The organism is Pseudomonas nitroreducens (assembly GCF_014204515.1).
Lineage (GTDB): Bacteria > Pseudomonadota > Gammaproteobacteria > Pseudomonadales > Pseudomonadaceae > Pseudomonas > Pseudomonas nitritireducens_A.
The window spans coordinates 113,173-169,173 of the sequence record NZ_JACHLI010000013.1; the positions used below are offsets into that span (position 1 = coordinate 113,173).

54 protein-coding genes (2 of these 54 cut by a window edge) are annotated in these 56,001 nt (G+C 65.7%); 39 read left to right on the forward strand and 15 right to left on the reverse strand.

Features of this window, described 5'->3' with window-relative positions; translation table 11 throughout:
• From cysE to HNP46_RS17475, 20 genes are all read left to right on the forward strand, one after another.
• Window positions 1-303 carry the final stretch of a serine O-acetyltransferase gene (gene cysE / locus HNP46_RS17380; RefSeq protein WP_184591196.1) on the forward strand. It extends 477 nt beyond the left edge of the window, so only the last 303 of its 780 coding nucleotides appear in the window; its start codon lies beyond the left edge, outside the window; its stop codon occupies window positions 301-303.
• Window positions 304-443: 140 nt separating this feature from the next.
• Window positions 444-938, forward strand: coding sequence for a Fe-S cluster assembly transcriptional regulator IscR (gene iscR, locus HNP46_RS17385; protein WP_088419609.1), 495 nt, complete (start codon window positions 444-446; stop codon window positions 936-938).
• 28 nt (window positions 939-966) lie between these two features.
• Window positions 967-2,181 carry an IscS subfamily cysteine desulfurase gene (locus tag HNP46_RS17390; RefSeq protein ID WP_045210541.1) on the forward strand — a complete coding sequence of 405 codons (1,215 nt, stop codon included), beginning with the start codon at window positions 967-969 and terminating at the stop codon, window positions 2,179-2,181.
• 27 nt (window positions 2,182-2,208) lie between these two features.
• Window positions 2,209-2,595 carry a Fe-S cluster assembly scaffold IscU gene (gene iscU, locus HNP46_RS17395; protein ID WP_184591198.1) on the forward strand — a complete coding sequence of 129 codons (387 nt, stop codon included), beginning with the start codon at window positions 2,209-2,211 and terminating at the stop codon, window positions 2,593-2,595.
• Window positions 2,596-2,621: 26 nt separating this feature from the next.
• Window positions 2,622-2,945: an iron-sulfur cluster assembly protein IscA gene (iscA, locus tag HNP46_RS17400; RefSeq protein WP_184591201.1), complete on the forward strand. Its 324-nt coding sequence runs from the start codon at window positions 2,622-2,624 to the stop codon at window positions 2,943-2,945.
• Window positions 2,946-2,953: 8 nt separating this feature from the next.
• On the forward strand, window positions 2,954-3,475 hold the full coding sequence (gene hscB, locus HNP46_RS17405; RefSeq protein WP_184591203.1) for a co-chaperone HscB: 522 nt from the start codon (window positions 2,954-2,956) through the stop codon (window positions 3,473-3,475).
• Window positions 3,476-3,519: 44 nt separating this feature from the next.
• Entirely contained in the window at window positions 3,520-5,379 is a 1,860-nt protein-coding gene (gene hscA, locus HNP46_RS17410; protein ID WP_184591205.1) for a Fe-S protein assembly chaperone HscA, read from the forward strand.
• 6 nt (window positions 5,380-5,385) lie between these two features.
• Entirely contained in the window at window positions 5,386-5,724 is a 339-nt protein-coding gene (gene fdx / locus HNP46_RS17415; protein ID WP_184591207.1) for an ISC system 2Fe-2S type ferredoxin, read from the forward strand.
• A 14-nt stretch (window positions 5,725-5,738) separates the two neighbouring features.
• Window positions 5,739-5,939 (forward strand): Fe-S cluster assembly protein IscX, encoded by a 201-nt coding sequence (iscX, locus tag HNP46_RS17420; protein WP_184591209.1) that lies wholly within the window; start codon window positions 5,739-5,741, stop codon window positions 5,937-5,939.
• A gap of 333 nt (window positions 5,940-6,272) precedes the next feature.
• Window positions 6,273-6,704, forward strand: coding sequence for a nucleoside-diphosphate kinase (gene ndk, locus HNP46_RS17425; protein WP_024762960.1), 432 nt, complete (start codon window positions 6,273-6,275; stop codon window positions 6,702-6,704).
• 27 nt (window positions 6,705-6,731) lie between these two features.
• Window positions 6,732-7,880 carry a 23S rRNA (adenine(2503)-C(2))-methyltransferase RlmN gene (gene rlmN / locus HNP46_RS17430; RefSeq protein WP_184591211.1) on the forward strand — a complete coding sequence of 383 codons (1,149 nt, stop codon included), beginning with the start codon at window positions 6,732-6,734 and terminating at the stop codon, window positions 7,878-7,880.
• Between the two features lie 16 nt (window positions 7,881-7,896).
• Window positions 7,897-8,655 carry a type IV pilus biogenesis/stability protein PilW gene (gene pilW / locus HNP46_RS17435; protein WP_184591213.1) on the forward strand — a complete coding sequence of 253 codons (759 nt, stop codon included), beginning with the start codon at window positions 7,897-7,899 and terminating at the stop codon, window positions 8,653-8,655.
• Window positions 8,652-9,698, forward strand: coding sequence for a helix-turn-helix domain-containing protein (locus HNP46_RS17440; protein ID WP_184591215.1), 1,047 nt, complete (start codon window positions 8,652-8,654; stop codon window positions 9,696-9,698). The genes pilW and HNP46_RS17440 overlap by 4 nt, the downstream gene beginning before the upstream one ends.
• A gap of 1 nt (window position 9,699) precedes the next feature.
• Entirely contained in the window at window positions 9,700-10,812 is a 1,113-nt protein-coding gene (gene ispG, locus HNP46_RS17445; RefSeq protein WP_184591217.1) for a flavodoxin-dependent (E)-4-hydroxy-3-methylbut-2-enyl-diphosphate synthase, read from the forward strand.
• Window positions 10,813-10,830: 18 nt separating this feature from the next.
• On the forward strand, window positions 10,831-12,120 hold the full coding sequence (gene hisS / locus HNP46_RS17450; protein WP_184591222.1) for a histidine--tRNA ligase: 1,290 nt from the start codon (window positions 10,831-10,833) through the stop codon (window positions 12,118-12,120).
• Window positions 12,121-12,143: 23 nt separating this feature from the next.
• A complete protein-coding gene (locus HNP46_RS17455; RefSeq protein WP_184591226.1) occupies window positions 12,144-12,788 on the forward strand; it encodes a YfgM family protein in 645 nt (214 codons plus the stop codon).
• Between the two features lies 1 nt (window position 12,789).
• Window positions 12,790-13,932 carry an outer membrane protein assembly factor BamB gene (bamB, locus tag HNP46_RS17460; RefSeq protein ID WP_184591228.1) on the forward strand — a complete coding sequence of 381 codons (1,143 nt, stop codon included), beginning with the start codon at window positions 12,790-12,792 and terminating at the stop codon, window positions 13,930-13,932.
• Window positions 13,933-14,015: 83 nt separating this feature from the next.
• Window positions 14,016-15,503 carry a ribosome biogenesis GTPase Der gene (gene der / locus HNP46_RS17465; RefSeq protein WP_081515961.1) on the forward strand — a complete coding sequence of 496 codons (1,488 nt, stop codon included), beginning with the start codon at window positions 14,016-14,018 and terminating at the stop codon, window positions 15,501-15,503.
• An 81-nt stretch (window positions 15,504-15,584) separates the two neighbouring features.
• Window positions 15,585-16,733: a pyridoxal phosphate-dependent aminotransferase gene (locus HNP46_RS17470; protein ID WP_184591232.1), complete on the forward strand. Its 1,149-nt coding sequence runs from the start codon at window positions 15,585-15,587 to the stop codon at window positions 16,731-16,733.
• Entirely contained in the window at window positions 16,721-17,515 is a 795-nt protein-coding gene (locus HNP46_RS17475) for an amidohydrolase (protein ID WP_184591235.1), read from the forward strand. Before HNP46_RS17470 ends, HNP46_RS17475 begins: the two co-directional genes overlap by 13 nt.
• Before the next feature lie 213 nt (window positions 17,516-17,728).
• On the opposite strand, the gene HNP46_RS17480 is transcribed toward HNP46_RS17475, so the two are convergent.
• Window positions 17,729-18,682 (reverse strand): aldo/keto reductase, encoded by a 954-nt coding sequence (locus tag HNP46_RS17480; RefSeq protein WP_184591237.1) that lies wholly within the window; start codon window positions 18,680-18,682, stop codon window positions 17,729-17,731.
• A gap of 150 nt (window positions 18,683-18,832) precedes the next feature.
• On the opposite strand from HNP46_RS17480, the gene HNP46_RS17485 reads away from it, so the two are divergent.
• Window positions 18,833-19,165 (forward strand): DUF5629 family protein, encoded by a 333-nt coding sequence (locus HNP46_RS17485; protein ID WP_184591240.1) that lies wholly within the window; start codon window positions 18,833-18,835, stop codon window positions 19,163-19,165.
• A gap of 48 nt (window positions 19,166-19,213) precedes the next feature.
• On the opposite strand, the gene HNP46_RS17490 is transcribed toward HNP46_RS17485, so the two are convergent.
• The 4 genes from HNP46_RS17490 to leuA all read right to left on the reverse strand — a co-directional run bounded on the left by HNP46_RS17490 (window position 19,214) and on the right by leuA (window position 24,407).
• Complete coding sequence (locus HNP46_RS17490) at window positions 19,214-20,452, reverse strand: OprD family porin (RefSeq protein WP_184591242.1); 1,239 nt, start codon at window positions 20,450-20,452, stop codon at window positions 19,214-19,216.
• Between the two features lie 80 nt (window positions 20,453-20,532).
• The gene (locus HNP46_RS17495; RefSeq protein WP_184591245.1) at window positions 20,533-21,906 is read right to left on the reverse strand and encodes a spinster family MFS transporter; all 1,374 of its coding nucleotides are present in this window, start codon (window positions 21,904-21,906) and stop codon (window positions 20,533-20,535) included.
• 272 nt (window positions 21,907-22,178) lie between these two features.
• Window positions 22,179-22,655 carry a hypothetical protein gene (locus HNP46_RS17500; RefSeq protein ID WP_184591247.1) on the reverse strand — a complete coding sequence of 159 codons (477 nt, stop codon included), beginning with the start codon at window positions 22,653-22,655 and terminating at the stop codon, window positions 22,179-22,181.
• A gap of 81 nt (window positions 22,656-22,736) precedes the next feature.
• Window positions 22,737-24,407, reverse strand: coding sequence for a 2-isopropylmalate synthase (leuA, locus tag HNP46_RS17505; protein ID WP_221455012.1), 1,671 nt, complete (start codon window positions 24,405-24,407; stop codon window positions 22,737-22,739).
• A 399-nt stretch (window positions 24,408-24,806) separates the two neighbouring features.
• Here leuA and HNP46_RS17510 point away from each other — a divergent pair, with 399 nt between their 5' ends.
• From HNP46_RS17510 to HNP46_RS17530, 5 genes are all read left to right on the forward strand, one after another.
• On the forward strand, window positions 24,807-25,277 hold the full coding sequence (locus HNP46_RS17510) for a DUF2946 domain-containing protein (RefSeq protein WP_184591249.1): 471 nt from the start codon (window positions 24,807-24,809) through the stop codon (window positions 25,275-25,277).
• Between the two features lie 202 nt (window positions 25,278-25,479).
• Window positions 25,480-27,489 carry a TonB-dependent copper receptor gene (locus HNP46_RS17515; RefSeq protein WP_260403195.1) on the forward strand — a complete coding sequence of 670 codons (2,010 nt, stop codon included), beginning with the start codon at window positions 25,480-25,482 and terminating at the stop codon, window positions 27,487-27,489.
• A gap of 52 nt (window positions 27,490-27,541) precedes the next feature.
• Complete coding sequence (locus HNP46_RS17520) at window positions 27,542-28,912, forward strand: PepSY-associated TM helix domain-containing protein (RefSeq protein ID WP_184591254.1); 1,371 nt, start codon at window positions 27,542-27,544, stop codon at window positions 28,910-28,912.
• A 129-nt stretch (window positions 28,913-29,041) separates the two neighbouring features.
• Window positions 29,042-29,530 carry a copper chaperone PCu(A)C gene (locus tag HNP46_RS17525; RefSeq protein WP_184591256.1) on the forward strand — a complete coding sequence of 163 codons (489 nt, stop codon included), beginning with the start codon at window positions 29,042-29,044 and terminating at the stop codon, window positions 29,528-29,530.
• The gene (locus HNP46_RS17530) at window positions 29,530-30,072 is read left to right on the forward strand and encodes a GNAT family N-acetyltransferase (RefSeq protein ID WP_184591258.1); all 543 of its coding nucleotides are present in this window, start codon (window positions 29,530-29,532) and stop codon (window positions 30,070-30,072) included. Before HNP46_RS17525 ends, HNP46_RS17530 begins: the two co-directional genes overlap by 1 nt.
• Here the strand turns inward: HNP46_RS17530 and HNP46_RS17535 are convergent.
• The 4 genes from HNP46_RS17535 to xseA all read right to left on the reverse strand — a co-directional run bounded on the left by HNP46_RS17535 (window position 30,053) and on the right by xseA (window position 33,871).
• Window positions 30,053-30,442: a DUF2809 domain-containing protein gene (locus HNP46_RS17535; protein ID WP_184591260.1), complete on the reverse strand. Its 390-nt coding sequence runs from the start codon at window positions 30,440-30,442 to the stop codon at window positions 30,053-30,055. The genes HNP46_RS17530 and HNP46_RS17535 overlap by 20 nt on opposite strands.
• Entirely contained in the window at window positions 30,442-31,278 is an 837-nt protein-coding gene (locus tag HNP46_RS17540; protein WP_184591262.1) for a M23 family metallopeptidase, read from the reverse strand. Before HNP46_RS17540 ends, HNP46_RS17535 begins: the two co-directional genes overlap by 1 nt.
• 451 nt (window positions 31,279-31,729) lie before the next feature.
• On the reverse strand, window positions 31,730-32,485 hold the full coding sequence (locus HNP46_RS17545; RefSeq protein WP_184591265.1) for a M15 family metallopeptidase: 756 nt from the start codon (window positions 32,483-32,485) through the stop codon (window positions 31,730-31,732).
• 6 nt (window positions 32,486-32,491) lie between these two features.
• Window positions 32,492-33,871, reverse strand: a complete 1,380-nt coding sequence (xseA, locus tag HNP46_RS17550; protein WP_184591267.1) for an exodeoxyribonuclease VII large subunit — start codon at window positions 33,869-33,871, stop codon at window positions 32,492-32,494.
• A 148-nt stretch (window positions 33,872-34,019) separates the two neighbouring features.
• Here xseA and guaB point away from each other — a divergent pair, with 148 nt between their 5' ends.
• The 4 genes from guaB (at window position 34,020) to tadA (ending at window position 39,332) form a co-directional block, all read left to right on the forward strand.
• Window positions 34,020-35,489, forward strand: coding sequence for an IMP dehydrogenase (guaB, locus tag HNP46_RS17555; RefSeq protein ID WP_184591270.1), 1,470 nt, complete (start codon window positions 34,020-34,022; stop codon window positions 35,487-35,489).
• 119 nt (window positions 35,490-35,608) lie between these two features.
• Window positions 35,609-37,186 (forward strand): glutamine-hydrolyzing GMP synthase, encoded by a 1,578-nt coding sequence (gene guaA / locus HNP46_RS17560; RefSeq protein WP_184591273.1) that lies wholly within the window; start codon window positions 35,609-35,611, stop codon window positions 37,184-37,186.
• Window positions 37,187-37,422: 236 nt separating this feature from the next.
• Complete coding sequence (locus tag HNP46_RS17565; protein WP_184591275.1) at window positions 37,423-38,826, forward strand: multicopper oxidase family protein; 1,404 nt, start codon at window positions 37,423-37,425, stop codon at window positions 38,824-38,826.
• A complete protein-coding gene (tadA, locus tag HNP46_RS17570) occupies window positions 38,814-39,332 on the forward strand; it encodes a tRNA adenosine(34) deaminase TadA (protein ID WP_221455013.1) in 519 nt (172 codons plus the stop codon). Before HNP46_RS17565 ends, tadA begins: the two co-directional genes overlap by 13 nt.
• A gap of 573 nt (window positions 39,333-39,905) precedes the next feature.
• Here the strand turns inward: tadA and mltF are convergent.
• Window positions 39,906-41,381 (reverse strand): membrane-bound lytic murein transglycosylase MltF, encoded by a 1,476-nt coding sequence (gene mltF / locus HNP46_RS17575; protein ID WP_184591277.1) that lies wholly within the window; start codon window positions 41,379-41,381, stop codon window positions 39,906-39,908.
• A 290-nt stretch (window positions 41,382-41,671) separates the two neighbouring features.
• On the opposite strand from mltF, the gene purL reads away from it, so the two are divergent.
• The 3 genes from purL (at window position 41,672) to HNP46_RS17590 (ending at window position 46,410) form a co-directional block, all read left to right on the forward strand.
• Complete coding sequence (gene purL / locus HNP46_RS17580; RefSeq protein WP_184591280.1) at window positions 41,672-45,568, forward strand: phosphoribosylformylglycinamidine synthase; 3,897 nt, start codon at window positions 41,672-41,674, stop codon at window positions 45,566-45,568.
• A gap of 80 nt (window positions 45,569-45,648) precedes the next feature.
• A complete protein-coding gene (locus HNP46_RS17585) occupies window positions 45,649-45,909 on the forward strand; it encodes a CDGSH iron-sulfur domain-containing protein (RefSeq protein WP_260403190.1) in 261 nt (86 codons plus the stop codon).
• Between the two features lie 183 nt (window positions 45,910-46,092).
• A complete protein-coding gene (locus tag HNP46_RS17590; RefSeq protein ID WP_184591282.1) occupies window positions 46,093-46,410 on the forward strand; it encodes a YqfO family protein in 318 nt (105 codons plus the stop codon).
• Window positions 46,411-46,459: 49 nt separating this feature from the next.
• On the opposite strand, the gene HNP46_RS17595 is transcribed toward HNP46_RS17590, so the two are convergent.
• The gene (locus HNP46_RS17595) at window positions 46,460-46,960 is read right to left on the reverse strand and encodes a L,D-transpeptidase family protein (protein WP_184591284.1); all 501 of its coding nucleotides are present in this window, start codon (window positions 46,958-46,960) and stop codon (window positions 46,460-46,462) included.
• Between the two features lie 53 nt (window positions 46,961-47,013).
• Window positions 47,014-47,565, reverse strand: a complete 552-nt coding sequence (locus tag HNP46_RS17600; protein WP_184591286.1) for an NUDIX hydrolase — start codon at window positions 47,563-47,565, stop codon at window positions 47,014-47,016.
• Between the two features lie 130 nt (window positions 47,566-47,695).
• On the opposite strand from HNP46_RS17600, the gene HNP46_RS17605 reads away from it, so the two are divergent.
• Genes HNP46_RS17605 through HNP46_RS17625 form a run of 5 tightly spaced genes read left to right on the forward strand, consistent with a single transcriptional unit; the run spans window position 47,696 to window position 51,015 of the window.
• Complete coding sequence (locus HNP46_RS17605; protein WP_184591338.1) at window positions 47,696-48,301, forward strand: CoA pyrophosphatase; 606 nt, start codon at window positions 47,696-47,698, stop codon at window positions 48,299-48,301.
• A 41-nt stretch (window positions 48,302-48,342) separates the two neighbouring features.
• Window positions 48,343-48,870, forward strand: a complete 528-nt coding sequence (locus HNP46_RS17610) for a gamma carbonic anhydrase family protein (RefSeq protein WP_184591290.1) — start codon at window positions 48,343-48,345, stop codon at window positions 48,868-48,870.
• Window positions 48,863-49,051: a DUF1289 domain-containing protein gene (locus tag HNP46_RS17615; RefSeq protein WP_184591293.1), complete on the forward strand. Its 189-nt coding sequence runs from the start codon at window positions 48,863-48,865 to the stop codon at window positions 49,049-49,051. The genes HNP46_RS17610 and HNP46_RS17615 overlap by 8 nt, the downstream gene beginning before the upstream one ends.
• A gap of 57 nt (window positions 49,052-49,108) precedes the next feature.
• On the forward strand, window positions 49,109-50,290 hold the full coding sequence (gene purT, locus HNP46_RS17620) for a formate-dependent phosphoribosylglycinamide formyltransferase (protein WP_184591295.1): 1,182 nt from the start codon (window positions 49,109-49,111) through the stop codon (window positions 50,288-50,290).
• Window positions 50,287-51,015: an SGNH/GDSL hydrolase family protein gene (locus tag HNP46_RS17625; protein WP_184591299.1), complete on the forward strand. Its 729-nt coding sequence runs from the start codon at window positions 50,287-50,289 to the stop codon at window positions 51,013-51,015. Before purT ends, HNP46_RS17625 begins: the two co-directional genes overlap by 4 nt.
• Before the next feature lie 97 nt (window positions 51,016-51,112).
• On the opposite strand, the gene HNP46_RS17630 is transcribed toward HNP46_RS17625, so the two are convergent.
• From HNP46_RS17630 to HNP46_RS17640, 3 genes are all read right to left on the reverse strand, one after another.
• Window positions 51,113-52,426, reverse strand: a complete 1,314-nt coding sequence (locus tag HNP46_RS17630; RefSeq protein ID WP_184591302.1) for an MFS transporter — start codon at window positions 52,424-52,426, stop codon at window positions 51,113-51,115.
• A gap of 286 nt (window positions 52,427-52,712) precedes the next feature.
• Window positions 52,713-54,005: an HlyC/CorC family transporter gene (locus HNP46_RS17635; protein ID WP_184591304.1), complete on the reverse strand. Its 1,293-nt coding sequence runs from the start codon at window positions 54,003-54,005 to the stop codon at window positions 52,713-52,715.
• 42 nt (window positions 54,006-54,047) lie between these two features.
• Entirely contained in the window at window positions 54,048-54,848 is an 801-nt protein-coding gene (locus HNP46_RS17640; protein WP_184591307.1) for a cytochrome C assembly family protein, read from the reverse strand.
• A 221-nt stretch (window positions 54,849-55,069) separates the two neighbouring features.
• Here HNP46_RS17640 and ffh point away from each other — a divergent pair, with 221 nt between their 5' ends.
• Window positions 55,070-56,001, forward strand: the 5' portion of a protein-coding gene (gene ffh / locus HNP46_RS17645) for a signal recognition particle protein (protein ID WP_184591310.1). Its footprint extends 442 nt past the window's final position; 932 of the gene's 1,374 nt are visible here — the first part of the coding sequence; the start codon lies at window positions 55,070-55,072; its stop codon lies beyond the right edge, outside the window.

Sequence of the window (56,001 nt, forward strand, 5' to 3'; positions counted from 1 at the left end):
GTCGTGGGTATTCCGGGGCGCATCATCGCCAAGGATGACGCGGATCAGGCGGCCAAGCGCCAGGCGATGGCAGAAAAGCTCGGCTTCGATGCCTACGGCGTCAGCCAGGACATGCCCGACCCGGTGGCCCGCGCCATCGGCCAGTTGCTCGATCACCTGCAGGCGGTCGATGGCCGCCTGGAAGGCATGTGCCAGGCGCTGACAGCTCTGGGTAGCGATTACTGTGCGAAAGACCTTCCGGTGCTGCGGGAAGAGGACTTCGCCGGTGTGAAAGACCCGGAGAGCAGCCAGTCGGCGCAGTGATGCGCCGACGCCAGCATTGCTGCTAGAATACTGCGCCGCTCGCTGGCTAAATCCGACTAAAGTAATAGGTCTTATAGTTGACTTAAATAGTCGGAAAAGAGCATACTTCCGCCATACCAGCGATTCTTCCGGATGTTCCCATGCGATTGACCACCAAAGGCCGCTATGCCGTCACCGCCATGCTCGATCTGGCGTTGCACGCCCAGCGTGGCCCGGTTTCTCTCGCTGATATCTCCGAGCGCCAGGGTATCTCCCTGTCCTACCTGGAACAGCTGTTCGCCAAGTTGCGCCGTGGCAACCTGGTGGTCAGCGTACGCGGTCCGGGTGGCGGTTATCAGCTGTCCCGCGACATGACCGGCATCCACGTTGCCCAGGTGATCGATGCGGTCAACGAGTCGGTCGACGCCACCCGCTGCCAGGGCCAGGGTGACTGCCACTCCGGCGATACCTGCCTGACCCACCACCTGTGGTGCGACCTCAGCCAGCAGATTCACGAGTTCCTCAGCGGCATCAGCCTGGCCGACCTGGTCGAGCGCCGCGAAGTTCAAGAGGTCGCCCAGCGCCAGGACGAGCGTCGCTGCTCGGGCAGCAAGCCGCTGCGCCTCGACAAGATTGAAGCGTCCGCCATCGACTGAGCGAACGCCCGCCTGTAGGAGTTACCTGATGAGATTGCCGATTTACCTCGACTACTCCGCCACCACCCCGGTGGATCCGCGTGTCGCTCAGAAAATGGCCGACTGCCTGCTGGTTGACGGCAATTTCGGCAACCCGGCCTCGCGTTCCCACCTCTTCGGCTGGAAGGCCGAGGAAGCGGCCGAGAACGCCCGCCGCCAGGTCGCCGAACTGGTCAATGCCGACCCCCGCGAGATCGTCTGGACTTCCGGTGCCACCGAGTCCGACAACCTGGCCGTGAAGGGCGTTGCGCACTTCTACGCGACCAAGGGCAAGCACATCATCACCTCGAAGATCGAGCACAAGGCGGTCCTGGATACCTGCCGCCAGCTGGAGCGCGAAGGCTTCGAAGTGACCTACCTGGAACCGACTCCCGAGGGCATCATCACCCCGGCGATGGTCGAGGCCGCCCTGCGTGACGACACCATCCTGGTTTCGGTCATGCATGTGAACAACGAAGTCGGCAGCATCAACGACATCGCCGCCATCGGCGAGCTGACCCGTGCCCGCGGTATCCTGCTGCACGTCGACGCTGCGCAGTCGGCCGGCAAGGTGGACATCGACCTGGAGAAACTCAAGGTCGACCTGATGTCCTTCTCCGCCCACAAGGTCTACGGCCCCAAAGGCATGGGCGCGCTGTACGTGCGCCGCAAGCCGCGCGTGCGCCTGGAAGCCCAGATGCACGGTGGCGGCCACGAGCGCGGCATGCGTTCGGGTACCCTGGCGACCCACCAGATCGTCGGCATGGGCGAAGCCTTCCGCATCGCCAAGGAAGAAATGCACCAGGAAATGGCTCGCATCGAAGGCCTGCGCAAGCGCTTCTTCGATCAGGTGCAGGACCTGGAAGAGCTGTACCTCAACGGCAGCCCGACTTCCTACGCGCCGAACATCCTCAACGTCAGCTTCAACTACGTCGAAGGCGAGTCGCTGATGATGTCGCTCAAGGATCTGGCCGTTTCCTCCGGTTCCGCCTGCACCTCGGCCTCGCTGGAGCCGTCCTACGTGCTCCGCGCCCTAGGTCGCAACGACGAACTGGCGCACAGCTCCATCCGTTTCAGCTTCGGCCGCTTCACCACCGAAGAAGAAGTCGATTACGCCGCCAAGAAGGTGGTGGAAGCCGTTTCCAAGCTGCGTGAGCTTTCGCCGCTGTGGGATATGTTCAAAGAGGGTGTCGACCTGTCCAAGGTCGAATGGCAGGCCCACTGACCCGCCCCGAAGAAGTGAGGATTAGCCATGGCTTACAGTGACAAGGTCATCGACCACTACGAAAACCCGCGCAACGTCGGCAAGATGAATGCCGAAGACCCGGACGTCGGCACCGGCATGGTCGGTGCGCCGGCCTGCGGCGACGTGATGCGCCTGCAGATCAAGGTCAACGAGCAGGGCGTCATCGAAGACGCCAAGTTCAAGACCTACGGCTGCGGTTCGGCCATCGCCTCCAGCTCCCTCGCCACCGAGTGGATGAAGGGCAAGACCCTGGACGAAGCCGAATCCATCAAGAACACCACCATCGCCGAAGAACTGGCCCTGCCGCCGGTGAAGATCCACTGCTCGGTACTCGCCGAGGACGCCATCAAGGCGGCCGTGCGCGACTACAAGCAGAAGAAAGGTCTGCTCTGAAGCGATTCGTTGAGTAAGGAGTTCCCATGGCCATCAGCATGACCGAAGCCGCCGCCAACCACGTTCGCCGCTCCCTCGACGGGCGCGGCAAGGGCGAGGGCATCCGTCTTGGCGTGCGTACCACCGGGTGTTCCGGGCTGGCCTACGTGCTGGAGTTCGTCGACGAACTGGCAGCCGAGGACCAGGTCTTCGAGAGCCACGGCGTGAAGGTCATCATCGACCCGAAAAGCCTGGTCTACCTCGACGGCACCGAGTTGGACTTCACCAAGGAAGGCCTCAACGAGGGCTTCAAGTTCAACAACCCGAACGTGCGCGGTGAGTGTGGCTGCGGCGAAAGCTTCAACGTCTGAGGCTGGGTGTGGGTAGTCCCTGTCACTTCGCGCTGTTCGACCTGCAGCCGGGCTTCCGGATCGATCTGGAAGCCCTCGGCAACCGCTATCGTGAGCTGGTGCGAACCGTCCACCCGGATCGCTTCGCCGACGCCTCCGAGCGCGAGCAGCGGCTGGCGCAGGCCAAGGCCGCCGAACTCAACGATGCCTACCAGACGCTGAAGAGCGTTCCGCGTCGCGCCCTGTACCTGCTGGCCCTGCGCGGCGATGCACTGCCGCTGGAAGCCACGGTGCAGGACCCGGAGTTCCTCCTGCAGCAGATGCAGCTGCGCGAGGACCTCGAAGACCTGCAGGACAGCGCCGATCTTGACGGCGTGGCGCAGTTCAAGCGCCAGCTGAAGTCCGCCCAGCAGCAGCTGGACGATGACTTCGCTGACTGCTGGGATGACGCCGCGCAGCGTGAACGGGCCGAGCGCCTGGTGCGTCGCATGCAGTTCCTCGACAAGCTGGCGCAGGAAGTGCGGCAGCTGGAAGAGCGACTCGACGATTAATCCGCGTGGCTGCTGCCGCGCCCGATAGCCTGATTAGAAACCGCATGGCCCTACTGCAGATCGCCGAGCCCGGACAGACTCCCCAGCCACACCAGCGTCGCCTGGCGGTGGGGATCGACCTGGGTACCACGAATTCCCTCGTCGCTGCCGTACGCAGCGGCGTTGCAGCACCCTTGCCGGATGAGCGCGGCGAAGTGATCCTGCCCTCGGCGGTGCGCTACCTCGCCGACCGCATCGAGGTGGGCGAGAGCGTTCGCGCCAATGCCTCGCAGGACCCGCTGAACTCCATCATCTCGGTCAAGCGCTTCATGGGTCGCGGCCTGGAAGATGTGAAGCAACTGGGCGGCCAGTTGCCGTACCGCTTCACCCAGGGTGAGTCGCACATGCCCTTCATCGAGACCGTCCAGGGCGCCAAGAGCCCGGTGGAAGTCTCGGCAGAAATCCTCCGTGTCCTGCGCCAGCGCGCCGAATCCACCCTGGGTGGCGAGCTGGTCGGCGCGGTGATTACCGTTCCCGCCTATTTCGACGACGCCCAGCGCCAGGCCACCAAGGACGCCGCGCGTCTGGCCGGCCTGCATGTGCTGCGTCTGCTCAACGAGCCGACCGCCGCTGCCGTGGCCTACGGCCTGGACAAGGACGCCGAAGGCCTGGTCGCCATCTATGACCTGGGCGGCGGCACCTTCGACATTTCCATCCTGCGCCTGACCCGTGGCGTCTTCGAGGTCCTGGCCACCGGCGGCGATACGGCCCTGGGCGGCGATGATTTCGACCACGCCATCGCCGGCTGGATCATCGAGCAGGCCGGTATTTCGGCTGACCTCGATCCGGGTGCTCAGCGCCGCCTGCTGCAGACCGCCTGCGCGGCCAAGGAAGCCCTGACCGACAGCGCCAGCGTTGCCGTTGCCTACGACAGCTGGACCGGCGAGCTGACTCGCGCGCAGCTGGAGGCCCTGATCGATCCGCTGATCCAGCGCAGCCTCAAGTCCTGCCGCCGTGCGGTGCGCGATTCCGGCGTCGAGCTGGAAGAAGTCAGCGCCGTGGTCATGGTGGGCGGTTCCACCCGCGTGCCGCGCGTGCGCGAGCTGGTGGGCGAGCTGTTCGGTCGCGAGCCGCTGACCGATATCGACCCGGACCAGGTGGTCGCCATCGGCGCCGCGATCCAGGCCGATGCCCTGGCCGGCAACAAGCGCGGCGAAGAGCTGCTGCTGCTGGACGTGATTCCCCTGTCGCTCGGCCTGGAAACCATGGGCGGGCTGATGGAGAAGGTGATTCCGCGCAATACCACGATCCCGGTGGCGCGCGCCCAGGAGTTCACCACCTACAAGGATGGCCAGACGGCCATGATGATCCATGTGCTGCAAGGCGAGCGTGAGCTGGTCAAGGACTGCCGGTCCCTGGCGCGCTTCGAACTGCGCGGCATTCCGCCGATGGTGGCGGGCGCGGCGAAGATCCGTGTCAGCTTCCAGGTCGACGCCGACGGGCTGCTGGGCGTGTCCGCCCGCGAGCTGTCCTCGGGTGTCGAGGCGAGCATTCAGGTCAAGCCGTCCTACGGCCTGACCGATGGCGAGATCGCCCGCATGCTGCAGGACTCCTTCCAGTATGCCGGCGACGACATGGCTGCCCGTACGCTGCGCGAGCAGCAGGTCGAGGCCCAGCGCCTGCTGGAAGCCGTGCAGTCGGCGCTGGACGCCGACGGCGAGCGCCTGCTCGACGCTGACGAGCGCGTGGTCATCGATGCCGGCATGGACTCGCTGCGCGAACTGGCTGCCAGCAGCGACGCCGCGGCCATCGAACTTCAGATCAAGCGTCTGTCCCAGCTGACCGACGCCTTTGCCGCGCGCCGTATGGACGCCACCGTCAAAGCCGCACTGGCCGGTCGCCGGCTCAACGAAATCGAGGAATAAGCGAAGATGCCGCAGATTGTCTTTCTGCCCCACGCCGAACACTGCCCCGAAGGCGCGGTGATCGAAGCCCAGCCGGGCGAAACCATCATGAAGGCGGCGCTGCGCAACGGCATCGAGATCGAACACGCCTGCGAGATGTCCTGTGCCTGCACTACCTGCCACGTGGTCGTGCGCAAGGGCTTCAACTCCATGGAAGCCTCCGACGAGCTGGAAGACGACATGCTGGACAAGGCCTGGGGCCTGGAGCCGGATTCGCGCCTGTCCTGCCAGGCGGTAGTGGGCGACACGGACCTGGTGGTGGAAATCCCGAAATACACCATCAACCAGGTGTCCGAAGGTCACTGAGGCGGAGCGTCGACATGAGTCTGAAATGGGTTGATGTGCTCGAAATCGCCATCCAGCTGACCGAAACCAAGCCGGACGTGGACCCGCGCTACGTGAACTTCGTCGATCTGCACCGCTGGGTGCTGGCATTGCCGGAGTTCAGCGACGATCCTTCCCGTGGCGGGGAGAAGGTCCTGGAGGCCATCCAGGCTGCCTGGATCGAAGAAGCGGAATAAAAGCGGCTACAGGCCAAGAGCGGCTGTAGGCTACAGGCGGCAGGCTACAGGTCGGAGCGGCTGTTGTTTTTGCCTGCCGCCTGTGGCCTGCCGTCTGCAGCCGCCCTTATGCTTTTCCCCGAACCCGCGTATAATTCGCGGGTTTTATCTTTAGGTGAGCTGTCGAAAATTTCCCCGAGGGAATTTTCCAGTCGCCGGCCCTGTCGCAGTCGGGCCGGTTTCGCGGCCTTCGCCCCACGGGCGCGGCGCGCGGCAAACCCTAGAATCGCAGGAGCTCCTGGCCACGCCAGGGGCTTCTTGGCATTACCAACCTTGCTTTTCGGAGTTATTTCCATGGCCCTGCAACGTACCTTCTCCATCATCAAGCCCGACGCCGTTTCCAAGAACGTCATCGGCGAAATCCTGACCCGCTTCGAGAAAGCCGGCCTGCGCGTTGTCGCTTCGAAGATGGTTCAGCTGTCCGAGCGCGAAGCTGGCGGTTTCTACGCCGAGCACAAAGAGCGTCCCTTCTTCAAGGACCTGGTTTCCTTCATGACCTCCGGCCCGGTCGTCGTTCAGGTTCTGGAAGGCGAAGACGCCATCCTGCGCAACCGTGAGCTGATGGGCGCCACCGATCCGAAGAAAGCCGACGCTGGCACCATCCGCGCCGACTTCGCCGTTTCCATCGACGAGAACGCCGTACACGGTTCCGACTCGGAAGCTTCCGCTGCTCGTGAAATCGCTTACTTCTTCTCCAGCACCGAGGTGTGCGAGCGCATTCGCTGATCCAGGCGAATGAGCGAGGGTGAATCCATGACTAATACCGCTGTAAAGGCCAACCTGCTGGGCATGACCAAGCCCCAGCTCGAGGAATTCTTCGAGTCCATCGGTGAAAAGCGCTTCCGCGCCGGCCAGGTAATGCAATGGATTCACCACTTTGGCGCTCTCGAGTTCAGCGCCATGACGAACGTCGGCAAGGCCTTGCGCGAAAAGCTCGAGGCCGTTGCCGAAATTCGTCCCCCGGAGATCGTCAGCCAGGACATTTCCGCTGACGGTACCCGCAAGTGGGTGGTGCGCGTGGCTTCGGGCAGTTGCGTCGAGACCGTGTACATTCCCCAGGGCGGCCGCGGCACCCTGTGCGTGTCGTCCCAGGCCGGCTGTGCGCTGGACTGCAGTTTCTGCTCCACCGGCAAGCAAGGCTTCAACAGCGACCTGACCAGCGCCGAGATCATCGGCCAGGTGTGGATCGCCAACCAGTCGTTCGGGACCATCCCGGGCAAGATCGACCGTGCCATCACCAACGTGGTGATGATGGGCATGGGCGAGCCGCTGCTGAACTTCGACAACGTCGTGAGCGCCATGAGCATCATGATGGAAGACCTCGGCTACGGTATTTCCAAGCGCAAGGTGACCCTGTCCACCTCCGGCGTGGTGCCGATGATCGACAAGCTCGCCGAGGTCACCGACGTGTCCCTGGCCCTGTCGCTGCACGCGCCCAACGACGAACTGCGCAACAAGCTGGTGCCGATCAACAAGAAGTACCCGCTCGCCATGCTGCTCGACTCCTGCTACCGCTACATCACGCGCCTGGGCAAGGAGCGCGTGCTGACCGTGGAGTACACCCTGCTGGCCGGCGTCAACGATCAGCCCGAGCATGCTGAGCAGATGATCGCACTGCTCAAGGATTTCCCTTGCAAGATCAACCTGATTCCGTTTAATCCGTTCCCGCATTCGGGTTACGAGCGGCCGAGCAACAATGCCATCCGCCGTTTCCAGGACATGCTGCACAAGAGCGGCTTCAACGTGACCGTTCGTACCACCCGCGGCGACGACATCGACGCCGCCTGTGGTCAGCTGGTGGGCCAGGTGATGGACCGCACCCGCCGCAGCGAGCGCTATATTGCCGTACGTCAGCTGGCCGCCGATGCCGACCAGGCCGTGCCCGCTGCCAACCGAAACTGAACTAGGGAGGATTCCGATGACCCTGCGCGCCGCGCTGTTCTTACTGTTGGCAACCGTGCTGACGGGTTGCGTGACGACCGGTAAACAGGATCCTCTGAAAACCGAGAAGGGCCGGGACGAGGCGCGCGACGCCTACATCCAGCTCGGCATCGGTTACCTGCAGATGGGCAATACCGAGCAGGCCAAGATCCCGCTGCGCCAGGCGCTCGACCTGGACTCCTCCAGCGCCGATGCCCACGCCGCCCTGGCCGTGGTCTACCAGACCGAGATGGAGCCCAAGCTCGCCGAGAGCGAGTACCGCAAGGCGCTGTCCTCGCGCTCGGGCGATGCGCGCATCCTGAACAACTACGCGAGCTTCCTGTTCGAGCAGAAGCGCTATCAGGAAGCCTACGACACCTACATGAAGGCCACCGAAGACGGCCTCTACTCCGAGCGCTCGCGCATCTTCGAGAACCTCGGCCTGGTGAGCATGAAGCTCAACCAGCGCGCCAAGGCCAAGGAGTTCTTCGAGAAGGCCGTGCGTTTGAATCGCGGTTCGCCGGTGGCGCTGATCGAGCTGGCCGACCTGAACTACCAGGATCGCGAGTACGTGCCGTCGCGCGCCTTCTACGAGGAATATCTCAAGCAGGGCCCGCAGACCGCGCGCAGCCTGTTGCTGGGGATTCGACTGGCGAAGATCTTCGACGACCGGGATACCGCGGCGAGTTTCGGCCTGCAGCTGAAGCGCCTGTATCCCGCTTCTCCTGAATACCAGGCATACCAGGCGGATAAATGATGAATACGTCGCAGTCCGATGTCATCGGCACGACCCGCGCCAACCCTGGCGAAACGCTGCGCCAGGCGCGCGAGAACAAGGGCTGGAGCACCGCGCAGGTCGCCGGCCAGCTGAACCTGACCGAGAACGCATTGCGTCAGCTGGAACAGGGTTCGTTCGATCAGTTGCCCGGCCACACCTTCGCCCGTGGCTACGTCCGCGCCTACGCCAAGTTGCTGGGCATGGACCAGGCGCAGATGGTCACCGCTTTCGACCAGTACACCGGTACCGACGCCAGCGGCAGCAATGTCCACAGTCTGGGCCGCGTGGTCGAGCCGGTGCGTCTGTCGCGCAACCTGCTGCGCCTGTTCAGCCTGGTGCTGCTGGCCGTGCTGATCGGCTTCGGCTACTTCTGGTGGCAGGAGCGCGCCTCGCGCCCGGCCGAGACCGGCAGCCTGAACATGGAGCACGTCGAGGTCGAGAGCGCCGACGGCACCACGGAAATCCACACCCTCGACGAGCCCGAGGACCTGGCGGCGAACCAGGAGCAGGGCAATGCACCGAGCGTTCCCGCTGGCGACAGCGGCGAGCCCCAGGCACCGGCAGAGGGCGAGCCCGGCGTGGCAGCCAATCCCGACGCCGCCCCGGCACCGGTTGCTCCGGCACCCACCGAGAGCGCTCCGGCCCAGGTTGCACCGGCCCAGGTTGCAGCGGGCAGCGCCCAGCAGCCGGCTGCTGCCGCGCCTACCGCGCCAGCAGCGCCGACGGCTCCGGTCGAGGCAGCGCCCGTGGCGCCGGCCGCACCGGTCGTGGCCGCTGCCGGCCAGGGGGTGGTCAAGGTTCAATTCAGCGCCGATTGCTGGACCCAGGTGACCGATGCCGATGGCAAGGTCGTGCTGGAAGGTCTCAAGCGCAAGGGTGATTCGCTGGAAGTCGCCGCCAAGGCGCCGGTCCAGCTGCGCCTGGGCTTCGCCCAGGGCGCCCAGGTCAGCTACAACGGCCAGCCGGTCGAAGTCACGCCGGCGCGCGGTGGTACCGCACGCCTGAAGTTGGGTGGACAGTAAGATGCATTGCGAGTCTCCGATCAAACGTCGCCTGTCCCGCAAGATCTGGGTGGGTAACGTGCCGGTGGGTGGGGATGCCCCCATCGCCGTGCAGAGCATGACCAACACCGACACCCTGGACGTGGCCGCCACCGTGGCGCAGATCCGCCGTCTGGAAGATGCCGGCGCGGACATCGTCCGCGTCTCGGTCCCTGACATGGACGCCGCCGAGGCGTTCGGCAGGATCAAGCAGCAGGTGAAGGTGCCGCTGGTCGCCGATATCCACTTCGACTACAAGATCGCCCTGCGCGTCGCCGAACTGGGCGTCGACTGCCTGCGCATCAATCCGGGCAACATCGGTCGCGAAGACCGCGTGAAGGCCGTGGTGGATGCCGCACGTGACAAGAACATCCCGATCCGCATCGGCGTCAACGCCGGTTCGCTGGAGAAGGACCTGCAGAAGAAATACGGCGAACCGACCCCCGAAGCGCTGCTGGAATCGGCCATGCGCCACGTCGACCACCTGCAGCGTCTGGACTTCCAGAACTTCAAGGTCAGCGTGAAGGCCTCCGACGTGTTCATGGCTGTCGCCGCGTACCGCCTGCTGGCCAAAGAGATCGAGCAACCCCTGCACCTGGGCATCACCGAAGCCGGTGGCCTGCGTTCGGGCACCGTGAAGTCCGCAGTCGGCTTAGGCATGCTGCTCGCCGAAGGCATCGGCGACACCATCCGCATCTCCCTGGCCGCCGACCCGGTGGAAGAGATCAAGGTCGGCTTCGACATCCTCAAGTCGCTGCGCCTGCGCTCCCGTGGCATCAACTTCATCGCCTGCCCGAGCTGCTCGCGGCAGAACTTCGATGTGGTGAAGACCATGAACGAGCTGGAAGGCCGCCTGGAAGACCTGCTGGTGCCGCTGGACGTCGCCGTGATCGGTTGCGTGGTCAACGGCCCGGGCGAAGCCAAGGAGGCGCACATCGGCCTCACCGGCGGCTCCCCGAGCAACCTGATCTACATCGACGGCAAGCCGGCGCAGAAGCTGCAGAACGATAACCTGGTGGATGAGCTGGAACGGCTGATCCGCGAAAAAGCGGCCGAGAAGGCCGAGGCCGACGCCGCACTGATCGTGCGCGGCTGACCGCAACAAGGACCCTAAGTGAGCAAGTCCCTGCAAGCCATCCGTGGCATGAACGACATCCTGCCGGAGCAGACCCCGGCCTGGCGCTATCTGGAACGCACCTTCGCCGGTCTGCTGGACGGTTATGGCTACAGCGAGATCCGCCTGCCGATCCTCGAGTTCACCGAGCTCTTCGCCCGCGGCATCGGCGAAGGCACCGACGTGGTCGACAAGGAGATGTACACCTTCCTCGACCGCAACGGCGAATCCCTGACCATGCGTCCGGAAGGCACCGCGGGTTGCGTGCGCGCCGTGCTGGAGCATGGCCTGTCGGGCGGCGGCCAGGTGCAGAAGCTGTGGTACACCGGCCCGATGTTCCGCTACGAAAAGCCGCAGAAAGGCCGCTACCGCCAGTTCCACCAGATCGGCGTGGAAGTCTTCAACCTGCCCGGTCCGGACATCGACGCCGAGCTGATCATCCTCACCTGGCGCCTGTGGCAGAAGCTGGGCATGGCCGACGCCGTGACCCTGCAGCTCAACACCCTGGGCTCCAGCGAAGCGCGCGCGCGTTATCGCGATGACTTGGTGGCCTACCTGCAGGACCGCTTCGACCAGCTCGACGAAGACAGCCAGCGCCGCATGACCACCAACCCGCTGCGCATCCTCGACAGCAAGGTAGAGGCTACCCAGGCCCTGCTGGTCGGTGCGCCGAGCCTGCACGACTACCTGGACGAAGAGTCGCTCGCCCACTTCGAGGGCCTGAAGGCCCGCCTGGACGCGGTCGGCCTGCGCTACGAGATCAACCAGAAGCTGGTGCGCGGCCTGGACTACTACTGCCGCACCGCTTTCGAATGGGTCACCGACAAGCTCGGCGCCCAGGGCACCGTCTGCGGCGGGGGCCGCTATGACGGCCTGGTCAGCCAGTTCGGCGGCAAGCCGACGCCGGGCGTGGGCTTCGCCATGGGCGTGGAGCGCCTGGTGCTGCTGCTGGAAACCCTGGGTGTGGTGCCTGCCGAGCTGAATCGCCCGGCCGACCTCTACGTCTGCGCCTTCGGCGAGACCGCCGAGCTGGCCGCGCTGACCCTGGCCGAGCAGCTGCGCGAGGCCATTCCGGGCATTCGCCTGCTGGTCAACGCCGGCGCCGGCAGCTTCAAGAGCCAGTTCAAGAAGGCCGACAAGAGTGGCGCACAATTCGCCATGATTCTGGGTGACGACGAAGTGGCCAACCGCGTGGTAGGTTTCAAACCCCTGCGTGGCGAGGGCGAACAACAGAATATCGCCTGGGATGCTCTGCCCGAGCACCTGGCTGCCTGCCTCCAGCAGGCCTGAATCGAGCGGATAGGAGTATTGGGGTGAGTAACCGTACCGAAGAAGAACAGATCGCTGACATCAAGGACTGGTGGCAGCGTAACGGCATGCCCCTGCTGACCGGCGCCGCTCTGGCGCTGATCGTGGTGTTCGGCTGGCAGGCCTGGAAAAAGTACCAGACCAACCAGTCCCAGGGCGCTTCCATCATTTACCAGGCCCTGCTGGAGACCGCGCTGAACCCGACCGGCCAGCCCGATACCGCGAAAGTGGCCGAGCTCGCCGGCAAGCTGACCAGCGAATACGGTGGCACCCCGTACGCCCAGTACGGCCGCCTGTTCGTCGCCAAGGTGGCGGTGGACAGCGGCAAGCTGGACGATGCCGCCCTCGAACTCAAGGCCGTGGTCGACAAGCCGGTGGACGCCACCCTCGGCGAGCTGGCCCGTCAGCGCCTGGCCCGTGTCCTGGCTGCCCAGGGCAAGGCCGAGGACGGCCTGAAGCTGCTCGACGGCAATGTCGACAAGGCCTACGTCGCCACCCGCGAAGAACTGCGCGGCGACCTGCTGCTGCAGCTCAAGCGCAATGACGACGCCCGCGTCGCCTACGAGAAGGCCAAGGCTGCCCTGCCGGAAGATGCCGCCGTAGGCGCCCTGCAGATGAAACTCGACGACCTGGCCAAGGGAGACGCCTGAGATGTTGCGTTGGAAACACGTTGCACTGCTGGCACTGACCCTGATGGCTGTGGGTTGCAGCAGCAATAGCAAGAAAGAACTGCCGCCGGCCGAACTGACCGATTTCAAGGAAGAGGTTCGCCTGGACAAGCAGTGGAGCCGCTCGGTCGGTGACGGCCAGGGCGATCTGTACAACCTGCTCGAACCCGCCGTGGATGGCCAGACCATCTACGCTGCGTCCGCCGAAGGCCGGGTCATGGCGATCCAGCGCGAAAGCGGCGAAGTCCTGTGGAAGCAGGACCTCGACCTGCCGATCTCCGGCGCCGTCGGCGTAGGTAACGGCATGGTTCTGCTGGGCACCCTGCGCGGCGACGTGATCGCCCTGGATTCCGGCACCGGCGAGCAGAAGTGGCGCACCAAGGTCAGCAGCGAAGTCCTCGCCGCGCCGGCCACCAACGGTGACGTGGTGGTGGTGCAGACCCAGGATGACAAGCTGATCGGCTTCGATGCCGCCACCGGCAACCAGCGCTGGATCTACGAAGGCACCGTACCGGTGCTGACCCTGCGCGGCACGGGCGCTCCGCTGATCGCCGGTCGCCTGGCGCTGGCCGGTCTGGCCAGCGGCAAGGTCGTTGCCGTGGATGTCGAGCGCGGCCTGCCGGTCTGGGAAGCGCGCGTCGCCATCCCGCAGGGCCGTTCCGAACTGGATCGCGTGGTCGATATCGACGGCGGCCTGCTGCTGGTCGACAACGTGCTCTACGTGGCCAGCTACCAGGGCCGTGCCGCCGCGCTGGACGTGAGCAGCGGCCGCGTGCTGTGGCAGCGTGAAGCCTCCAGCTACGTCGGCGTCGCCGAAGGCACTGGCAGCGTGTTCATCAGCCAGGCCAGCGGTACCGTGGAAAGCCTCGATTCCCGTGGTTCGTCCTCGCTGTGGAGCAACGACGCCCTGGCTCGCCGCCAGCTGTCCGCTCCGGCCGTGTTCTCGAGCAACGTGGTGGTGGGCGATCTGGAAGGTTACGTGCACCTGCTCAGCCAGGTGGACGGTCGTTTCGTCGGTCGCGAGAAGGTCGATGGCGATGGTGTACGGGTTCGCCCGCTGGTAGTCGGCAACTGGATGTACGTGTTCGGCAACAGCGGCAAGCTGGTCGCCTACACGCTCCGCTAAGCTGAGTGTTACTGCCGGCCGCTGCCGTGAAAAACGGCAGCGGCCGTCGTGTTTTCTGAAAATCAAATTTCCTGGAGAGCCGCATGGTTCCCGTAATAGCCCTGGTGGGCCGCCCGAACGTCGGCAAGTCCACCCTGTTCAACCGCCTGACCCGCACCCGCGACGCCATCGTCGCCGAGTACGCCGGGCTGACCCGAGACCGCCAGTACGGCGAGGCCAAGTGGCAGGGCAAGAAATTCATCGTCATCGATACCGGTGGTATCTCCGGTGACGAGGAAGGCATCGATGCGAAGATGGCCGAGCAGTCCCTGCAGGCCATCGAAGAGGCCGATGCCGTCCTGTTCATGGTCGACTCCCGCGCCGGCCTGACCGCCGCCGACGAGATGATCGGCGAGCACCTGCGCAAGAAGAACAAGCGCACCTACCTGGTGGCCAACAAGGTCGACACCGTCGATCCGGACATCGCCCGCGCCGAGTTCAGCCCGCTGGCCCTGGGGCACGCGATCCCGATCGCCGCCGCCCACGGCCGCGGCATCACCCAGATGCTCCAGGAAGCCCTGGGCGAGATGTTCGCGCCCGAGCCGGAAGCGCCGGAAGACAACGACCTGCCCGGCGAGATGGAAGAAGTCGCCGAAGGCGAGGAAGCCAAGCGCATCCCCGGCCCGAGCGAGAAGGATGGCATCAAGATCGCCATCATCGGTCGCCCCAACGTCGGCAAGTCCACGCTGGTGAACCGCATGCTCGGCGAAGAGCGGGTGATCGTCTACGACCAGGCCGGCACCACCCGCGACAGCATCTACATCCCCTTCGAGCGCAACGAAGAGAAGTACACCCTGATCGACACCGCCGGCGTGCGTCGCCGCGGCAAGATCTTCGAGGCGGTGGAAAAGTTCTCCGTGGTGAAGACCCTGCAGGCGATCCAGGACGCCAACGTGGTCATCTTCGTCATGGACGCCCGCGAAGGTGTGGTCGAGCATGACCTCAACCTGCTCGGCTTCGTGCTGGAGACCGGCCGCGCGCTGGTCATCGCGCTGAACAAGTGGGACGGCATGGAATCGGCCGAGCGCGATTACGTGAAGACCGAGCTGGAACGCCGGCTGATGTTCGCCGACTTCGCCGACATCCACTTCATCTCCGCGCTGCACGGCACCGGCGTTGGCCATCTGTACAAATCGGTGCAGGACTCATTCCGTTCCGCCGTGACCCGCTGGCCCACCAGCAAGCTCACGCAGATCCTCGAAGACGCCATCCAGGTCCACCAGCCGCCGATGGTCAACGGCCGCCGCATCAAGCTGCGCTATGCGCACCTGGGCGGCGCCAACCCGCCGCTGATCGTGATCCACGGTAACCAGGTCGATGCTGTACCCAAGGCCTATACCCGTTACCTGGAGAAGACCTTCCGCCGTGTGCTGAAGCTGGTCGGCACGCCGATCCGCATCGAGTACAAGGGTGGTGACAACCCGTTCGAGGGCAAGAAGACCCAGCTCACCGATCGCCAGGTCAACAAGAAGCGCCGCCTGATGTCGCACCACAAGAAGGCCGAGAAGAAGAAGAAGGACAAACGTAAATAACGTCTGTCGGGCTTCAGACCGCAAGCCGCAGGCGATAGAGTAGGGACTTCCCTCTCATCGCCTGCAGCCTGTAGTCACGCCATGCTTACCAGCAAACTGCCGAATGTCGGCACCACCATCTTCACCCGCATGTCCCAGCTCGCCGCACAAAGCGGGGCGCTGAACCTCTCCCAGGGCTTCCCGGACTTTCCCGGCCCTGCGCCGTTGCTCGAAGCCGTCGGCCGCCACGTGATGGCCGGGCACAACCAGTACAGCCCGATGACCGGTCTGCCGGCGCTGCGCGAGCAGGTCGCGCTCAAGGTCGCCAGCCTCTACGGCCGCACTGTCAGCGCCGATGCCGAGGTAACCATCGTTCCCGGCGCCACCGAAGGCATCTTCTGCGCGGTGCAGGCGCTGATCCGCGCTGGCGATGAAGCCATCGTCCTCGACCCCTGCTACGACAGCTACGAGCCCTCGGTGGAACTGGCCGGCGGCCGCTGCGTGCACGTCGCCCTGAGCCAGCCGGACTTCCGTATCGACTGGCAGCGCCTGGCCGATGCCATCACCCCGCGCACCCGACTAATCTTCCTCAACAGCCCGCACAACCCCAGCGGCGCGCTGATCGACCGCGCCGACCTGGATCGCCTGGCCGAGCTGATCCGTGATCGCGAGGTCTATGTGATCAGCGACGAGGTCTACGAGCACCTGATCTATGACGGTGTGCAGCACGCCAGCGTGCTGGCCCACGACGAGCTGTACCCGCGCGCCTTCGTCATCAGCTCCTTCGGCAAGACCTACCACGTCACCGGCTGGAAGACCGGCTACGTGGTGGCGCCGCCAGCGCTGTCGGCAGAGATGCGCAAGATCCACCAGTACGTGAACTTCTGCGGCGTGACTCCGCTGCAGTACGCGCTGGCCGACTTCATGGCCGCGCACCCCGAACACCTGCGCGAGCTGCCGGCGTTCTACCAGACCAAGCGCGATCTGTTCTGCGACCTGCTGGAAGGCTCGCGCTTCACCTTCCAGCGCGCCGCCGGCACCTACTTCCAGGTGGTGGATTACTCGGCGATCCGCCCGGACCTTGATGACGTCGCCATGTCCGAATGGCTGACCACCGAGCACGGCGTCGCCGCCATCCCGGTCTCGGTGTTCTACCAGCAGGCTCCGGCGGACATGCGCCTGGTGCGCTTCTGCTTCGCCAAGAAAGAGGAGACGCTGCGCCAGGCAGCGGAACGACTATGCGCGATCTGACTCAACTGGCCGATCTGAAACTGGCGCTGGTGCAGACCACCCTGGTCTGGCACGACGCCAGGGCCAACCGCGAGCGCTTCGAGGCGTTGCTGGAAAGCGCCCGCGGTGCCGACGTGGTGATCCTCCCGGAGATGTTCACCACTGGCTTCTCCATGGACTCCGAGGCACTGGCCGAGGCGGAGGAGGGCGAGACCTACGCCTGGCTGCGCGAACAGGCTGCCCGGCTCGATGCCGTGGTTTGCGGTAGCGTCATTATCCGCGCAGCAGACGGTAGCCATCGCAACCGTCTGCTCTGGGCGCGCCCGGATGGCGAAATGCAGCATTACGACAAGCGCCATCTGTTCCGCATGGCCGGCGAGCACCAGCACTACACTCCGGGCGAGCAGCAGGTTCTGCTGGAATGGAAGGGCTGGCGGATTCGCCCGCTGGTCTGCTACGACCTGCGCTTCCCGGTGTGGAGCCGTGACGCCCAGGACACCGACCTGCTGCTCTACACCGCCAACTGGCCGGCCGCGCGCCGCCAGCACTGGAACCGCCTGCTGCCGGCGCGGGCCATCGAGAACCTGTGCTACGTCGCGGCGGTCAACCGCGTCGGCGAAGACGGCAAGGGTCACGCCTATTCGGGCGACAGCCAGGTGCTGGACTTCCAGGGCGACAACCTGCTCGCCGCTGGCAACGCCGACGGCGTATTCCAGATTGCCCTGAGCGCGGCGGAGCTGGCGGCTTACCGTGAGCGCTTCCCGGCCAATCTGGATGCGGACGAGTTCGATATCCGCGGGTAGCCGGAGGCCAATCGCGGACGGAGTCCGCTCCTACGAAACCTGACACCGCGTAGGAGCGAACTCCGTCCGCGATGTCTTCGCCCCGCTGAGCACGTACCGGGCGCCAGCAGTAGGATGGTGTGGAGCGAAGCGATACCCATCAATCGCAGCACCGACAGCATGGGTATCGCTCCGCTCCACCCATCCTGCGGTCAGCGTTGACCTGGAATTTCCTCAATAGGCGCTGGCGGTGTTCAACCGCTGGATCGCCTCGTCGCTGAGCTTCAGCTCCACCGCTGCGATCAGGTCTGGCAACTGCTCCAGCTTGGAAGCGCTGGCAATCGGCGCGGTGATGCTCGGGCGGGCCATCAGCCAGGCCAGGGCGACCTGGGTCGGCGTGGCATTCAGCTCGCCGGCCACGGCCTCCAGCGCATCGAGGATGGCGAAGCCGCGTTCGTTCATGAAGTTCTTCACCTTGTAGCCGCGCACGCTGCTCTTGCCCAGGTCGTCCTCGCGGCGGTACTTGCCGGTGAGGAAACCGGCCGCCAGGGAGTAGAAGTTGATTACCCCCAGGCCCAGCTGCTGCACCGTCGGTTCCAGCTGGGTCTCGTAGTTGGCGCGGTCATACAGGTTGTAGTTGGGCTGCAGGCTCTGGTAGTGCGGCAGCTTGAGCCGCGTACAGAGCTCGTGGGCTTCACGCAGGCGCTCGGCGTCAAAGTTGGAGGCGCCGATCCCCCGCACCTTGCCGCGCTCCACCGCCTCGGCGAAGGCACCCATGGTTTCCTCCAGCGAGGTGTGCGGGTCGTCGCAGTGGGACTGGTAGAGGTCGATGTAATCGGTCTGCAGGCGCTTGAGCGAGCGCTCCAGGGCCTGCTCGATGTACACCGCCGACAGCCCCTTATGGCCATTGCCCATGTCCATGCCGACCTTGGTGGCGATGATCACCTGGTTGCGCTTGCCGGTCTTCTTCAGCCATTTGCCGATCAGGGTTTCCGACTCGCCGCCGGCGTGCCCCGGCGCCCAGCGCGAGTAGACGTCGGCGGTGTCGATGCAGTTGAGCCCGGCGTCCAGCAGTGCGTCCAGCAAGCGAAACGAGGTCGCCTCGTCGGCGGACCAGCCGAACACATTGCCGCCGAAGACCAGAGCGGGAATCTTCAGGCCCGATTGTCCGAGTTCGCGTGTACGCATCGGCTTTGGCTCCTCAGGAGATGTGTGGGTTGGGGGATGTGCGGGAACCCTCAGTGTAGACGGGCTGCCGCCTGCCGCGGGGCGGATTGCCCGGCAACCGCACGCCGGCTGGTCTATCATGGCGCCCAGCCCATCTGCCGAGTGCCCGCCATGACCATGACTCCCTACCTGCTGGACCAGCTGGAAACCGCCGACATGCTGTTGATCGACGGTCTGCACGCCTGGCAGTTCGAGCTCAACGAGGCATTGCTGGACCAGGCCGATGCTGCCGCCCATGCCGACCAGCCGTTCGCCAGCGAAGACGTGGTGCTGCAGATCGAGTCCCTGGATGGCCGCGACCGCCGCGAGTGGCGCTTCAGCTACAACCAGGTGATGGAGGCCAGCTACCAGGCCGAGGACGAGACCTGGCTGCTGCAGGCGGGGGACAAGCAGCATCGACTCTGCTGCCTGGGCGCCGTCACCGCCAGCGGCGACGACGAGTAAGCGTCCCCTGACAACGAAGAAGGCCCCGCGAGGGGCCTTTTTCATGGCTCAGAACGCCAGCGGATAGCTGGTGATGAAGCGCACCTCGTCATAGTCGCTGGCGTAGCTGCTGCGTACGGTGGAGGTGCGCATGAGGAACGCCAGCTTCTGCAGCGGACCGCTCTGGATCGTGTAGCCGATATCGGTATCGCGTTCGTACTCGTGGCCGTCGCTCTGGCCGGGGCGCGAGATATCGGTGCCCTTGGTGTAGCGCGTCATCAGGGTCAGGCCCGGCAGCCCGAGGCTGGCGAAGTCGTAGTCGTAGCGCAGCTGGTAGGAGCGCTCCTGCGCCCAGAAGAACCCGCCATTGGTGACCCAGTTGACCAGGTACGGCTGCGGCGTATTGCCCAGCAGCATGGGGAACATGTCTTCGCCGAGCATGCGCTGGTAGGTCGCCGAAAGCATGTGGCCGCCGTGCTTCACGCCGAGCCGCGCGCCATAGGCGCGGTTGTCGATGCGCCCGGCCAGTGCCTGCCCGGATTCCTCATTATTGAAGTAGCTCAGCGTGCCGAGCAGCGCGGTTTTCTCTCCCAGCGGCTGCTTGAAGTTGGCACCGACGTAGTGCTGGTCGTAGATGTCCTGCAGCTGGGCGAAGTAGTAGCTGGTGGACAGGCCGGGTGTCCATTGCGCATCGACGCCGCCCAGGTTCAGCTGGTTGCTGTCCTGGCTGGCAGGGCGGGTGGCCAGGTAGAACGACTCGCGGTCACTGGAGGCGCGAGTGCTGGTGTTCCACAGCTGCGCAACAGTGAATTTGAAGCGCTCCGACTCCTTCGACTCCAGCATCACACCCTGGAAGGTCTGCGGCAGCACGCGCACGTCATCCTGGAAGATCACCGGCAGGCGCGGCTCCAGCAGGCCGACCCGCAGCGTGGTCTTCGAGTAGCGCAACTTGAGCGTGGCGCCGCCACGGCTGAAGTCATCCACCGGCTCGCCGGTGCTGCGGTCATAGGGCAGGTTGCTGTCGTTGCTGGTGCCGGCACCGCCGTCGAGTTTCAAGGCGTAGAAGCCGGTGAAATCGACGCCGACACCGATGGTGCCTTCGCTGAAGCCGGAGCTGAAACGCGCCAGTACGGCCTGGGACAAGCTGCCCGCCTGGGATTGCGCGGCGTTGTCCTGGCGATAGTCGCGCAGCATGTAGAAGTTGCGCAGAGTAGTGTCCAGGCGGCTGTCGTCGATCAGGTCAGCCTGGGCGCAGAGGGGCATCAGCGCGCCGCACAGCAGCGCACCGGTAAAGCGATTACGGAACATCGTCATCTCCTGGCACCGTTCGCCGGGGCGCGGGGCGTCCTGCCGGCGAACGGGCTTGCGTCTTGTCGAGGCGGGCGCGATCAGTTCGCGGTGGCGGCGTTGCCGTTCAGGGCGGCGGCGGCTTCGGGCTGGGCCCGTTGTTCTTCGCCCAGGCTGCGGCGAAAGTGCTTGCGCCCGGCGCCCAGCAACCACAGGCAGAGCAGCCCGGCGAGGGTGACGATGATGCCGATGGACGAGCCGACGGCCTTCGGGTCCTTGAAGTACTGGTCGGTGAGCAGTGCCACCAGGGTGGTGCCGACGCCCAGGCCGATCAGGTTGGAGACCAGCAGGAACAGCGCCGAGACCTGCGCGCGCAGGCGGTTGGGCGTGAGCACCTGCATGGCGGCCGCCGAGGTGGAGATGCAGAAGGCGCAGAAGAACATCGCCGGGCCCATCAGCAGCACCGACAGTTGCAGGCTGCCGGCCGTCACCGAGCCGATGACGAAGGGAATGGTGCAGGCCGCGCCGAGCATGCCGGCGATCATCGCGGCGTCGCTGCGCCCGCGCTTCTGCAGCACGTCCACCAGCCAGCCGGCGCAGAACACGCCAGCGGTGTTGAGCACCAGCAGGATGCCGCCGAGGATGTAGCCCACTTCCAGCGGCGTCAGGCCGTACTGGCGGATGTACATGGCCGGCGCCCAGCCCATCAGCGCGTACTGGCACATGGCGAAGAAGGAGAAGCCCAGGTAATGGCAGGTGAAGGTCGCGCGGTGGCGGCGCAGGAAGCGCAGGCCGTCGCCGATGCTCGCCTTGTGCTGCGAGTGGGTCTCCCTGCGCGCCGGGTCGCGGATGGTCAGCGCGATCAGCAGCGCCACCAGCACGCCGGGCAGGCCGACGATGAAGAACGCGATCTGCCAGGATCGCACCTGGCCCAGCAGGCCCAGGTCGATGGCCGGCACATCGCGCAGCGCCTCGATCACGTAGCCACCGACGAGGAAGGCCAGGCCGCCGCCGAGGAACGCGCCCATGGAATACAGCCCCAGTGCGCGGCCGAGTTTCTCCTTCGGGAACAGGTCGGCGAGCATCGAGTAGGTCGCCGGTGTCAGCGCGGCCTCGCCGACGCCCACGCTCATGCGCGCCAGGAACATCTGCAGGAAGTTCTTCGACAGCCCGCACGCGGCGGTGGCGAGACTCCAGAAAGCGACGCCGATGGCGATGATCCTGACTCGCGAGGAGCGGTCGGCCAGGTACGCGATGGGCAGCCCCATGAAGGCGTAGAACAGCGAGAAGGCCAGCCCGCTGAGCAGGCTGAACTGGGTATCGCTGATCTGCAGGTCGGCCTTGATCGGCTCGATCATCAGCGAAAGGATCTGCCGGTCAACGAAGGAGAAGATGTACGCCACCATGCACAGCACGACGACATACCAGGAATAGCGCGAAGCGCGGACGGATTGCGGGTGGGATTGCGGGTTCACGGTTACTGGCTCCTGAAGCGGGTGAAGGCAGATGGCCAAGCACGTCGAGCTCGTTGTTGTTGTAGGTAACCGGGCGCCTCTGTACGCAAGGCAGGGGCGGCCCAAAGTGTCTGATTGCGTGACACGGTTTTTTGTTTGCCTGCCGTTTCCACGGCAGTGCACGCAAGACTAGGGAAGGGGAGCGGCAGCGGTAATCGGGGCGAGTACCAGCATTGCGGAGACTTCCCCCTAGGGGGCTAGGGGGAATCTTTAGAGGGTGTGAGGCGGGCGGTTCAGATCAGGCCGAGCAGGGCCAGCACGAAGGCACTGCCGAATACCACGGCCATGACCGCGGCGAGGATCAGCAAGCTGACACCCAAGGCGCGCCAGTTGGAGGCGAATTGGCCACCCTGGGCGGCGTGCTGCTCGACTGCGTCGCCGATTATTTGCTTGGCGTAACGATGCATGACGATGACGGCGGCAATGTTGAAGGGCGTGGCGGGGACGCTTTCGGGCAGGAGCAGGGCTGCCAGCAGTATCGCGGCGAATACGCCGATGCCGGTGATCCAGGCATTACGAACCTGAGCATCGCGTCCCAATCGCTTGAGGTTCTGCGCAATGACCCAGGCGCCAGCGACCGGTGTGCCGAACAAGGTGGCGATAACGACGGCGGCGAGACGGTAGAGCGGCTCGCCGGTGGCAACGGCTGGACCATCCTGGAGGACTGCGGTTGGCGTCTGGAAGGGATTTTCCTGCGGTGTGGTCGTCATTTCTCACTCCATTGAAAAAGCCCCGGACGCACGAAGCATCCGGGGCAAAGGGACTTCCTTGATGACCAGCGTAGACCAGGCTTACGCGGCTTTCGCGTGGCCCAGCGTCACGGCGCGGTTCAGGGCGCTGAACAGCGCACGGAAGCTCGCCGTGGTGATGTTTTCATCGATGCCGATGCCGTGCAGCGAACGACCACCCTCGACGCGCAGTTCGATGTAGGCGGCCGCGCGAGCATTGGTGCCGGCGCCGATGGCGTGCTCGTTGTAGTCCATGATCTCGACGTCCACCGGCAGCGAGGCGACCAGGGCTTCCAGAGTACCCTTGCCCTTGCCGTGCCAGCGGTGCTGCTCGCCCTTGTGGGTCACGTCGATGTCGATGGCGCAGACGCCGTTCTCTTCCTGCAGGCGGTAGTTCTTCAGGCCGAAGGGAGACACGGCTTGCAGGTACTCGGTCTGCAGCAGGGTGTAGATCTGCTCGGCGGTCATTTCCAGGCCCAGGCGGTCGGTCTCGTTCTGCACCACCTGGCTGAACTCGATCTGCATGCGGCGCGGCAGGCTGATGCCGTATTCCTGTTCGAGCAGGAAGGTGATGCCGCCCTTGCCGGACTGGCTGTTCACCCGGATCACCGCCTCGTAGCTGCGGCCGATGTCCGCCGGGTCGATCGGCAGGTACGGCACTTCCCATACGGCGTCTTCCTGCTGCTGGGCGAAGCCCTTGCGGATGGCGTCCTGGTGGGAGCCGGAGAAGGCGGTATGGACCAGGTCGCCGACGTACGGATGACGCGGGTGCACCGGAATCTGGTTGCACTCTTCCACCACCTTGCGCACGGCGTCGATGTCGGAGAAGTCCAGTTCGGGGTCGATGCCCTGGGTGTACATGTTCAGCGCCATGGTCACCAGGCAGAGGTTGCCGGTGCGCTCGCCGTTACCGAACAGGCAGCCTTCGACGCGGTCGGCGCCGGCCATCAGGGCCAGTTCCGAAGCGGCCACGCCAGTGCCACGGTCGTTGTGGGTGTGCAGGCTGAGCAGCACGCTGTCGCGCTTGTTGATCTGGCGGCCGAACCACTCGATCTGGTCGGCGTAGTTGTTCGGGGTGGCGCACTCGACGGTGGCGGGCAGGTTGAGGATCAGGCGGTTGGCCGGGGTCGGCTGGAACACCTCTATCACTGCGTTGCACACCTCGACGGCGAAATCGGTCTCGGTGGAGCTGAACACTTCCGGCGAGTACTCGAAGCCCCACTGGGTTTCCGGCGCGGCGTCGGCCAGGCGCTTGATGGTCTGGCCAGCGGCCACGGCGATGGCTTTGACGCCGGCCTTGTCCTGGTTGAAGACGATCTTGCGGAAGCTCGGTGCGCAGGCGTTGTAGTAGTGGACGATGGCCTTCTTCGCGCCTTTCAGCGACTCGAAGGTGCGCTCGATGAGGTCGTCGCGGGCCTGGGTCAGTACCTGGATGGTGACGTCATCGGGAATGTGGTCGTTCTCGATCAGCTCGCGGACGAAGTCGAAGTCGGTCTGCGAGGCGGACGGGAAGCCCACTTCGATTTCCTTCAGGCCGACCTGCACCAGGCACTTGAAGAAGCGCATCTTCTTCTCGGCGTCCATCGGCTCGATCAGCGACTGGTTGCCGTCACGCAGGTCGGTGGACAGCCAGATCGGCGCCTTGTCGATGATCTTGTCCGGCCAGGTGCGGTCGGGCAGGGTGATCTGGGTGAAGGCACGGTATTTCTTCGACGGGTCTTTGAGCATGCTCATGAGCGGAATCCTTGTTCTCTGCGGCCTGCGGGGCCTGCGCGTGAAAATCTGAATGAGGCGAAACGGGGGAGGGGGGCTCAGCCACGCAGTCGCGGGCTGACCAGGCGCAGGCAGGCGTGTTGGCGAAGCAGGATGAGGGTGTGTGCGGTTTTCATGGGTGCCAAGCTAATGGCCTGGGAGACCAATGGCAAGCATTTGGGGAAATTTGGTAGGAAAAGTCCTGATGGCGTGTTTGGTGAGAATTAATTGTCGAAAAATGCCTGTTTCAGCAATTTATCCTGAAGCTTAGCGTTGTGCTTAACTGATTCTGCGTCCTCGTGCCGCAGCGGAGCTTTGTAACTCCATGCGATCATTGCGCACCCGCCCCAGGCGGGGACCTTCCATCCGCAAGGACATTTCGTGATCCGTCGTACTCGACAAGGCGTAGGCACCTGGCTGGCGTTGTTCGCCATGCTGATGATCTATGTCGGCCCGCTGGTCTCCCAGTCGATGCCGATGGATCACGCCATGCCGATGGATCATGTCATGCCGATGGAGCACGGCGCGTCCATGGGGCACGGCAAGGCCAGCGCCCACGACATGGCCGGCCTGGACGACATGGCCTGCTCCGACGGCCAGCGCGCCGCGGGCCATCATGCCGCCCCGGTGTCCCATGGCGAGCAGCCGCTCACCGCCGACGCCTTCATGGAGAAGTGCGGCTACTGCAGCCTGCTGATCCACAGCCCGCCGCTGACGCCGCCGCCGGTGGTAATCGACCACGGACTGCCCGCCGTCGGCGCGCCCGTCGCCCAGTTCGTCTCTTCCGATGTTCCCGCCTCGCCGGTCTTCCCCGGCGCCCGCTCCCGCGCACCCCCGTTCCTGATCGGCTGACCTGTAATCCCGACTCCCCGACCCCGGCGCGGATGCCTGCATTCGCTCATCGCGCCGTGCGAGTACGCGTGGAGCGGGCGTCATCACCGATCATGGAATTCATGGAATGTCCCGCATCCCAATGCGCCGTCGGCAGAGTGCCGTCGGCCTGCGTGCCCTGTGCGCGCTGACCGCCCTTGGCGGTTTCACTGCTGTCCCGGTCATGGCCGAGGAAGAGGATCACTCGGCCCACGTCACTGACGCGTCGGTGACCGAGCTGTCGCCCAGCGTCATCACCGCCGTGGCGCAGAGTTCGCCGCTGACCGTGGTTACCGACCCCAAGCAGCCGCGCCAGCCGATCCCCGCCAGCGATGGCGCCGACTACCTCAAGACCATCCCCGGCTTCTCCGCCATCCGTAATGGCGGCACCAATGGTGACCCGGTGCTGCGCGGCATGTTCGGCTCGCGCCTGAACATCCTCACCAACGGCACCACCATGCTCGGTGCCTGCCCGGCGCGGATGGATGCGCCGACCTCCTATATCTCCCCGGAAACCTTCGACAAGCTCACCGTGGTCAAGGGCCCGGAGACGGTGATCTGGGGGCCGGGTGCCTCGGCCGGGACTATTCGCTTCGACCGCGAGCCGGAGCGCTTCGGCGAGCTGGGCATGCGCGTCAACGGCAGCCTCACCGCCGGCTCCAACGGTCGCTTCGACCGCGTGCTGGACGCCGCCGCGGGCGGACCGCTGGGCTATGTACGGGTCACTGGCAACAAGTCGCAGTCCGATGACTACGAGGACGGCGCCGGCAATACCGTGCCCTCACGCTGGAACAAGTGGAACGGCGACGTGGCCGTGGGCTGGACGCCGGACGCCGACACCCTGGTCGAACTCACCGCCGGCAAGGGCGACGGCGAAGCCCGCTACGCCGGGCGCGGTATGGACGGCTCGCAGTTCAAGCGCGAAAGCCTCGGCCTGCGCTTCGAGAAGTCCAACATCGGCGAGGTGCTCGACAAGCTGGAGGCGCAGGTCTACTACAACTACGCCGACCACGTGATGGACAACTACAGCCTGCGCACGCCCTCTGGTACCGGCATGATGGCCGGCCCCATGGCCGCCAACGTCGACCGCCGCACCCTCGGCGGGCGCCTGGCCGCCACCTGGCGCTGGGACGATTTCAAGCTGATCACCGGAGTCGACGCGCAGACCAACGAGCATCGCCAGCGCAGCGGCATGGGCATCGACACCTATGACGAGCAGCCGTGGGACAAGGACGCCGTGTTCCACAACTACGGCGCCTTCGGCGAGCTGACCTGGTACGCCGCCGACCGCGACCGGGTGATCACCGGCGCGCGCCTGGATCGCGCCTCGGTCAAGGATTACCGGCAGACCACCGGCTCCATGGGCATGCCCAATCCCACTGCCGACGACACCCGCGCCGATACCCTGCCCAGCGGTTTCGCCCGCTACGAGCACGACCTGGCGGATACCCCGACCACTCTCTACGTCGGTCTCGGCCACGTGCAGCGCTTCCCCGACTACTGGGAGCTGTTCTCCCCGGACAAAGGCCCGAGTGGTTCGCTCAACGCCTTCGACAGCATCAAGCCGGAGAAGACCACCCAGCTGGACTTCGGCGCGCAGTATGAGGACGAGAAGCTCAAGGCCTGGGCCTCGGGCTATGTCGGCGTGATCCGCGACTACATCCTGTTCGACTACCAGACCGGCGGCATGATGGGCCGTACCTCCCAGGCGCGGAACGTCGATGCCCGCATCCTGGGCGGCGAGCTGGGTGCGGCCTATGCGCTGACCAGCAACTGGACCGCCGACGGCACCCTGGCCTACGCCTGGGGCAAGAACACCAGCGACGGCAAGGCACTGCCGCAGATGCCGCCGCTGGAGGCGCGCCTGGGCCTGAGCTACGAGCAGGGCGACTGGAGCGCCGGCGGTCTCTGGCGTGTGGTCGCGCACCAGGGCCGGATCGCCCAGGACCAGGGCAACGTGGTCGGCTACGACTTCGACGAAAGCCCCGGCTTCGCGGTGTTCTCGCTCAACGGCGCGTACAAGCTGAGCAAGAACCTCAAGGTCAGCACCGGCGTCGACAACCTGTTCGACAAGGACTACGCCGAGCACCTGAACCTGGCGGGCAACGCCGGCTTCGGCTATCCGGCCAACAATCCCGAATCGATCCACGAGCCAGGGCGGACGTTCTGGACCAAAGTGGACTTCAACTTCTAAGCCCGATCGGCCCCCGCCGCTCGGGGGCCTCCTTGCGTGAGGAGACCAACGAATGCAGCACAAGACATTCGATTTCTACAATCTGGCCTGGCGCTGGCACTTCTATGCCGGGCTGTTCGTCGCGCCGTTCATGATCCTGCTGGCGCTCACCGGAATCATCTACCTGTTCAAGCCGCAGCTCGACCCGCTGATGTACGGCGACCTGCTGCAGGTGAAGCCGGGCGAGGTGCGGCTGTCCGCCGACGAGCAACTGATGCACCTGCATCACCAGAACCCGCAGCTGCAGGTCAGCCAGTACCTGCCGGCGCCGGCGGCCGACCGCAGCGCGCAGTTCGTCGCGCAGCTGGACGGGCGCGAGGTGAATGCCTTCGTCGATCCGTACAGCGGCAAGCTGCTCGGTGTGCAGGACGCCAAGTCCAACCTGCAGGCCATGGCCCGCGCGCTGCACGGCGAGCTGATGATCGGCACCGTCGGTGACCGGCTGATCGAGCTGGCCGCCGGCTGGGGCATCGTGCTGGTGGTTTCCGGCCTGTACCTGTGGTGGCCGCGCAAGCGCTCGTTGCGCGTGCTGCTGTGGCCGGACCTGTCGCGCCGTGGTCGCGCGCTGTGGCGCGAGGTGCACATGGTGGTCGGCTTCTGGGGCTCGTTGCTGATGCTGTTCATGCTGCTCACCGGCATGACCTGGACCGGCTTCTGGGGCAAATCCTTCGCCGACGTGTGGAACCGCTTCCCGGCGGCCATGTGGAACGAGGTGCCCAAGTCGGACCTGGAGGCGCGCACGCTCAACGACGCGCACCGCCAGACCATCCCCTGGGCCATGGAGAACACCCCGATGCCGATGTCCGGCGGAGCCCACGCCGAACACATGGCCCATGGTTCAGGCGGCATGGCGATGCCGCAGATCAGCCTGCAGCAGGTGGTCGATACCGCTGACAAGGCTGGCGTGACGCCCGGTTACGCCGTCGCACTGCCCAAGGGCGAGCAGGGCGTGTTCACCGTCTCGGTGTTCGCCGATGACTCGCGCAACGACGCCACCCTGCACATCGACCAGTACACCGGCAAGGTCCTCGCCGATGTGCGCTGGAAGGACTATGGGCTGGTGGCCAAGGGCGTCGAGTCCGGGGTGATGCTGCACGAAGGCAAGATGTTCGGCCTGTTCAACCAGCTGCTCATGCTCGGCGTCTGCCTGATGATCCTGCTCAGCGCCATCAGCGGCCTGTGGATCTGGTGGAAGCGCCGTCCGCAGGGCCGCCTTGGCGTCCCGCCGATGCCCCACGCGCTGCCGGTGTGGAAGGGCGGGGTGGCGATCATGGTCATCCTCGGCATCGCCTTCCCGCTGGTGGGCGCTTCCCTGCTGCTGGTGTGGGCGCTGGACTGGGCCGTGCTGTCGCGGATCAAGCCGCGCAGCCCGGCGCTGGGCTGAGGCGTGCACTGTTTCAACCTGACGCCTGCTGCGAGGCAGGCTATGCTGCGGCGCGATCATTTCGCCCGCGGCCCACTGGATGGCCGCCATCCCGGCGGACCTGATCACCTGCCAACTGGAGTCTCGAAGATGCGTAAAACCCTGCTCGCTTTCGCTGTCCTGCTGGGCTTCTCCGGCGCCGCCCTGGCCCATGAATACGAGGCTGGCAACCTGCACATCGACCACCCGTGGTCGCTGCTGCTGCCGGCCAACTCGGTGAACGGCGCCGCCTACTTCATCGTGCAGAACCACGGCAAGGAGGCGGACCGCCTGCTCGGCGCCGACACCGACCGCGCCGCCAGCGCCGAGGTCCACCAGCACGTGGAGAAGGACGGCATGATGAAGATGGTGAAGGTCGAGGGCGTGGACATTCCCGCCGGCGGCAAGATCGTCTTCGCGCCCGGCCAGTACCATCTGATGTTGTTCGGCCTGAAGAAGCCGCTCACCGACGGCGAGCGCTTCCCGCTGACCCTGCACTTCCAGAAGGCTGGCGATGTGAAGGTCGAGGTCGCGGTGCAGAAAGAGGCTCCGAAAGGCACGGATATGGGCCACGACATGCACGGCATGCAGATGAACTGATGAGCGACCGGCTCCTGCGCCCACTGGTCTGGGTGCAAGACGGCGAGTGGCTGCTGGGGTTCGACGGCAGCTACTCCAGCGACTCGATCCTGCGCATCGAGAGCGCCGCCGACGGTTTCATCCTGCGCGAGGAGCGGCTGGCCGAGCCGCAGACCAAGCGCTATCCCTTCGCTGACCTGAAGGATGACGTCACGGCGGCCGACTGGACCGCCGTGGTCGTCGACGAAGAAGGCGAGCGCCTGGGCTTCGCCATCGCCCGCTACGAAATCTGGAATCGCCGCGCGGTGCTGGACGACCTGTTCGTCCTCGCCGCCGCGCGTGGCCAGGGCGTCGGCCGGCAATTGCTGGAAGGCTGCCTCGACTGGGCGCGCGGCACCGAGGCGCGCCACCTGTGGCTGGAAACCCAGAACCTCAACCTGCCGGCGGTGGGCTTCTACCGCTCCCGCGGCTTTGCCCTCAGCGGGCTGTCCACCGACCTCTACGACCCGGCGCAGGTGCTGCCCGGGGAGATGGCGCTGTTCTTCAGCTACCCGCTGGCCTGAAGGCCAGGCGCGTATGGCGCGTGGCGAGAATCAACACGAAGCCGATGCAGTAGGCCAGCACGTCCAGCCAGTCCGGCGTCGCGCCCAGCACGATGCGCAGCGCGCGATTGCCGATCTGCCAGTGGAAGGTCGCGGCAAGGAACTGACCGAATTCGATCAGCAGCCCGCAGGCCAGCGCCGCCCCGGCGAGCCAGAGCGCCGGTGCATCGACTGCAGTGCGCAGCAGGCAGTACAGCCAGATGACGGCCAGCACATCGCCGCCGAAACCCCGCAGCCAGCCGAGGTTGGCTCCGGCCGTGGCGAGCCAGACCAGCACGGCGAACCAGAGCAGCGCGAAGATAGCGCTGCGTCCATCGAAACGAAGCCGCATCAGGGCTTGAACGCGCCGATGAAGATCGCCGGATCGACGCGGGCGTCGTTCAGGCTGACGTTCCAGTGCATGTGCGGCCCGGTGGCGCGGCCGGTGGCGCCGACGCGGCCGACCACGCCGCCGCGCGGGACCGCATCGCCAAGCTTCACGTCGATCTTCGACATATGGCAGAACATGCTGATGAAGCCCTGGCCGTGATCGACGAACACGGTGTTGCCGTTGAAGAAGTAGTTGCCGATGAGGATCACCTTGCCGGCGGCCGGCGACTTGATCGGGGTGCCGGCGGGCACGGCGAAGTCCAGCCCGGAGTGCGGGTTGCGCTCTTCGCCATTGAAGAAGCGGCGCAGGCCGAAGGGGCTGGAGAGCGGGCCGTTGACCGGCTTGTCCAGCACCAGGTTGCTCGGCGTACCGGCGCTGAAGCTGCGGTAGGCGGCGGTCTGCTCGGCCAGCTCGCGGTTGATGCGCTTGAGGTCTTCGGGCAGCGGGTTGACCTGACGGGTGTTCTTCAGGGTGATGCGTTGCTCTTTATAGTGCTTGCTGCCCACCTCGAAGCCGAGGTTGCGGCTGGCGCCGCCTTGCTTGACGACGATCTGCTGGCTGCCGGCCTTGGTGGTCAGCGGGATACCGACGATGGCGATCCAGTCGCGGCCTTCCTCGCGTACTACCAATACCGGTTTGCCCTGGTAGGTGGCGGTCGGCGCGGCGGCGTCCTGGCCCAGTTGTACGACGGCAACGCCGCCGGGCACCGGCTTGTTCAGCGTGCGGCTGATGAAGCCGTCGGCGTGGGCGGTCAGGGTGAACAGGGCGGTGATGAGCAGGCAGGAAAGTCGAAGCATGGCGCGATCCGTGGACGTGTCGGCGGACGAAGCGGGCAGTCTACACGGGCCGCTCCGGCGGGCGGGGCCAATTCGTCGAAAGCACGATGGCTCGGCACGCTGTGGTCTTCGTAGGAGCGGACTTCGTCCGCGACAGGTCGGTACCGGACTGGAGGTCATCGCGGACGGAGTCCGCTCCTATGCCCGCTCTCACTGCCGCGCCGGCACGATGGTTCGGTAGGAACTTGTAGGAGCGAGCTTGCTCGCGAACAGCCCCGTTGTGGAGAGGGGGGCGCGAGCAATAACGATGGCGCCCCCTCGCTCCTACAGGTCTCGGCCGTTTCTTCGTAGGTACTGCAAAAACGCTATCGGCGTGGCGAATGTAGGATGGGTGGAGCCTGCGATACCCATGCTGTCCTTGCACGGTGATCGATGGGTATCGCTGCGCTCCACGCCATCCTACAAAGCCTGTCTAGCGACGCAGGCCTTCAAGCTGCTGCCGCCACAGCTGTTCCAGGGCCAGCACCTGCGTCGGGCCATAGATGGCGTGGGGCTTGCCCAGGTGCGCGGCCCACAGCTGGTCGCCGTAGTCGTAGTGCCACCACTCGCTGGAGAGGTTGCTGAAACCGGCCGCCAGCATGGCGTTGAACAGCATCCGCCGGTTGTCGCGCACTCGCCGCTGGGCCTCGTCGGGCTGGGCGATCTGTTCGTAATGGCGGGTGTAGGAGCGCGGCGTCGCTTCGTCGAACAGGCTGCCCATGTCCAGCCAGCGGCCTTCGCTGTCGCACAGGGTCAGGTCGATGGCGCCGCCGGTGAGGTGCGGGCTGGGCGCTTCGGCACGGGTGCTGGGCGGGGCGACGAACTCGCGGGTGCGCCGGGTCAGCTCGCGCGGATCGGCGTCCGGCTCGTGCTGGCGGAGGATGTCGTAGAGCGTGTCGTACAGGTGCTGCTGCACCGCGAACGGCCGCCAGGCGTCGAGGATCACCAGGCGGATGCCGTCGGGCAGCAGGCTGGCAGCGTGCAGCAGGCGCTCGAACACCTCCGTGCGTGCATAGCATTCGGGCTGCGCGTTCGGCACGCCCAGGCGGTGATACGCCGGCCACACTGCGAAACCGGTGGCGATGCTCAGCGCCTGCAGCGGCTGATGGCACTCGACGATGGGCACGCGGAAGGCTTCGGCCCAGTCCGGATCGGGTTGCGCGAGGATCGGTGCGAGCAGGTCGGTCATCGGCAGTCAGTCCAGCAGGGACAGGGTGACGGGCGCCTGGTGGTTGTCCTCCACCCGCACTTCCAGTTCGCCTTCGCCAAGCCTGGCCTTGAGGCGCTGGCCGTTCTGCGTCTGCGTGGCGCTGCGGATGGCATTGCCCTTGTCGTCCAGCAGGATGGCGTAGCCACGGCCGAGGGTCGCCAGCGGGCTGACGATGTGCAGCGTCTGCATCAGGCCGTCCAGGCGCTGGCGCTGTTCGCGCAGGATCGCTTTGGTGGCGCGTGGCAGGCGGGCGCTGAGGTTGTCCAGGCGCTGGCGCAGCAGGGCCAGGTTGCGGCCGGGGTGCTGCGCGGCGAGGCGGGTGTCCAGGCGCGCCACGCGCTCCTGGCGGATCTGCAGCTGGCGCTCGAAGGCGCGGCGCAGGCGCATGTCCAGGTCGTCCAGGCGCTGGGATTGCTGGCGCAGGCGCTCGCCGGGGTGGCGCAGGCGCCGGGCAGTACCTTCCAGGCGCAGGCGCTCGCGGGTCAGGCGGTCCTGGATGCGCAGGATCAGCCGCCGGCGCAGGCTGTCCAGGCGCTGCTGCAGGTCGCCGCTGTGGGGCGCCAGCAGTTCGGCGGCGGCCGAGGGCGTGGGCGCGCGTACGTCGGCGACGAAGTCGCTGATGGATACGTCGGTCTCATGGCCCACGGCGCTGACGATGGGCGTCACGCAGGCGGCGATGGCGCGGGCCACCGGCTCCTCGTTGAAGCACCAGAGGTCTTCCAGCGAACCGCCGCCACGGGCCAGGATCAGCGCGTCGAAGCCCTGGGCGTCGGCCAGCTTCAGCGCGCGGACGATCTGCCCGATGGCCTCGCGGCCCTGCACGGCGGTGGGGATCAGGGTCAGCTCGACCTGCGGTGCGCGGCGGCGGAACACGCTGATGATGTCGCGGATCACCGCGCCGGTGGGTGAGCTGACGATGCCGATGCGCCGCGGATGGGCGGGCAGCTCGCGCTTGCGCTCGGCGGCGAACAGGCCTTCGGCGGCGAGCTTTTCCTTCAGCGCCTCGAAGGCCAGGCGCAGCGCGCCGTCACCGGCGGGTTCGACGGCATCGGCGATCAACTGGTAGTCACCACGCCCCTCGAACAGCGAAACCTTGCCGCGCACCTTGACCGCCAGGCCATCGCGCAGCGCCTGGCGCACGCGCAGGGCGTTCTGCCGGAAAAGCGCACAGCGCACCTGGGCGTTGCTGTCCTTGAGGGTGAAATACATATGGCCCGATGCCGGGCGGGCGAGGTTGGAGATCTCGCCCTCGACCCAGACCTGCGGGAACACGTCCTCCAGCAGGTGGCGGGCGCGCTGGTTGAGCTGGCTGACGGTCAGAACCTCGCGGTCGAGGCCCAGCCGTTGGAAGGGATCATTCTGCATGGCGAAGGATGATAAGCGGCCCCGTGGACAGGGGCCAGCGCGCAAGGCGCAGAAAGGCCTTATTCAGATCGTCAGGTTGCGTTGAGCCGCGCCCCCTGACTGAGATATAATGCCGCGCTTCCATTTTTCCCGATCGGGAGCCCCCGCCATGCTGCGCATCAGCCAAGAAGCCCTCACTTTCGACGACGTCCTCCTGATTCCGGGTTATTCGGAAGTTCTACCCAAGGACGTGAGCCTGAAGACCCGCCTGACCCGAGGCATCGAGCTGAACATCCCGCTGGTGTCCGCCGCGATGGATACCGTGACCGAAGCCCGCCTGGCGATCGCCATGGCACAGGAAGGCGGCATCGGCATCATCCACAAGAACATGAGCATCGAGCAGCAGGCCGCCGAAGTCCGCAAGGTCAAGAAGCACGAGACCGCCATCGTTCGCGACCCGGTCACCGTGACCCCGTCGACCAAGATCATCGAGCTGCTGCAGATCGCCCGCGAGTATGGCTTCTCCGGTTTCCCGGTGGTGGAAGAGGGTGAGCTGGTCGGTATCGTCACCGGCCGCGACCTGCGCGTGAAGCCGAACGTCGGCGACAGCGTGGCCGCGATCATGACGCCCAAGGACAAGCTGATCACCGCCCGCGAGAACACCCCGCTGGAAGAGATCAAGGCGGCGCTCTACGAGAACCGCATCGAGAAGATGCTGATCGTCGACGAGAACTTCTACCTCACCGGCCTGGTGACCTTCCGTGACATCGAGAAGGCCAAGACCTACCCGCTGGCTTCCAAGGACGACGAAGGCCGCCTGCGCGTCGGCGCAGCCGTCGGCACCGGCGCCGACACCGGTGAGCGTGTTTCCGCCCTGGTTGCCGCTGGCGTTGACGTTGTCGTCGTCGACACCGCCCACGGTCACTCCAAAGGCGTGATCGACCGCGTGCGCTGGGTGAAGGAAACCTTCCCGCAGGTCCAGGTCATCGGCGGCAACATCGCCACTGGCGAAGCCGCCAAGGCACTGGCTGACGCCGGCGCCGACGCCGTGAAAGTCGGCATCGGCCCGGGCTCCATCTGCACCACCCGTATCGTCGCTGGCGTCGGCGTGCCGCAGATTTCCGCCATCGCCAACGTCGCCGCTGCCCTGGAAGGCACCGGCGTTCCGCTGATCGCCGACGGCGGCATCCGCTTCTCCGGCGACCTGGCCAAGGCCATGGTGGCTGGCGCCTACTGCGTGATGATGGGTTCGATGTTCGCCGGTACCGAAGAGGCTCCGGGCGAGATCGAGCTGTTCCAGGGCCGCTCCTACAAGTCCTACCGTGGCATGGGCTCGCTGGGCGCCATGGCCGGCTCCACCGGTTCCTCCGACCGCTACTTCCAGGACGCCTCCGCTGGCGCCGAGAAGCTGGTACCCGAAGGCATCGAAGGCCGCGTGCCCTACAAGGGCCAGCTGACCGCCATCGTCCACCAGCTGATGGGTGGCCTGCGCGCCGCCATGGGCTATACCGGCAGCGCCGATATCCAGGACATGCGCACCAAGCCGCAGTTCGTGCGCATCACCGGCGCCGGCATGGCCGAGTCCCACGTCCACGATGTACAGATCACCAAGGAAGCCCCGAACTATCGGGTGGGCTGACGCCCACTGCTCCAGGCTGCAGGCGGCAGGCTACAGGCGACCGAGCCGTAGTCGCCGCGCGGCCACTTTCAACCTGCAGCCTGCGGCCTGAAGCCTGCAGCTGCCTCGCAGAGGCCCCCATGTCCCAAGACATTCACGCTCACCGGATCCTGATCCTCGACTTCGGCTCCCAGTACACCCAGCTGATCGCCCGCCGCGTCCGCGAGATCGGCGTGTACTGCGAAATCCATCCGTTCGACATGAGCGACGAAGACGTTCGCGCCTTCGCCCCGCGCGGCATCATCCTGGCCGGCGGCCCGGAGTCGGTGCACGAAGCCAACAGCCCGCGCGCACCGCAGGCGGTGTTCGACCTCAAGGTGCCGCTGTTCGGCATCTGCTACGGCATGCAGACCATGGCCGAGCAGATGGGCGGCAAGGTACTGGGCTCTGACCTGCGCGAGTTCGGCTATGCCCGCGTCGACGTGGTCGCCAAGGCCCGCCTGCTGGACGGCATCGAGGACTACGTGGGTGCTGACGGCGTATTCGGCCTCGACGTGTGGATGAGCCACGGTGACAAGGTCACCGAGATCCCGGAAGGCTTCCACATCCTCGCCAGCACCCCGAGCTGCCCGATCGCCGCCATGGCCGACGATGCCCGCGGCTACTACGGCGTGCAGTTCCACCCGGAAGTGACCCACACCAAGCAGGGCGGTCGCATCCTCTCCCGCTTCGTGCTGGACATCTGCGGCTGCGAAGCCCTGTGGACCCCGTCCAACATCGTCAACGACGCCATCGCCACCGTGCGCGCCCAGGTGGGCTCGTCCAAGGTGCTGCTGGGCCTGTCCGGCGGAGTTGACTCCTCGGTGGTCGCAGCCCTGCTGCACAAGGCCATCGGCGACCAGCTGACCTGCGTCTTCGTCGACAACGGCCTGTTGCGCCTGCACGAGGGTGACCAGGTAATGGCCATGTTCGCCGAGAACATGGGCGTCAAGGTCATCCGCGCCAACGCCGAAGAGAAGTTCCTCAGCCGTCTGGCCGGCGTCAGCGACCCGGAGCAGAAGCGCAAGATCATCGGCGGCAGCTTCATCGAAGTCTTCGATGAGGAAGCCACCAAGCTGCAGGACGTGAAGTTCCTCGCCCAGGGCACCATCTACCCCGACGTGATCGAGTCGGCCGGCGCCAAGACCGGCAAGGCCCACGTGATCAAGTCGCACCACAACGTCGGCGGCCTGCCCGAAGACATGCAGTTCGAACTGGTCGAGCCGCTGCGCGAGCTGTTCAAGGACGAAGTGCGCAAGATCGGCCTGGAACTGGGCCTGCCCTACGACATGGTCTACCGCCACCCGTTCCCGGGCCCGGGCCTGGGCGTGCGCATCCTCGGCGAAGTGAAGAAGGAATACGCCGACCTGCTGCGTCGCGCGGACCACATCTTCATCGAAGAGCTGCGCAACTTCGACTGGTACCACAAGACCAGCCAGGCCTTCGTGGTGTTCCAGCCGGTGAAATCCGTCGGTGTGGTCGGCGATGGCCGTCGCTACGCCTGGGTCGTGGCCCTGCGCGCGGTGGAAACCATCGACTTCATGACCGCTCGCTGGGCGCACCTGCCCTACGAACTGCTGGAGAAGGTCTCGAACCGCATCATCAACGAGATCGAAGGCATCTCCCGCGTCACCTACGACGTGTCGAGCAAGCCGCCAGCAACCATCGAGTGGGAATGATCGGAAACGTTTAACGTTTCCTTAACGAGGAGCGCGGCAAGCTCGCCGCGTTCCTTGCAGGCGAGGGCGGAGATAGCCGTCCTTGACCTGGCGCATGAGAGGCGTTCGCGCCTTCATGCACAGTTCTCCTGTTTACCGTGCAGCCGGCCGCAAGAGCCTGGCGCCGGGCGCGAAACGCGCCCACCTCCGTGAAAGCCGATGGGGTCGCAAGTCCCTTGTTCTAGGAGTCTGGACCCATGTCGTTTACCCGTAGACAAGTACTCGGTGGCCTCGCTGGCCTGGCCGTCGTCGGCCTGGGCGCCGGTGGCGCGCGCATCTGGCTGGCACGCCCGCAGGTGGCCGCCGAGCACGATTACGAACTGATTGCCGCGCCGCTGGACCTGGAGCTGGTGCCCGGCCACAAGACCCCCGGCCTGGGCTATGGCGGCCAGGCTCCCGGCGTGGAAATCCGCGCGCGCCAGGGCGACTGGCTGCGTGTGCGCTTTACCAACAAGCTGGACGAGCCGACCACCATCCACTGGCACGGCATCCGCCTGCCCATCGAGATGGATGGCGTGCCCTACATCTCGCAGCCGCCGATCCAGCCGGGTGAGAGCTTCATCTACCAGTTCAAGACGCCGGACGCCGGCAGCTACTGGTACCACCCGCACCTGATGAGCAGCGAGCAGCTGGGCCGTGGCCTGGTCGGGCCGCTGATCATCGACGAGCGCGAGCCGACCGAATTCACCAGCGAGAAGATCCTCAACCTGAAGACCTGGCACGTGGACGAGGAGGGCAATTTCACGCCCTTCAGCATTCCCCGCGAAGCCGCGCGCGAAGGTACCCGTGGGCGCCTCTCGACGGTCAACGGAGTACCGACGCCGGTGATCGAGTTGCCGGCTGGCGAGATCGTCCGCGTACGTATCCTCAACCTCGACAGTACCGTGACCTACCGCCTCAACCTGCCCGGCGCCGACGCGAAGATCTATGCGTTGGATGGTCATCCGGTGGAGCCGCGCGATTTCGGCAAGGGGCCGAAGGACCAGTACTGGATCGGCCCGGGCATGCGCCTGGAGCTGGGACTGCGTGGACCGGCGGAAGGCACCGAGCTGTCGCTGCGTAACGGCCCGGTCCGCGTGGCGACTATCCGTGGCGTGGCCAACCCGAACGCGCCCACGGCGAAATGGCCGGCACCGCTGCCGCACAACCCGGTGGCAGAGCCGGACCTGAAGAACGCCGAGACCATCAACTTCAAGTTCGAGTGGGTCGGCGCCAGTTCCGACTATGCCAAGGAGCAGGCCCAGCCGTCGCTGTGGCAGATCAACGGTGTGGCCTGGCAGGGCGGCGAGGAGCACAAGCACAACGCGCCGCCGCTGGCCAAGCTCAAGGAAGGCAACAGCTACATCTTCGTGCTGCGCAACATGACCCAGTACCAGCACCCGATCCACCTGCACGGCATGGCCTTCAAGGTGCTGGATTCGGATCGCCGCGAGATCATCCCGTACTTCACCGACACCTACCTGCTGGGCAAGAATGAGACGGCACGCGTGGCGCTGGTGGCGGATAACCCCGGCCTGTGGATGTTCCACTGCCACGTGATCGATCACATGGAGACGGGGCTGATGGGAACCATCGCGGTGGGCGAGGCATGGTGCGGCTGACCAACAGCAAGGGGCACCCGACGGTGAAGGGGCTGGTGCCGGTCATCGACCGCAGCCAGGACATCCCCTTCATGCGCGAGGCCATGGCGCTGGCCGAACAGGGCGCGGCCCTGGGCGAAGTGCCGGTGGGCGCCGTGCTGGTGCTCGGCGGTCAGGTCATTGGCCGCGGCTTCAACCGGCCGATCACCTCCCACGACCCCAGCGCCCACGCGGAAATGATCGCCATCCGCGAGGCCGCCGCCGCGGCGCAGAACTACCGCCTGCCTGGCAGCACGCTCTACGTCACCCTCGAACCCTGCAGCATGTGCGCCGGCCTGCTGGTGCACTCGCGCATCCAGCGCGTGGTGTTCGGCGCCAGCGAGCCGAAGTCAGGCGTGGTGGTCAGCCGGGGCAATTTCTTCGAACAGGATTTCCTCAACCACCGGGTGCTGGTGGAGGGCGGGGTGCTGGGGGAGGAGTGCAGCGCGATGTTGTCGGCGTTCTTCAAGGCGCGGCGCAAGGGCTGAGCATATCTCCTTTGAGATATTGGGCGTCTTGTCGGGTGTTTTTGCGCCGCTTCGGCGTACGCGTGAACATTGTGTTTCGCCCCCTCGGGCGACCTACTTTGGCAAACGCCCCAAAGTAGGCAAAGGTCTTGCCCCGGACATCCGGTTTTTCGCCTAGGCGAAAAATTCCCTCGTTGAAGCGCAGTTCCAGGGGCACGCGCTGACGGGCCATCCCTGGCCCGACAGCGCTCTCGCGACATCCATGTCGCTCAACCCCTGAAACTCCGCTTCAACGAGGCCTCCTGAACGGGGCCATTCGGCGTGCGCGGACATTTCCCTGGAAGTCTTTAAAAGCCCAAGCCAAAGCCAGGGGCGGGCGAGGCATTGGCTCTTCGTAGGAGCGAGCTTGCTCGCGAACCGCACGGCACGGTATTTCCCTGTAGGAGCGGACCTTGTCTGCGAAATCCATCACCAACAAACCCGAGCCACAGTGAGGTACGTGCTATGCGCAGGCGCGGCCGGTGGGGATTCGCGATGGAGGGGAGGCGCCGGGGAACGGTGGCTACGCACGAGGCGCTCTGAAGGAGGACTGCCTCAGAGCTTCTGATCCCGCCCATCCTCATCATCGGGCTTGGTCTTGTTCACGCCCGGCAGGTGCAGGCCGCTCTCGGCGAGCTGGCCGCCTTCCATCTGCGGCTGGGTCACCCAGGTGAGGATGTCGTAGTAGCGGCGTACGTTCTGCACGAAGTGCACCGTTTCGCCGCCACGCGCATAGCCGTAGCGGGTCTTGCGGTAGTACTGCTTCTGCGCCAGGCGCGGCAGCATCTTCTTCACGTCCAGCCACTTGTTCGGGTTCAGGCCTTCGGCTTCGGCCATCTTGCGTGCGTCGTCCAGGTGGGCGCCGCCGATGTTGTAGGCGGCCAGGGCGAACCAGCTGCGGTCCGGGTCCTTGATGCTGTCGGGCAGCTCGTCCTTGATCTGGGTGTAGTACTTGCTGCCGCCCTGGATGCTCTGCTTGGGGTCCAGGCGGTTGGCCACGCCCATGGCCTGGGCGGTGCGGTTGGTCAGCATCATCAGGCCGCGCACGCCGGTCTTGGAGGTCGCGTCGGGCTGCCACATGGATTCCTGGTAGCCGATGGCGGCCAGCAGGCGCCAGTCGGCCTCCAGCTTGGTACCGCTCTGACGGAAATGCTGTTCGTACTTGGGCAGACGCTGCTGCAGGTGCTGGGCGAAGGTGTAGGCACCGACGTAACCCAGGACGTCCACGTGGCCGTAGTAACGGTCCTTCAGACGTTGTAGCAGGCCGTCCTGCCTGGCCTTGTCGAGGAAGGCGTTGACCTTCTCCAGCAGGCTGTTGTCTTCACCCGACGGCAGCGCCCAGGCCAGGCCGCGGGCGTCGCCGAGGTCGAAGGCAACGCGCACGTTGGGGAAGTACACCTGGTTCATCGCCAGTTCGTTGGAGTCGACCAGGGTCAGGTCGGTCTCGCCGACATCCACCATGCGCAGCAGGTCGACCATCTCGTCGGCGTCGGACTCGCGGTATTCCAGCTTGGGGAACTGCTTCTTCAGCTCGGCCAGCTGCGCGGCGTGGCTGCTGCCTTTGAGGACGACGATGCGCTTGCCGACCAGGTCTTCCGGGCGGGTAGGGCGCTGGGCGCCGTTGCGGTAGACGACCTGGGGGGTGACGTCGAGGTAGGAGTGCGAGTAGCGCACCTGGTTATCGCGCTCGCCGCCAGGGGTCAGGCCGGCAGCTGCCAGGTTCGGCCCGCCGTCGCGGCCGATGCGGTCGTAGAGGTCGTCGATGTTGTCGGCGGTCTCGATCTGCAGCTGCACGCCCAGGCTGTCGGCGAAACGCTTGGCCAGTTCGTACTCGAAACCGGTGTCGCCGTTGCGGTCCTGGAAGTAGGTGGCCGGACTGTTGCGGGTGATCACGCGCAGCACGCCGTCCTTCTGCACGCGCTCGAGGGCCGTCGGGGCTTTCGCCTCGCTACAGCCGGAAAGCAGCAGAAAGATACAGGTCGCCAAGATCCAGGCGGTGCAGCGCACACGGGACACAGTCAGGGCAAGCATCGGGGCAGTATACGCAAAGGCCGCTCGGCGCCATATCTCGACAGCCTGCTGCTTCTCTGCTAGCTGATGCGCCGTTCGTCGGCAATTCTGTCAGCAAGTACCGGCCCGCGGGGCTTTTTCCTACGCCGCCCGAAGGTCTTCGAAGATGAAAGGTATTTTCCGCGGGAGCAGCGGTAAGGAAGGCGCTTGAAAGCTGCCGCCGCGCAACGCTTTACGGTAGAATGCACGGCCTCTGTGGGCCGGCCCGTCCGGCCCCACACACTTCCCCGTCTCCAGAGGCTGTTCCGACAATGCTGATCCTGCGCGGTGCTCCCGCCCTTTCCGCTTTCCGCCACGGCAAACTGCTCGACCTGCTGACCCAGCATGTGCCCGCCGTCACCGGGCTGTATGCCGAGTTCGCGCACTTCGCCGAGATCACCGGAGCCCTCAACGCCGAGGAAGAACAAGTCCTGGCGCGCCTGCTGAAATACGGTCCGAGCGTCCCCGTGCAGGAGCCCGCCGGTCGCCTGTTCCTGGTGCTGCCGCGCTTCGGCACCATCTCGCCCTGGTCGAGCAAGGCCTCTGATATTGCCCGCAACTGCGGCCTGGCGAAGATCGAGCGTATCGAGCGCGGCATCGCCTACTACGTCACCGGCGAGCTGAGCGAGGCCGACGCGCAAGCCGTCGCTGCCCGCCTGCACGACCGCATGACCCAGCTGGTGCTGAACGAGCTGGAAGAAGCTTCGGCCCTGTTCAGCCACGCCCAGCCCAAGCCGCTGACCGTGGTCGACATCCTCGCCGGCGGTCGCGCCGCGCTGGAGAAGGCCAACCTCGAGCTGGGCCTGGCCCTGGCCGAAGACGAGATCGACTACCTGGTGAAGAGCTTCGTCGAGCTGGGCCGCAACCCGCACGACGTCGAGCTGATGATGTTCGCCCAGGCCAACTCCGAACACTGCCGCCACAAGATCTTCAACGCCAGTTGGGATATCGACGGCCAGGCTCAGGACAAGAGCCTGTTCGGCATGATCAAGAACACCTATGAAATGCACCGCGAAGGCGTGCTGTCCGCGTACAAGGACAACGCCGCCGTGATGAAGGGCTACGTCGCCGGCCGCTTCTACCCCAACGCCGAGACCCGCGAGTACGCCGCCAGCGAAGAGCCGGTGCACATCCTGATGAAGGTGGAGACCCACAACCACCCGACCGCCATCGCTCCGTTCCCCGGCGCCTCCACCGGCTCCGGCGGCGAGATTCGCGACGAAGGCGCCACCGGTCGTGGCGCCAAGCCCAAGGCCGGCCTGGTCGGCTTCACCGTCTCCAACCTGAACATCCCCGGTTTCGAGCAGCCCTGGGAAGTGCCCTACGGCAAGCCCGAGCGCATCGTCACGCCGCTGGACATCATGATCGAAGGCCCGCTGGGCGGCGCCGCGTTCAACAACGAATTCGGCCGTCCGAACCTGGCCGGCTACTTCCGTACCTTCGAGCAGGCCATCGCCACCCCGCGCGGCGAGGAAGTCCGTGGCTACCACAAGCCGATCATGATCGCCGGCGGCCTGGGCAACATCCGCGAAGACCACGTGCAGAAGGGCGAGATCTCGGTCGGCGCCAAGCTGATCGTGCTCGGCGGCCCGGCCATGCTGATCGGCCTAGGCGGCGGCGCCGCTTCCTCCATGGCCACCGGCGCTTCCGCCGCTGACCTGGACTTCGCCTCGGTGCAGCGCGAGAACCCGGAAATGGAACGCCGCTGCCAGGAGGTCATCGACCGCTGCTGGCAGATGGGCGAGAACAACCCGATCAAGTTCATCCACGACGTGGGCGCGGGCGGCATCTCCAACGCCCTGCCGGAACTGATCAACGATGGCGGCCGTGGTGGCCGCTTCGAACTGCGCAACGTGCCCAACGACGAGCCGGGCATGAGCCCGCTGGAAATCTGGTGCAACGAATCGCAGGAACGCTACGTGATGTCGGTGGACGCCGCCGACTTCGAGACCTTCAAGGCCATCTGCGAGCGCGAGCGCTGCCCGTTCGCCGTGGTCGGCGAAGCCACCGAAGAGATGCAGCTGACCGTCGCCGACAGCCACTTCGGCAACAAGCCGGTGGACATGCCGCTCGAAGTGCTGCTGGGCAAGCCGCCGCGCATGCACCGTTCGGTCACCCGCGAAGCCGAGCTGGGCGATGATTTCGCCGCCGCTGGCCTGGACCTGGCCGAATCCACCGAGCGCGTACTGCGCCACCCGGCCGTGGCCAGCAAGAACTTCCTGATCACCATCGGCGACCGCACCATCACCGGCCTGGTGGCCCGCGACCAGCTGGTCGGCCCGTGGCAGGTACCGGTGGCCGATTGCGCGGTCACCGCCACCAGCTTCGACGTCTATACCGGTGAAGCCATGGCCATGGGCGAGCGCACCCCGCTGGCCCTGATCGACGCCCCGGCCTCCGGCCGCATGGCGATCGGCGAGACCATCACCAACCTGGCCGCCGCCAGTATCGACAAGATCTCCGAGATCAAGCTCTCCGCCAACTGGATGGCCGCCGCCGGCCACCCGGGCGAGGACGCGCGCCTGTACGACACCGTCAAGGCCGTCGGCATGGAGCTGTGCCCGGCGCTGGGCATCACCATCCCGGTGGGCAAGGACTCCATGTCCATGAAGACCCGCTGGCAGGATGGCGACGCCGAGAAGAGCGTGACCTCGCCGATGTCGCTGATCATCTCCGGCTTCGCCCCGGTCAACGACGTACGCAAGACCCTGACTCCGCAACTGCGCCTGGACAAGGGCGAGACCGACCTGATCGTCATCGACCTGGGCCGTGGCAAGAACCGCATGGGCGCGTCCATCCTCGCCCAGGTCAACGGCCAGATCGGCCGCGCCGCCCCGGACGTCGACGACGCCGAAGACCTGAAAGCCTTCTTCGCCGTGATCCAGGGCCTGAACGCCGACGACCACCTGCTGGCCTACCACGACCGTTCCGACGGCGGCCTGATGGCCACCGTGGTGGAAATGGCCTTTGCCGGTCATTGCGGCCTCGACCTGAACCTCGACGCACTGGCCGACAGCCGTGACGAGCTGACCGCCGCCCTGTTCAACGAAGAGCTCGGCGCCGTCATTCAGGTCCGTAGCGCGGCTACCCCGGAAGTGCTGGCGCAGTTCAGCGCCGCCGGCCTGGAAGACTGCGTCGCGGTCATCGGCCAGCCGGCCAATGGGGGCGACATCGAGCTGTCCTTCAACGGCGAGCGCGTCTACAGCGCCCAGCGTCGCAACCTGCAGCGCATCTGGAGCGAGACCAGCTACCGCATCCAGCGCCTGCGCGACAACGCCGACTGCGCCGACCAGGAATTCGACGGCCTGCTGGAAGAAAACAACCCCGGCCTGTCGGTGAAACTGAGCTTCGACGTCAACGACAACGTCGCCGCGCCTTACATCAAGAAAGGCGTACGTCCGCAGATCGCCATCCTGCGCGAGCAGGGTGTCAACGGTCAGGTGGAAATGGCCGCGGCCTTCGACCGCGCCGGCTTCGCGGCGGTCGACGTGCACATGAGCGACATCCTCTCCGGTCGCATCAGCCTGGAGCAGTTCAAGGGCCTGGTGGCCTGCGGCGGCTTCTCCTACGGCGACGTACTGGGCGCCGGCGAAGGCTGGGCCAAGTCGATCCTGTTCAACGCCCGTGCCCGCGATGGCTTCCAGGCCTTCTTCGAGCGCAAGGACAGCTTCGCCCTGGGCGTGTGCAACGGTTGCCAGATGATGTCCAACCTGCACGAGCTGATCCCCGGCACCGAGTTCTGGCCGCACTTCGTACGCAACCGCTCCGAGCAGTTCGAAGCGCGCGTGGCGATGGTCCAGGTGCAGGAGTCGCAGTCGATCTTCCTGCAGGGCATGGCCGGTTCGCGCCTGCCGATCGCCATCGCCCACGGCGAAGGCCATGCGGAGTTCGAGAGCGAGGAAGCGCTGCTGGAAGCCGACCTGTCCGGCACCGTGGCGCTGCGTTTCGTCGACAACCTGGGCAAGGTCACCGAGAGCTACCCGGCCAACCCGAACGGTTCGCCGCGTGGCATCACCGGCCTGACCAGCCGCGACGGCCGCGTCACCATCATGATGCCGCACCCCGAGCGGGTGTTCCGCGCCGTGCAGAACTCCTGGCGTCCGGATGAGTGGGAAGAGGACGGCGGCTGGATGCGCATGTTCCGCAATGCCCGCATCTGGGTCGGCTGAGTCGGGTCCGATGCTTCACGAGAAAGGGGAAAGCTTCGGCTTTCCCCTTTTTCTTTGTCCGGCCTGCGTGGGAGAGCACCTTGGCTGACGGCGAAATGCTTCCCGAGGTCCGGGCAGTCGAACCGGGCCAGTTTCTGCGCCTTTGCCGTTGCGGGCGCTGCGCCAGCCTGCCGGACGCAGCAGCAGAGTGCGCGGAGGTGCTCGAACTGACCGTCGGTCGCGAGCGCCATCTGCTGCTCTGTCGCTGCGGCTTGTCGGCGAAGCTGCCGTTCTGCGATGGCTCCCATGCGCCCGCGGCGCCGGGACTGAAGGAACGCTGGCGACGTTTCACCGGCGGCTGAGCTCGAAGTCGGTCACAGATTTCAGACAAACTGCGTGGCTGGCGAACAAGGGTTGAACCGGGCGGTCGAAGTTGCACGATGACCTGTCGGTCATATGAGGCAAAGTGCCACTATTTGTGGCAGCATTTGTCAGCCGTGGCGCTCTTTGTCACGGCCGTGTCCCTGTTTCGATCGGAGTCTCCGATGTACAAACTGTGTTTCTACGTTCCGGAAAGCCACCTGGAACCGGTCAAGAAAGCGCTGTTCGCCGCCGGTGCAGGACGCATCGGGGCCTACGACAGCTGTAGCTGGCAGGCCCTCGGACAGGGACAGTTCCGCCCTCTGCAGGGCAGCAACCCCTATATCGGCCAGGCCGGCAGCGTCGAGCATGTCGCCGAGTGGAAGGTCGAGATGGTGGTGGCCGATGAGCTGATCCACGATTCGGTGAAGGCCCTCAAGCAGGCCCATCCCTACGAGACGCCGGCCTATGAGGTCTGGCGGCTGTCGGACATGGTGTTCTGAGCCGACATGAAAAAGGCGCCCGCAGGCGCCTTTTTTCTTGCCGCTCCGCTTACGGGCGGATCTCGATCAGCGTGCCGTCCTTGACCAGGCTCCAGACCTCGCGCATGTCGGCGTTGGTCATGGCGATGCAGCCATTGGTCCAGTCCAGGGTGTTGAAGTACCACTCGGGGTACTCCTCATCCAGCGGGGTGCCGTGGATCATGATCATGCCGCCGGGCGGCAGGCTCTTCTCGCGCGCCTTGGCCACATCGCGGGCATTGGGGTAGGAGATGTGCATGGAGAGGTTGTACTTGTCGCTGGTCTTGCGCCAGTCGACCCAATAGAAACCTTCCGGCGTGCGGTTGTCGCCTTCGGCCAGTTTCGGGCCCTGCGGGCGCTTGCCCAGGGACACACGGTAGCTCTTGAGCACCTTGCCGTTGCTGATGAGGTTCAGTTTGCGCTCGGACTTGAGCACGAGAATCTTGTCGATACGACCGTCGAGCGTGGGCAGCGCGTTGGCTTGCGAGAACGCTGCGAAGGTCAGACAAAGTACGGCAATCAACCAGCGCATCGAGTGGTGTTCCCCGGTAGTTCCTAAAGCCTTAGAGGCGGTAAAAGAGTCTATTAGTTCTTTTTCTGTACAAGCATTGGGAGAATTCCCTCGTTGCGTATCGGGAAAATCTGAAGGCTTCGATCCGCAAGGAAATATTCTAAGGTACGGCCCACAGTGGGGAAAGCCAGCTCCCCCCACGGAATGTCGGATTCTTCGAAGAGTCGGACCTCCAGGCTCTCGTCGCCGGCAAAGAAGTCCAGGTCGGCCAGTTCGGCGCGGAAGAAGATATAAACCTGGCTGATATGCGGCAGATCAAAGACCGTATAAAGCTGCAGGCCGTGGACGCGGGCATTGGCCTCTTCGAGGGTCTCGCGGGCAGCGGCCTGTTCCAGGGTTTCGCCGTTCTCCATGAAGCCCGCCGGCAGCGTCCAGAAGCCCTGGCGCGGCTGGATCGCGCGGCGACACAAGAGGATACGGCCGTCCCACACCGGCAGGCAGCCGGCGACGATCCGCGGGTTCTGGTAATGCACGGTCTGGCACTGGTCGCAGATGTAGCGCGGGCGATTGTCGCCGCTGGGGATGCGCAGGCTCACGCTGGCGCCGCACTGGCTGCAGAAATTCATGCCGCTTCCTTGTTATTGAATGGGGCAATCTTGCGCGCTGCGCGGGGCGTGCAGCAAGGGGCGGGGGTTGGGCAGGGGCGTCTTTCGTGCCATGATCCTTCAATTAAAAGAATCGGCCATTTCCCGCAGGATGTTCGGCATGCTGGACCAGCTGCGCCACCGCATACAGGCGCACACGCCAAGCGATCTCGAAACGGACCACAGCTTCCCCGAAGCGGCGGTCCTGCTCCCCATCACTCCCCAGGAAGAGCTCGTGCTCACCCTGCGTGCGACCGGTCTGTCGACCCACAGCGGCGAAGTCGCCTTCCCGGGTGGGCGGCGTGACCCGGAGGACGCGGACCTGATCCACACCGCCCTGCGCGAAGCCCAGGAGGAGATCGCCCTGCCGCCGGGGCTGGTGGAGGTGGTCGGCCCGTTGAGCACCCTGGTGTCGCGCCACGGCATCCTGGTCAAGCCGTTCGTCGGTTTCGTTCCGGATTTCGTCGAGTACCGGCCCAATGACGGCGAGATCGACGCCGTGTTCAAGGTGCCGCTGGAGTTCTTCCGCGGCGACCCGCGGGAAACCACCCACCGCATCGATTATTTCGGCCGCAGCTGGTACGTCCCGAGCTACCTGTTCGAGGGCTACAAGATCTGGGGCCTGTCCGCGATCATGCTGGTCGAGCTGCTGAACCTGCTGTACGACGCTCGCATCGACCTGCACCAGCCGCCGTCGAAGTTCATCAAGCTGAGCTGAGACCCGATAACAAAGAGCGGCCCCTGCCTGAGGAGAAACCCATGAAGTACCGCCTGGGCTCGTCCCGAGTCGAAACCCATCCGGAAAGCTGGATCGCCCCCAATGCCACGGTGGTCGGCAAGGTGCGCCTCGATGCCGGCGCCAGCGTGTGGTTCAACGCCGTGCTGCGCGGCGACAACGAGCTGATCCACATCGGCGAGCACAGCAACGTGCAGGATGGCACCGTCATGCACACCGACATGGGCTTCCCGCTGACCCTGGGCAAGGGCGTCACCATCGGCCACAACGCCATGCTGCACGGCTGCCAGGTGGGCGACTACAGCCTCATCGGCATCAACGCGGTGATCCTCAACGGCGCGAAGATCGGCAAGTACTGCATCATCGGCGCCAACGCGCTGATCCCCGAGGGCAAGGAAGTCCCCGATGGCTCGCTGGTCATGGGCTCGCCCGGCAAGGTGGTGCGCGAGCTCACCGAGCCGCAGAAGAAGATGCTCGAAGCCAGCGCCGCCCACTACGTACACAACGCCCAGCGTTACGCCCGCGACCTGGCCGAGCAGGAAGATGACTGAAGAACGTCCCGTTGCCTCGCCCTGCGTGCACGTCTGCGCGCTGGACGATGCCGACATCTGCCTGGGCTGCCAGCGCAGCGCCGCCGAGATCACCCGCTGGGGGCTGATGGACAATGCCGAGCGCCGCGAGGTGCTCAAGCGCTGTGAACAGCGCGCCCGCGAGCAGGGCGTGCTGGTCTAGGGCTTCTGCTACATCTGCCATCCCGATTCGAACTTTCCCTTCCCGAGGTTTCCCGCAATGCCCCGTATTGGAACTCCCCTGTCGCCGAGTGCGACCCGCGTACTGCTCTGTGGCTCCGGCGAACTGGGCAAGGAAGTGGCGATCGAGCTGCAGCGCCTGGGCTGCGAAGTCATCGCCGTGGACCGCTACGCGAACGCGCCGGCCATGCAGGTGGCGCATCGCAGCCATGTGATCAGCATGCTCGACGGCGTCGCCCTGCGCGCTGTGATCGAGCAGGAGAAGCCGCACTACATCGTGCCGGAGATCGAAGCCATCGCCACCGCGACCCTGGTCGAGCTGGAGAGCGAAGGCTACACCGTCATCCCCACCGCCCGTGCCGCTCAGCTGACCATGAACCGCGAGGGCATCCGTCGCCTGGCCGCCGAAGAGCTGGGCCTGCCGACTTCGCCTTATCACTTCGCCGACACCTACGAGGACTACGCCGCTGGCGTCGCCGCCGTGGGCTACCCGTGCGTGGTCAAGCCGATCATGAGCTCCTCGGGCAAGGGGCAGAGCGTGCTCAAGTCCGACGCCGACCTGAAGACCGCCTGGGACTATGCCCAGGAAGGCGGCCGCGCCGGCAAGGGCCGTGTCATCGTCGAAGGCTTCATCGACTTCGACTACGAGATCACCCTGCTGACTGTGCGCCACACCGGTGGCACCACCTTCTGCGCGCCCATCGGCCACCGCCAGGTGAAGGGCGACTACCACGAGTCCTGGCAGCCCCAGGCCATGAGCCCGAAGGCGCTGGCCGAGTCCGAGCGCGTGGCCAAGGCAGTTACCGAAGCACTGGGTGGCCGCGGCCTGTTCGGTGTGGAGCTGTTCGTCAAGGGCGATGAAGTCTGGTTCAGCGAAGTCTCGCCGCGTCCGCACGACACTGGCCTGGTCACCCTGATTTCCCAGGACCTTTCCGAATTCGCCCTGCACGCCCGCGCCATCCTCGGCCTGCCGATCCCGGTGATCCGCCAACTGGGCGATTCCGCCTCGGCGGTGATCCTGGTGGAAGGCAAGTCGCAGCAGGTGTCCTTCGGCAACCTCGGCGCCGCCCTCAGCGAGCCGGATACCGCGCTGCGCCTGTTCGGCAAGCCGGAAGTCGACGGCCAGCGCCGCATGGGTGTGGCCCTGGCGCGCGATGAGTCGATCGACGCCGCCCGTGCCAAGGCCACCCGTTCGGCCCAGGCAGTCAAAGTCGAGCTGTGAGCCGCTGGGCGGGGCTGATGTGGTGGGCGGCGGCGGTGCCGTTGCTGCCGCTGGCCCTGCCCATGGCCGTGCGCACCCGGCGCACGGCCTTGCGCCTGGCACCCGCCGCGGGCGTCTGCGAAGGCGTCGCCGGGGCGGAGTTGGCCGGCGAACCCTTTCGTCTGTTGCTGCTGGGTGAATCCACTGTCGCCGGTGTTGGCGCCTCCTGCCTGGACTTCGCGCTGGCCGGCCGACTGGCCCTGGCGCTCTCCAGCCGCCTCCAGCGCCCCGTCGCCTGGCGGGCGGCGGGGGAAAATGGCATCACCGCGGGTGAGGCCTGCGAACGCCTTTTGCCGCGGGTGGCCGAACAGGACTTCGATCTCGTGGCGCTGGTCTTCGGCGTCAACGACACCACCCACTTCAGCTCCAGCCAGCGCTGGCTGGCCTCCCTCGGACAGTTGATCGAGCACTTCCGTGGTCGTGGCGCGCGGGTCGTGTGTACCGCGGTGCCGCCATTGCAGCACTTCACCGCCTTGCCCTGGCTATTGCGGCAACTGCTGGGCTGGCGCGCGACGCTGCTGGATCGCCAGCTCAGCGCCCTGGCGCTGGCGCAGGGCGCCGGCTATTGCGGGGTGAGCCTGGAGATGCAGCCGCAGTTCCTGGCCATCGACGGCTATCACCCGTCGGCGCTGGGCTACCAGGTCTGGGGCGAGCATCTGGCGCAGTGGCTGGTCTCGCAAACCTGACCTTGTCATTGCTAGACGTCCACGAAAAGCATCGCGGACAGAGCCCGCTCCTACGAAAGTGCCAGGCAGCGTAGGAGCGGATTTATCCGCGAAAGCCTCAGCGGATATCGTTCAGGTCATCCCCGCGGGTCTCGCGCAGGCACAGCACCGCCAGCAGGCTGAGCGCTGCCGCGACCGAGACATAGCCGCCGACCCAGCTCAAGCCGCCCATGCCCACCAGCTTCTGCGCGATGTACGGCGCCACCGAGGCGCCGAGGATGCCGCCCAGGTTGTAGGCTGCCGACGCGCCGGTGTAGCGCACGTGGGTGGGGAAGAGTTCCGGCAGCAGCGCGCCCATGGGGGCGAACGTCACGCCCATGAGGAACAGTTCCAGCGACAGGAACACCGCGACTTCCACCGACGAGCCCTGGCTCAGCAGCGGCTCCATGGCGAAGCCCGAGGCGATGGCGGCGACGCAGCCGACGATCAGCACCGGCTTGCGCCCGAAGCGGTCGCTCAGCCAGGCGGAGACTGGCGTTGCAGCGGCCATGAAGAGCACGGCGATGCACAGCAGGCCGAGGAAGTCCTCACGGCTGTAGCCCAGGGTGCTGACGCCGTAGCTCAGCGAGAACACCGTGGAGATATAGAAGAGGGCGTAGCACACCACCATCGCCAGCGCGCCCAGCAGGGTCGGGCGCCAGTGTCTGGCGAACAGCTCGGCGATCGGCAGGCTGGAGCGTTCGTGGCGTTCCATGGCCTTGGCGAACACCGGGGTTTCCACCAGCTTCAGGCGCACATAGAGGCCGACGATCACCAGCACGGCGCTGAGTACGAAGGGAATGCGCCAGCCCCAGGCGCGGAACTGCTCTTCGCTGAGCAGCATGGCCAGGCAGAGGAACAGGCCGTTGGCGGCGAGGAAACCGATCGACGGGCCCATCTGCGGGAACATGCCGAACCAGGCGCGGCGGCCCTTGGGTGCGTTCTCTGTGGCCAGCAGCGCGGCGCCGCCCCATTCGCCGCCCAGCCCCAGGCCCTGGCCGAAGCGCAGCACGCAAAGCAGGATCGGCGCCCAGGCGCCAATGCTGTCGTAGCCCGGCAGCAGGCCGATGAGGGTGGTGGAAATGCCCATCAGCAGCAGCGAGGCCACCAGGGTCGACTTGCGCCCGATGCGGTCGCCGAAGTGGCCGAACAGCGCCGAGCCCAGCGGGCGGGCGAGGAACGCGATGCCGAAGGTGATGAAGGCGCTGAGCGCCTGGGCGGTGCCGGAGGTCTGCGGGAAGAACACCGGGCCGATCACCAGCGCGGCAGCAGTGGCGTAGACGTAGAAGTCGTAGAACTCGATGGCGGTGCCGATGAAGCTGGCCACCGCAACGCGGGTGGTGGAGTTGGTCTGTGCGGCCGGTTGTGCGGCTTCGAGGGTGGCGCTGGTCATACGGGGTCGATCCCTGGCAGTCAGGCGCGGCGACGACTCTTCAGGTCGTGTCCGACGTTTCTTGAGGCATCGCCATGGCGCGAGTGCGAGCGCGGCCCGGGATCGGGGCAGGGGAGGCGCGGCTCGCGGCGGGTCAGGGCGAGGCCGGCTGCTTCGCAAGGCAACGACGCGGGGTCGAGGCTCGGCGGGGCGTGCGATTGACTGGCCGGCGGGACGTCGCGGGTAGCGACGGGCGCCGGTGGGAGGCTGGGTAAGCCGTCCGGATTATAGGGGCGGGCGGGGCGCCTCAGGCAAGTTCGTCGGCGTAGGGCTCTTTCGGCGGTGCGCCGGGCAACCAGGCGCGCACGCTTTTCACCCGGTTCTCGCCCGATTGCAGGATCTCCAGGCGATAGCGGCCGATCTTCAGGCACACCGCGCAATCGGGAATCTGTTCCAGCGCTTCGGTGACCAGGCCGTTGAGGGTCTTGGGGCCGTCGCTGGGCAACTGCCAGCCCAGGGCACGGTTGACGTCGCGCAGGTTGGCCGAGCCGTCGATGACGTAGGTGCCGTCGGCCTGGGGGTGGATATCCGGGTTGCGCAGGGTGTTCTGGTTGCTGAACTCGCCGACTATTTCTTCGAGGATGTCTTCCAGGGTGATGATGCCGATCACCTCGCCGTACTCGTCGACGACGATGCCGATGCGCCGCTTCTGCTTCTGGAAGTTGATCAGCTGGGTCGACAGCGGCGTGCTCTCGGGCACGAAGTAGGGCTCCAGGCACGCGGCCTTGAGGCTGTCCTTGGTCAGCTGGTTGTGGGTCAGCAGGCGGGCGATCTGGCGCATGTGCACCACGCCCTCGACCTGGTTGATGTCGTTGCGGAACACCGGCAGGCGGGTGTGGGTGGTGTTGCGCAGTTGGCCGATGATGGTTTCCAGCTCGTCGTCCAGGTCGATGCCCTGGACTTCGTTGCGCGGCACCATCAGGTCGTTCACCGTGATCTTTTCCAGGTCGAGGATGCTCAGCAGCATGTCCTGGCGGTTGTTGGTGAGCTTCTCCGCGGAATCGGTGACCACGCTGCGCAGCTCGTCGTTGCTCAGCGGCTTGTTGCCCTTCTGGGTCGGGTCGAGGCCGCCCAGGCGCAGCAGGCCGTTGCTGACGCCGTTCATCAGCCAGAGCAGCGGGGTGAACAGCTTCTGCATCCACAGCAGCGGCAGGCTGGCGGGGAAGGCCACGCGCTCGGGGCGCAGGGCGGCGTAGGTCTTGGGGGTGATCTCGCCGAAGATCAGCAGGACCAGCGTCAGCGCCACGGTGGCGATGGCCACGCCGGCCTCGCCCCACAGGCGCAGGGCCAGCAGGGTCGCCAGCGACGAGGCGATGATGTTGACGAAGTTGTTGCCGATCAGGATGGTGCCCAGCAGCCGGTCGGTGCGCAGCAGCAGCCAGCTGGTACGGCGGGCGCCGCGGTTGCCCTGCTTGGACAGGTGGCGCAGGCGGTAGCGGTCGAGGCTGAGCATGCCGGTCTCGACGCTGGAGAAGAACGCCGAGCAGAGGATCAGGAAGATGAGCAGGCCGATCAGGTAGCCGGGGTGGATCTCTTCCATGCGCGCAGGTCCTTCAGCGGCGCATCCGCGCCGCCGTTAGCGTCAGATGTGCAGGATGAATTCCTTGACCAGCTTGCTGCCGAAGTAGGCCAGCATCAGCAGGCAGAAACCCGCGAGGGTCCAGCGGATCGCCTTGTGGCCGCGCCAGCCGAGCTGGTGGCGACCCCACAGCAGCACGCCGAAGACCACCCAGGCGAAGCAGGAGAGGATGGTCTTGTGGGCCAGGTGCTGGGCGAACAGGTTGTCGACGAACAGCCAGCCGGAGATCAGCGACAGCGAGAGCAGCGACCAGCCGCCCCAGAGGAAGCCGAACAGCAGGCTTTCCATGGTCTGCAGCGGTGGGAAGTTGCGGATCAGCCCCGACGGGTGCTTGTGCTTGAGCTGATGGTCCTGCACCAGCAGGAGCAGCGCCTGCACCACCGCGATGGTCAGCAGGCCATAGGCCAGGATCGACAGCAGGATGTGGGCGAGGATGCCCGGCTGCTCGTTGATCGGCTCGATGGTGCCGTGGGGCATCAGCGCGGCCAGCAGGGTGGTCAGCGCGCCCAGCGGATAGAGCACGATCAGCAGGTTGTGCACCGGGATGCGCAGGCAGGCCAGCAGGGTCAGCGCGGTGACGGCGGCGGAGATCAGGCTGGCGGCATTGAAGAAGTCCAGCGTCAGGCCGGCCGGCGTCAGCAGCTCGCGGCTCAGGGCGTAGGCCTGGCAGAGCAGGGCGAGCAGGCCCAGCAGGAGGAGCAGCGGTTTCTGCGGCGGGGTGCGGCGGGCCAGGCTTGCGCCCTGGTAGACGGTGGTGCCGATATAAAGGACGGCGGCGATCAGGCTGGGCAGCAGAGGTTGCATAAGTCCTTGGAACAGTCCTTCGACAAGGGGACCCGAAAGGTGCTGAGTTTGGCACAGATCGCCCGCGCCTAGAAAGCCGCTGAGAACAGTTCGCTTCTGGCCTGCGAAGCCGTCCGCCATCCAGGGATCATCGGCGGTGTTGGCGCTGGCCGCACTTCGCTATAATCGGCCGCTTGCTGACAAGCCAAACTTAGGCCCGACCGGGCTGATTAGGAACGCGCATGTTCGAAAACCTTACAGATCGCCTCTCGCAAACGCTGCGCCACGTCACCGGCAAGGCCAAGCTGACCGAGGACAACATCAAGGACACGCTCCGCGAAGTGCGGATGGCCCTGCTGGAGGCCGACGTGGCCCTGCCGGTGGTCAAGGACTTCGTCGCCAGGATCAAGGATCGCGCGGTCGGCACCGAGGTTTCCAAGAGCCTGACCCCGGGCCAGGCTTTCGTGAAGATCGTCCAGGCCGAACTGGTCGAGCTGATGGGCGCGGCCAACGAGGACCTCGACCTCGCCGCCGCTCCGCCGGCGGTCATCCTGATGGCCGGCCTGCAGGGCGCGGGCAAGACCACCACCGCCGGCAAGCTGGCGCGCTTCCTTAAGGAGCGCAAGAAGAAATCCGTGCTGCTGGTGTCCGCCGACGTCTACCGCCCGGCGGCGATCAAGCAGCTGGAGACCCTGGCCAACGATCTGGACGTGACCTTCTTCCCGTCCGATACCAGCCAGAAGCCCGTGGACATCGCCGAGGCGGCGATCCGCGAGGCCAAGCTGAAGTTCATCGACGTGGTCATCGTCGACACCGCCGGCCGTCTGCACATCGACGCCGACATGATGGACGAGATCAAGCAGGTCCACGCGGCGATCAAGCCGGTGGAAACCCTGTTCGTGGTCGACGCCATGACCGGCCAGGACGCCGCCAACACCGCCAAGGCCTTCAACGATGCGCTGCCGCTGACCGGCGTGGTGCTGACCAAGGTCGACGGCGACGCCCGTGGTGGTGCGGCGCTGTCGGTGCGCGCCATCACCGGCAAGCCGATCAAGTTCCTCGGCATGGGCGAGAAGAGCGAAGCGCTCGATCCGTTCCACCCCGACCGCGTGGCCTCGCGCATCCTCGGCATGGGTGACGTGCTCAGCCTGATCGAGCAGGCCGAGCAGAACAT

Excerpts from the sequence above, each read along its gene's own strand:
- HNP46_RS17615 (WP_184591293.1), top strand. The coding sequence starts at position 48,863 with ATGACTGAAGAACGTCCCGTTGCCTCGCCCTGCGTGCACGTCTGCGCG.
- fdx (WP_184591207.1), top strand. The coding sequence starts at position 5,386 with ATGCCGCAGATTGTCTTTCTGCCCCACGCCGAACACTGCCCCGAAGGC.
- HNP46_RS17640 (WP_184591307.1), bottom strand. The coding sequence starts at position 54,848 with ATGCAACCTCTGCTGCCCAGCCTGATCGCCGCCGTCCTTTATATCGGC.
- HNP46_RS17480 (WP_184591237.1), bottom strand. The coding sequence starts at position 18,682 with ATGCGTACACGCGAACTCGGACAATCGGGCCTGAAGATTCCCGCTCTG.
- HNP46_RS17635 (WP_184591304.1), bottom strand. The coding sequence starts at position 54,005 with ATGGAAGAGATCCACCCCGGCTACCTGATCGGCCTGCTCATCTTCCTG.
- HNP46_RS17440 (WP_184591215.1), top strand. The coding sequence starts at position 8,652 with ATGATGAATACGTCGCAGTCCGATGTCATCGGCACGACCCGCGCCAAC.
- mltF (WP_184591277.1), bottom strand. The coding sequence starts at position 41,381 with ATGCTTGCCCTGACTGTGTCCCGTGTGCGCTGCACCGCCTGGATCTTG.
- HNP46_RS17490 (WP_184591242.1), bottom strand. The coding sequence starts at position 20,452 with ATGTTCCGTAATCGCTTTACCGGTGCGCTGCTGTGCGGCGCGCTGATG.
- HNP46_RS17390 (WP_045210541.1), top strand. The coding sequence starts at position 967 with ATGAGATTGCCGATTTACCTCGACTACTCCGCCACCACCCCGGTGGAT.
- bamB (WP_184591228.1), top strand. The coding sequence starts at position 12,790 with ATGTTGCGTTGGAAACACGTTGCACTGCTGGCACTGACCCTGATGGCT.
- HNP46_RS17565 (WP_184591275.1), top strand. The coding sequence starts at position 37,423 with ATGTCGTTTACCCGTAGACAAGTACTCGGTGGCCTCGCTGGCCTGGCC.
- HNP46_RS17525 (WP_184591256.1), top strand. The coding sequence starts at position 29,042 with ATGCGTAAAACCCTGCTCGCTTTCGCTGTCCTGCTGGGCTTCTCCGGC.
- HNP46_RS17630 (WP_184591302.1), bottom strand. The coding sequence starts at position 52,426 with ATGACCAGCGCCACCCTCGAAGCCGCACAACCGGCCGCACAGACCAAC.
- iscU (WP_184591198.1), top strand. The coding sequence starts at position 2,209 with ATGGCTTACAGTGACAAGGTCATCGACCACTACGAAAACCCGCGCAAC.
- HNP46_RS17475 (WP_184591235.1), top strand. The coding sequence starts at position 16,721 with ATGCGCGATCTGACTCAACTGGCCGATCTGAAACTGGCGCTGGTGCAG.
- HNP46_RS17605 (WP_184591338.1), top strand. The coding sequence starts at position 47,696 with ATGTTCGGCATGCTGGACCAGCTGCGCCACCGCATACAGGCGCACACG.
- HNP46_RS17500 (WP_184591247.1), bottom strand. The coding sequence starts at position 22,655 with ATGACGACCACACCGCAGGAAAATCCCTTCCAGACGCCAACCGCAGTC.
- iscA (WP_184591201.1), top strand. The coding sequence starts at position 2,622 with ATGGCCATCAGCATGACCGAAGCCGCCGCCAACCACGTTCGCCGCTCC.
- HNP46_RS17600 (WP_184591286.1), bottom strand. The coding sequence starts at position 47,565 with ATGAATTTCTGCAGCCAGTGCGGCGCCAGCGTGAGCCTGCGCATCCCC.
- purT (WP_184591295.1), top strand. The coding sequence starts at position 49,109 with ATGCCCCGTATTGGAACTCCCCTGTCGCCGAGTGCGACCCGCGTACTG.
- HNP46_RS17535 (WP_184591260.1), bottom strand. The coding sequence starts at position 30,442 with ATGCGGCTTCGTTTCGATGGACGCAGCGCTATCTTCGCGCTGCTCTGG.
- HNP46_RS17520 (WP_184591254.1), top strand. The coding sequence starts at position 27,542 with ATGCAGCACAAGACATTCGATTTCTACAATCTGGCCTGGCGCTGGCAC.
- der (WP_081515961.1), top strand. The coding sequence starts at position 14,016 with ATGGTTCCCGTAATAGCCCTGGTGGGCCGCCCGAACGTCGGCAAGTCC.
- HNP46_RS17545 (WP_184591265.1), bottom strand. The coding sequence starts at position 32,485 with ATGACCGACCTGCTCGCACCGATCCTCGCGCAACCCGATCCGGACTGG.
- HNP46_RS17590 (WP_184591282.1), top strand. The coding sequence starts at position 46,093 with ATGTACAAACTGTGTTTCTACGTTCCGGAAAGCCACCTGGAACCGGTC.
- purL (WP_184591280.1), top strand. The coding sequence starts at position 41,672 with ATGCTGATCCTGCGCGGTGCTCCCGCCCTTTCCGCTTTCCGCCACGGC.
- guaA (WP_184591273.1), top strand. The coding sequence starts at position 35,609 with ATGTCCCAAGACATTCACGCTCACCGGATCCTGATCCTCGACTTCGGC.
- xseA (WP_184591267.1), bottom strand. The coding sequence starts at position 33,871 with ATGCAGAATGATCCCTTCCAACGGCTGGGCCTCGACCGCGAGGTTCTG.
- guaB (WP_184591270.1), top strand. The coding sequence starts at position 34,020 with ATGCTGCGCATCAGCCAAGAAGCCCTCACTTTCGACGACGTCCTCCTG.
- rlmN (WP_184591211.1), top strand. The coding sequence starts at position 6,732 with ATGACTAATACCGCTGTAAAGGCCAACCTGCTGGGCATGACCAAGCCC.
- HNP46_RS17485 (WP_184591240.1), top strand. The coding sequence starts at position 18,833 with ATGACCATGACTCCCTACCTGCTGGACCAGCTGGAAACCGCCGACATG.
- HNP46_RS17530 (WP_184591258.1), top strand. The coding sequence starts at position 29,530 with ATGAGCGACCGGCTCCTGCGCCCACTGGTCTGGGTGCAAGACGGCGAG.
- ndk (WP_024762960.1), top strand. The coding sequence starts at position 6,273 with ATGGCCCTGCAACGTACCTTCTCCATCATCAAGCCCGACGCCGTTTCC.
- iscX (WP_184591209.1), top strand. The coding sequence starts at position 5,739 with ATGAGTCTGAAATGGGTTGATGTGCTCGAAATCGCCATCCAGCTGACC.
- pilW (WP_184591213.1), top strand. The coding sequence starts at position 7,897 with ATGACCCTGCGCGCCGCGCTGTTCTTACTGTTGGCAACCGTGCTGACG.
- hscA (WP_184591205.1), top strand. The coding sequence starts at position 3,520 with ATGGCCCTACTGCAGATCGCCGAGCCCGGACAGACTCCCCAGCCACAC.
- HNP46_RS17610 (WP_184591290.1), top strand. The coding sequence starts at position 48,343 with ATGAAGTACCGCCTGGGCTCGTCCCGAGTCGAAACCCATCCGGAAAGC.
- tadA (WP_221455013.1), top strand. The coding sequence starts at position 38,814 with ATGGTGCGGCTGACCAACAGCAAGGGGCACCCGACGGTGAAGGGGCTG.
- leuA (WP_221455012.1), bottom strand. The coding sequence starts at position 24,407 with ATGAGCATGCTCAAAGACCCGTCGAAGAAATACCGTGCCTTCACCCAG.
- HNP46_RS17595 (WP_184591284.1), bottom strand. The coding sequence starts at position 46,960 with ATGCGCTGGTTGATTGCCGTACTTTGTCTGACCTTCGCAGCGTTCTCG.
- HNP46_RS17515 (WP_260403195.1), top strand. The coding sequence starts at position 25,480 with ATGGCCGAGGAAGAGGATCACTCGGCCCACGTCACTGACGCGTCGGTG.
- HNP46_RS17470 (WP_184591232.1), top strand. The coding sequence starts at position 15,585 with ATGCTTACCAGCAAACTGCCGAATGTCGGCACCACCATCTTCACCCGC.
- iscR (WP_088419609.1), top strand. The coding sequence starts at position 444 with ATGCGATTGACCACCAAAGGCCGCTATGCCGTCACCGCCATGCTCGAT.
- HNP46_RS17540 (WP_184591262.1), bottom strand. The coding sequence starts at position 31,278 with ATGCTTCGACTTTCCTGCCTGCTCATCACCGCCCTGTTCACCCTGACC.
- ispG (WP_184591217.1), top strand. The coding sequence starts at position 9,700 with ATGCATTGCGAGTCTCCGATCAAACGTCGCCTGTCCCGCAAGATCTGG.